Here is a 56,812-nt window from a genome sequence, read left to right on the forward strand (position 1 = left end):
TTGTCGTTGACGATCGAGCTTTCGGTGATGAGGAGGGTGCCCTCGCCGTCCGGCTCGAACGAACCGCCCTCGGAGACCAGGGGAGCCTGGACGCGTGGGATTCCGTACTTCTGGAGCACGGCGCGGCCGACCGCTCCGTCGTTCTTGTGCTCCTGTTTGTTGCCCCAGCCGTTGAAGTTGAAGTCGATGCCGACGACCTTGCCGCCGTCCTCCACGAAGACGGGGACGGTGTCGCGGGCCCACATGTCGTCGACGGCCAGGGGGATGGCCTCGACCTGGGAGCCGCAGGCGCGCTGGGCCGCGTCGACCTGGTCGGGGCGGGCCATCATCACGACGGCCTCGTACTCGCCGATCGCCCGGGCGATGCGCGCGATGTCCTCGCGCACGTAGCGCAGGTCCTCCGCCCAGACAGAGGTCAGCGCGGGCCAGGCCATGAACGTACGGGTGTGGCTCTCCCACTCGGCGCCCAAGCGGCGCTTGGCACCCGACGGGGCGGGCGCGGAGGATCCGGCGGTGGCGCCGGCCTGGGCGCCGGTCGCGGAGGGGCCGCAGGCCGAGGCGCCCGCGACGACGGCGCCGATCCCGGCGAGCGTGCGAAGGACGGTCCTGCGGGTGGGGGGCTGGAAGGACACGGGGGACTCCGATCGTGGGCCGGCGGAAGAAGGTGCTTCCGCCAGGGCGGGCGCGGGAGTGTCACGTGGGCAGACAAACCGGGCCCTACGGACAAGAGTGCGCGCTCCGCGCCGCGAACGGCCGCTCGGCATCAAGGCGAGCGGCCTCGTGTCGCCACTGTGGCACTGACTGGATTTTCAGTCAATTCGAGGAGGGAAGGGAACCGAGGCGTCCCGTTTCCACTCCGATGGCCTCGCGCAGCAGGCCGCGGGCGTGCGGGAGCGGGAGCAGTCCGCTGAGCCAGCGGACGCTGAGCCCCTCCAGCAGGGCGGTCAGCCGCTCCGCGGCGGCCGTGACGGCGTGGTCCGGCGCGGCCGGGCAGAGCTCGGCCAGGTGGCCCGCCACCTCGGCCACCCAGGCCGCTCCCGCGGCGGCGAGCTCGTCCCGCAGCTCCGGGTCGAAGACCGAGTGGGCCCGCAGCTCTCCCCAGGCCGTACTGTTCTCGCGCACCTCGGGGAGGTCCTGGAACTCCAGCAGCAGCGTCCGCTCCAGCAGCCTGCGCGGGTCCGGCGGGCGGGTCGCGTCCCCGCCCCCGTCCGCCTCCGCCCAGGTCGCGGTGTAGCGGTCCGCCCGGTCCCCGATGAACGCCAGGGCGTGCCGCAGGATGCCGGGCCGGTCCTTGAAGTGGTAGTAGATCAAGGCGGTGGACACGCCGGCCTCGGCCGCCAGGTCCGCCACCCGCAGCCCCCGCACGCCCCGGCGGGCGATGACCCGCGCCGCGCCCGTGAGGATCGCTCGTCTGCGGTCGGTCACTGTGTGGTCCCTCCTCCTCGAATCCTCCCCGTGGTGTGCGTCTCGCATTGTCACACATTGACTGAAACTTCAGTTAGCGGCACGATGCGCGCAAGTCACTGCCGCACCGTTGAAAGAGCCACCGCATGCCCGAGCATCCCCCCGGCGTACAGCCCACCCCCACGGCGCTGTCCGCCGACGACCCCTACGAGATCGGCGGCTACCGCCTCCACGCCCGCCTCGGCTCCGGAGGCATGGGGGTGGTCTACCTGGCGTACACGCCAGGGGGCCGTCCCATCGCCCTGAAGGCCGTCCGCGCCGAGTTCGCCGCGGATCCCGAGTTCCGCGAGCGGTTCGCCCAGGAGGTGGCGAGCGCCCGACGGATCCACGGACTGTTCACGGCCCAGGTGGTCGACTCCGGGGCCGACGATCCCACGCCCTGGCTGGCCACGGCCTACGTGCCCGGTCCCACGCTGCAGGAAGTCGTACGACGGCACGGGCCGCTGCCCGCCCGCACCGTCCTGCTGCTCGTCGCGGGCATCGCCGAGGCGCTCCAGGGCATTCACCGGGCCGGCGTCGTCCACCGCGACCTCAAGCCCGCCAACGTGCTCGTCGCGGGGGACGGCCCCCGGGTGATCGACTTCGGCATCGCGCGGGCGGCGGACGCCGCGGCCCTGACCGGCACCGGCCTGCGGATCGGCACCGCCGCGTTCATGGCCCCAGAGCAGGCCCTGGGCCGCCGGGCGACACCGGCCACCGACGTCTTCGCGCTCGGCGCGCTGGCCGCGTACGTGGCGGGCGGGGCGCCGCCCTTCGGGGCCGGACCGGAGTCCGGTGCCCTGTACCGGGTGGTCCACGAGCAACCCGACCTCGGCGGCGTACCCCACGACCTGCGCGACCTGATCGCGTGGTGCCTGGCCAAGCGGCCGGCGGACCGTCCCTCGACCGTCGAGCTGATCACCGCCGTGCACGCGCACCCCGCGGTGGGCCCGCGGCCGGAGTTCACCGAAGGCTGGCTGCCCCGCCCGGTCCGGGACGAGGTCGGGGGCCGGGCGGGCGCGGGGCGGGGGGACTCCGGGTGGGACGAGTCCGGGTGGGAGCGGGGGGACTCCGGGTGGTCCGTCCCGGGGCACCTCCAGGCCACCCGCGCGGCACCCGTGCACACGGGTGAGGAAGGCACCGTGCCGGGGGCTCCCACCCCGCCCGGGGCGGGGCCGAGTGCTCCGGCGGACGGAACCGGGGGCGCACCGGGGGCGGTGGCGTTCCTTCCCGCACCGGACCCGGCGGGCGCCGGCCGCGCCACCCGTACGCCGGAGGCCGCCCCGGAGCCGGTGTCCCGCTCCGGCCGGCGCGCTCCGAGGCGCGGGCGGCGGCGCTTGCCGGCGGCGGCCGCGGCGGCCGCCGCCACCCTGCTGGCCTGTGCCGGAGCCGTGTACTACCTCGACGTGCCCGAGGGGAAGGGGGAGGCCCCCCAGGGCGGCCCCGGTGTCCGGCCGGCTCCGCCCGCGACCTCGGCCTACCGGCCCGGCTACGCGAAGGCCCAGCTCACCGCCCCCGGCTCCGGCTACGAGTTCGACCTCACGACGGGCCGGGTGGTGCCCGAGGAAACGGCCACCTGGTACCTGGCGCGCGACGGCCGGGCCTTCCTCCCCTCAGAGGAGTCGGATGCCTTCGTCGCCGACGCCGGGGAGCTGACGGCCGACGACTGCGTGCGCGGCATCGAGACGCGGCCGGCCGCCACCCTGCCCTTCGCCGCGCTCGCGAAGGCGAGGCCGTTCTGCGTGCGCAGCCCGGACCGGAGCCAGGTCGCGATCGTCCGGCTGGTCGAGGCGGCCGCCGACGGCTCCGTCACGATCACCGCCGACGAGTTCCGCCGGAACTGAGGCGCCGGGTCCGCGCCCGGCCCGGCCAGGCCCCGCCCGCCGCCCGCCCCCGTACGGGCACCCGCGGTCGCCCGTACGGCCGGTGACGGGGTGCGTACACCCGCGCGGGCGGGCCCCGGTAAGGTGCGGGGCATGGCGTCTCGCAGCACTCAGATCCTCGAAGCGGCCGCCCGGGTCATCGCCCGGCGCGGGGTCCGCGGGCTGCGCGTGGAGGAACTCGCGGCCGAGGCCGGGGTCTCCACGGCCTTGATCTACTACCACTTCAAGGACCGCACGGGGGTCCTGCGCCAGACGCTCGAGTTCATCAACGACCGTGCCGAGCGCTACACCACCGACCGTGACCCGGACGATCCGCCGCTCACTCCCCGCGAGGAGCTGGAGGAGACGCTGCTCCTGGAGCTCCAGGACACCCCGGAGGTCCGGGAGAACAGCTCGGCCTGGGGCGAACTGAGGGCGAGCGCCGTCTTCGACGAGGTGCTGCGCGAGGACCTCGCCAGGGCCACCCTCGTGTGGGTCCAGGAGGTCGCCGCGCTGCTGGGTCAGGTCCAGCCCATGGCTCCGGCGTCCTCGCTCGCCGCCGCTGCCGAGCGGCTGACCGCGCTCCTGGAGGGTCTCAGCATGCGCTGGCTCAGCGGCGGGACCAAGATCGGCCACGCGCGGGAGCTCATGCGCGGCGCCATCGACGCCGAACTGGCCGGCCTCCGCCAGAACTGACGCGCCGGACCGCTGTCGCCCCGCGGCGCGGGGCCAACCCCGGCGGCCGCAACAGCGACGTGCCTGCGGTGTCTGCCGTGTTAAGGGCGGCGCCCCTGCGCTCGCCCTCCGTGCGCTCGCCCTCCGTGCGCTCGCCCTCCATGTCCGGTCCCGTGTTCCCCATGCGGCTGGAACCTTTCGCCGTCCCATCTATTGACTGAATTTTCAGTCAATGCCAGAGTGAGAACCAGAGCCGCCGACGGCCCGCAGGACTCCGGTTCGGGGCCCGCACCGCAGGCCCCGAACCGAATCGCCGGCCGCGTCCGGCCCTCGTCGTTCGACGCACCACCACCATCCCCCTGTGCCCCGCGCACCCGTGTACCCGGACGGAGGGGTTCCGGCCCCAGGGTCGCCCGCTCGCCTTCCGGAGGAATGAATGATCATGAAGGTTTCCACAGGCCGAGGCGGCTGTACGGCTGCCCGGACGGACGCCCGGTGGGCGTCATGCCCCTGACCCCCACCGAACGTGACCGGCTGCTGCTGTTCACCACCGCGGAGCTCGCCCGGGCCCGCCGGGCGAGGGGCCTGCTGCTCAACGTTCCGGAGGCGACCGCCGTGATCGCCGACACGGTGTGCGAGGCGGCGCGCGACGGCCTCCGTCTCGCCGAGGCCCTCGCCCGCGGGCGCGGTGTCCTCGGCCCGGACGACGTCCTGCCGGGCGTCGTCGACATCGTGACCGAGGTGATGGTCGAGGCCGTGTTCGAGGACGGCACCCGGCTTGCGGCCATCGGCGACCCCTTCGGGGCGCACTCCCGCGACGACGCCGCACCGGGCGCGGTACTGCCCGCCCCGGGCCGCGTCGATTCCCCCGAACCGGCCCTCACCCTCGCGGTGCGCAACACTGCCGCCGTCCCGGTGAGCGTGACCTCGCACTTCCACTTCTTCGAGGCCAACCCGCGCCTGGACTTCGACCGGGCCGCCGCCTACGGCATGCACTTGGCCGTCGCCGCCGGGTCGTCCATCCGTTTCGACTCCGGCGCCACCGTCGAGGTCGGCCTGGTCCCGATCGGCGGTGACCGGATCGCGATCGGTTTCGCGGGGCTGGTCGACGGTCCGCTGGACGCCCCGGGTGCGAAGGGTGAGGCCCTGCGCCGGGCCGCCGCCTGCGGCTACCTCGGTACGAGCACCCCGGAAGGAGCCACGTCATGAGCAGGCCCACCTCCCACAGCGACCACTGCGCCCCGGGCGGTCGGCACATCGATCCGCACGAGTACGCGGCGGTGCACGGTCCGCGGGCGGGGGACCGGGTGCGGCTGGGTGATTCGGGGCTGACGGTGCGGGTGGAGTCGGACGCGCAGCGGGCGGGGGACGAGTTCCTGGCGGGTTTCGGGAAGACGGCGCGGGACGGGCTGCACCTGAAGGCGGCGGCGGTCCGTGACACGTGTGACGTGGTGATCAGCAACGTGCTGGTCATCGACGCGGTGCTCGGGATCCGCAAGGTGTCCATCGGCATTCGTGAGGGGCGGATCCACGCGATCGGGCGGGCCGGCAATCCCGACACCCTCGACGGCGTCGACGTCGTCGTCGGCACCGGCACGACCATGATCTCGGGTGAAGGTCTGATCGCCACTGCGGGCGCGGTGGACACCCACGTCCACCTGCTCTCCCCCCGCATCATGGAGGCCTCGCTCGCGAGTGGGGTGACCACGATCATCGGGCAGGAGATCGGGCCGAGCTGGGGCGTGGGGGTGAATTCGCCCTGGGCGTTGAAGCACGCGTTCAACGCGTTCGACGCGTGGCCGGTGAACATCGGTTTTCTCGCGCGGGGTTCTTCGTCGGATGCGGCTCCGCTGGTGGAGGGGTTGGCGGAGGGTGGTGCGTGCGGGTTCAAGGTCCATGAGGACATGGGTGCGCATGCGCGTGCGCTGGACACGGCGTTGCGGGTGGCGGAGGAGTACGACGTGCAGGTGGCGCTGCACAGTGACGGGCTGAACGAGTGTCTGTCGGTGGAGGACACCCTGCGGGTGCTGGAGGGGCGGACGATCCACGCGTTCCACATCGAGGGTTGTGGTGGGGGGCACGTGCCGAACGTGCTGAAGATGGCGGGGGTGGCGAACGTGATCGGTTCTTCGACGAATCCGACGCTGCCGTTCGGCCGGGACGCGGTGGCGGAGCATTACGGGATGATCGTGTCGGTTCACGATCTGAAGCCGGATCTGCCGGGTGACGCGGCGATGGCCCGTGACCGGATCCGGGCCGGGACGATGGGGGCGGAGGACGTCCTGCACGATCTCGGGGCGATCGGCATCACCTCTTCCGACGCGCAGGGCATGGGGCGGGCGGGGGAGACGATCCGGCGGACGTTCGCGATGGCGGCGAAGATGAAGGGCGAGCTGGGTCCGCTGGCCGGTGACGGGGACGGTGACGACAACGCCCGGGTGCTGCGGTACATGGCGAAGCTGACCATCAATCCGGCGATCGCCCATGGACTGGCCCACGAGATCGGTTCGATCGAGGTCGGCAAGCTCGCCGACATCGTCCTGTGGCGGCCGCCGTTCTTCGGCGCGAAACCCCAGCTCGTCCTCAAGTCCGGCTTCCCCGCCTACGGCGTCACCGGCGACCCCAACGCCGCCACCGACACCTGCGAACCCCTCGTCCTGGGGCCCCTGTTCGGCGCGCACGGCGCCGCCCCCGCCGACCTGTCGGTGGCGTTCGTCAGCCGTGCCGCGGCCGAGTCGGGGAGCTTCGGAGCCCCGTACGACGCGCTCGCGACCCGGCGCCGCCGGGTCGCCGTCCGCGGGACCCGTGGCATCGGACCGAAGGACATGATCGGCAACAGCCGTCTCGGGTCCGTCGACGTGAACGCCCGGACGGGCCTCGTCACGCTCGACGGGGAGCCGCTGCGCTCCGAACCGGCCGAGCAGGTCTCGCTCAACCGCCTCTACTTCCTCTGAGGGCGCTCCCGTCCCTCAGGTTCATCCCCGTCTCCACTCTTGACTGAATTTTCAGTCGGGTGAAGACTGCACCGAAAGAAATGAGACATCTCATGGCTGATTACCGTATGCCCGCCGAGTGGACCGCTCACGAGGGCTGCCTCATGGCCTGGCCCACCCGCGAGGAACTGTGGGGCAGCGTGCTGGCCGACGTGAAGGAGGAGTACGCCGACGTGGCCCGCGCCATCGCGGCCTTCGAGCCCGTGACGATGGTCGCCCCGCCCGGCCACGGCGAGGACGCCCGCGCCCACTGCGGCGACGACGCCGCCATCACCGTGATCGAGGTGCCGATCGACGACTCCTGGTTCCGCGACAGCGCCCCGCTGTTCGTCCTCGACGGGAACGGGAACCGGGCCGGCGTGGACTTCCGCTTCAACGCCTGGGGCGGCAAGCACAGCCCGTACGACGCCGACGACCGGGTCAGCGCCCTGCTGCTGGAACACCTCGGGGTGGAGCGCATCGCCTCCGACATGATCCTCGAGGGCGGCGCGATCACCGTCGACGGCGAGGGCACGCTCATCACCACCGAGCAGTGTCTGCTGCACCCCAACCGCAACCCGGGCATGAGCCGCGACGAGATCGAGGCCGAGCTGAAGGCCCGGCTCGGCGTCACCAAGGTCATCTGGCTGCCGTACGGCGGCCTGCTCGACACCGAGACCGACGGCCACGTCGACGGCGTCTGCGCCTTCGCCGCGCCGGGCACGGTCGTCGTCTCACTGCCCGACAACCCCAACCACCCCGACTACGCCCGGATGCGCGCCAACCGCGCGGTGATCGAGGCCGCCACCGACGCCCGCGGCCGCCGGCTGGAGATCATCGACGTACCGCAGACGGCCTTCGGCGAAGTCGCCGACGGCGAGACCGAGGTGTCCTACCTGAACTACTACGTCGCCAACGGCGGCGTGGTCGTCCCCGTGGCCGGGCTGGCCCAGGACGAGGACGCCCTCGCCGTGATCGCCACCGCCTACCCCGGCCGCAAGGTCGTCGGCGTACGGGCGCTCGCCATCGCGTTCGGCGGCGGAGGCGTGCACTGCATCACGCAGCAGATCCCCGCCGTGCGCCCCGCGCCCACGACCCCCACGGCCACCGCCGGCTGAGCAGGACGCCGACCGTTCCCAGCGGACCGCCACCGCGGTCCGCCCGCTCCTCCCTCCGCATCCCTCACGGCAAAGAGAGCGCGACGATGAACACCTCCCCGCCCCGTACGGGCAGACGCCCCCTCCGGACCGGCCGCCGCACCGCGGCCCTCACCACCGCCGCCCTGACCTCCTTCGCCCTGCTCACCGCCTGCGCGGGACCGCCCCGGGGCAAGGACGCCGACGTCACCGACGTCCACCTGTCCGCCTCCACGCCCACGGCCCGCGGCGACATCGACTCCTTCAGCTGGGCCGTGTACGCCGAACCGCCCACCCTCGACTACACGGTGGCCTTCGACTACCCGCAGAACACCGTCCTGTCCAACGTGTGCGAGAGCCTGATGCGCTGGACCCCGGGGCTCACCACCGAGCCCGGGCTCGCGCAGAAGGCGTCCAACCCCGACCCCACCACCTGGGTGTACGACCTGCGCCCCGGCGTGCGCTTCCACGACGGCAAGGAGATGACCGCGGACGACGTGGTCTTCAGCCTCGGCCGGCAGATGGACCCCGACAACGCGGCGGCCTGGGCGCAGGTCTTCCGGAACGTCGCCTCCGTCACCGCGAGCGGCCCCCTCCAGGTCACCGTCACGCTCAAGAAGCCCGACTCGCAGTTCCCCCAGTACATGGCCACCGCCGCCGGCGTGGTGGCGTCCAGGGCCGGCGTCGAGGCGGCCGGCAAGGACTACGGCACCACCGGCGGCCTCGCTTGTACCGGCCCCTTCCAGCTCGGCACCTGGAACAAGGGCCAGTCGATCGAACTCGACCGCTTCGACCACTACTGGGGCACCAAGGCCAAGTCGAAGAAGGCCGTCTTCCGGATCCTGACCGATCCCTCCGCCCGCACCAACGCCATGCTCAGCGGGGAGGTCGACGGCGGCTACCTGATCCCCACCGAGAGCTACGGCCGTCTGCGCGGCAGCGGCACGGGCACCCTCTACTTCGGCGAGGGACTGACCACCGTCAACGTCAACGTCACCTCCATGCAGGGCCCCCTCGGCGACGTCCGCGTCCGCCGGGCCCTGTCCCTGGCGCTGGACCGCATCGGATTCGTCAAGGCCGGACTCGCGGGCGCGGGCACCGTCACCAACTCCCTGACCACCCGCGCGGCCTGGGCCGCCGCCCCCGAGCAGACCCTCAAGACGGCGTTCGACGGACTGCCGCCGGGCGAGCAGGACCTCGAACGGGCCAAGGCCCTGATCAAGGAGGCCGGGGCCACCGGCAAGACCCTGACCGTGGCCACCAGTTCCATAGGCCAGGACGTGTCGCTCCTCGCCACCGCGGTCCAGGCGGCCGGCACGCAGATCGGCCTGGACATCCGGCTCAAGACGATCGCCCCGAACGCCTTCACCGCACTGTTCACCGATCCGCAGGCACGCGCGGGCATCGACATGTTCCCGTACACCTCGTACAACTCGATCACCGATCCGCTGGACCTGCTGCAGAACTTCGAGACCGGCGCCTTCCAGAACTTCGCCGGCTACAGCGATCCCCAGTACGACGAGCTCGTCGGCCGGGCCGGCGCGACCTACCCCGTCGCGGAGCGGATGGCCATCGAGGCGAAGCTCCAGCGGCACGCCTCCGAGCAGCTGCTGTGGATCCCCGTCGCCGAGTGGCCGACCGCGATGTTCCTGGGCAAGCGGATCACCGGGGCGCCCACGACGATCTCGTACATGTACTACCCGTGGGCCGCCGATGTGGGGGCGGCCCCGTGAGCTTCGTCCGCTTCGCCGCACGACGGGTGGCGGAAATGGCCGCCACCCTCCTCGTCGCCTCGTTCGTCGTCTTCGGCGCCATGTACCTGGCGCCGGGCAGCCCGGCGAGCTTCCTGCTCGCCGGGCGGTCGGCCTCCCCGGAGGCGATCGCCTCGATCAACGCCCAGTACCACCTGGACGACCCCTTCCTCGTGCGCTACTTCCGCTGGCTCGGGGACGTGCTCCAGGGAGACTTCGGGCGGTCGATCACCTACCGCACCGACGTCTCGCGCCTCTTGGCGGACCGCCTCCCCGTGACGCTGCTGCTGATCACCATGGCGCTCGTCGTGGTCGTCGTGGTCGGTCTGCTGCTGGGCCGGGCCGCCGCCGTCCGGGGCGGGTCCACCGACTCCGCGATCCTGGTCACCACGACGTTCGCCGTCGGCACCCCGTCCTTCGTCGCGGCCGTCCTGCTCCAGGGACTGTTCGCCGTCCAGCTGGGCTGGTTCCCCAGCAGCGGCGCGGGCGAGGGCTTCGGCGACATGCTCCGGCACCTCACCCTCCCCGCCGTCGCCCTGGCCCTCTACCTGATCGGCATGCTCGCCCGGGTCACCCGCGCCGCCATGCTCGAAGCCCTCGACAGCGAGCACGTCACCGTCGCCCGCAGCCGGGGCGTCCCCGAACGCCAGGTCATCCGCCGCCACGTCTTCCGCAACTCCCTCGGGACGGTCCTGACCACCGGCGGACTGATCGTCTCCACCCTCCTGGTGTGCACCATCCTGGTCGAGACCGCCTTCAGCATCGGCGGCATCGGCCAGCTCCTCGAACTCTCCACCACCACCAAGGACTTCCCGACCGTCCAGGCGATCTCCCTGATCATCGTGGCCCTCTTCATGGCGGTGAACCTGCTCGTGGACCTGGTCCTGCCCCTGGTCGACCCCCGGGTCACCCTCGGCACCAGGGGGGCCGCCTCGTGAGCGCCGTCCTCACCCGCCGCCCCGGCCTCGGCCGGATCCGCACCCGGCGCTCCCCGCTGCACCTCGTGTGCCTGGGGCTGGTCACCCTCGTCGTCCTCGCCGCGCTCCTCGCGCCCTGGGTGGTGCCCCACGACCCCAACGCCGTCGACCTGGGCAACGCCCTGGCCGGCCCCTCCGCCGCGCACCCGCTCGGTGTGGACACCGCCGGCCGCGACACGCTCTCCCGGCTGCTGCTGGGCGCGCGCACCTCGCTCCTCGGGCCGCTGGGCGTCGTCGTCTTCTCGACCGTCGCGGGCGTCGCCGTCGGCATGGCCGCCGCCTGGCGGGGCGGCTGGCTCGACTCCGTCCTGTCCCGCAGCACGGAGCTGGTCTTCGCCTTCCCCGGCATGCTGCTGGCCATCCTGATCATCTCCGTCTACGGCGAGGGCCTCATCGCCCCCGTCACCGCCCTGGCCCTCGCCTACCTGCCCTACGTCAGCCGCCTGACCCGCTCCCTGGTGCTGGCCGAGCGCGTCCGACCGTACGTGAGCGCCTACCAGGTCCAGGGCCACTCGGCCCTGCAGATCTGCCTGCGCCACGTGCTGCCCAACATCGCCCCCGTCGTCCTAGCCCAGTCCACCATCAACTTCGGCTACGCCCTGATGGACCTCGCCGGACTGTCGTTCCTCGGACTCGGCGTCCCCGCGCTCACCCCCGACTGGGGCCGCATGGTCTTCGACGGACAGACCGCCGTCCAGCACGGCTACCCGCTGTCCGCGATCCTGCCCTGCGTCTTCATCGTGCTGACCGTCGTCGCCTTCAACGTGGTGGGCGAGCGATGGGCCGACCGCGTCTCCAGGAGGGCCCGATGAACCCGATGAAACCGGTGCACACCCTCGACATCCAAGGGCTGCGGGTCACCCTGCCGGGCACCGCCCGGCCCGTCCTCGACGGTGTCGACCTCACCGTCGCCGCCGGCGAGACCGTCGCCCTCGTCGGCGAGTCCGGCTCCGGCAAGAGCCTCACCTCCCGCAGCGCGCTGCGCCTGCTGCCGCCCGGCGCGGTCGTCGAGGGCACGGTGCGGGTCGGCGGCGAGGACGTGCTCGCCATGGACACCGCCCGTCTGCGCGGCGTCCGCGCCGGGACGGTGGCCATGGTCTTCCAGGACCCGCGGGCCGCCGTCAACCCGCTGCGGCGCATCGGCGACTTCCTCACCGAGAGCGTCACCCTCACCGGGACGACGGGCCGTACGGAGGCCACGGCGCGGGCCGTCGAACTCCTCGCGGCCGTCGGCCTGGACGCGTCCGTCCTGCGCAAGTACCCCGGACAGGTCTCCGGCGGCATGCTGCAGCGCGTCGTGATCGCGGCGGCCCTCATGGGCGACCCCGCGCTGCTGCTGGCGGACGAGCCCACGACGGCGCTCGACGTCACCAGTCAGGCCGAGGTGATCGCCCTCCTGGCCGCGCTCCGCGAACGCTTCGGCACCGGCCTGCTGTTCGTCACCCACGACCTGGAACTCGCCGCGGCCATCAGCGACCGCGTGTACGTCATGTACGCCGGACGCATCGTGGAGACCGGCCCCGCCGATGTCCTCTTCTCGCGCCCCCGGCACCCGTACACGGCGGCCCTCCTCGCCTCCACCCCGCGGATGGAGGGTCCGCGGGGCAGGCTCGCCGCCATCGACGGCCAGCCGCCGGACCTGCGGGAGCCGCTGCACGGCTGCGCCTTCGCCGCCCGCTGTGCGTTCGCCACGGAGGTCTGTGACCAGCGGGCCCCGCTGCAGTCCGCTGCTCCGGACCGGGCGGACCACCGCGCCGCCTGCCACCACAGCGACCTGCTCGAAGGGAGCGCCGTCGATGCCTGAGAACGCACTGGAGGTCACCGGGCTGCACCGCCGCTTCGGGGCCGTCCGCGCGGTGGACGACGTGTCCTTCGCCCTGCCCGAGGGCGGTTCGCTGGGCATCGTCGGCGAGTCCGGGTCCGGCAAGACGACCACCGCCCGCATCGTCGTCGGCCTGGAGCGCGCCGACGCGGGGGAGATCCTGGTCCGCGGCCGGCCCAGGCCGGGCCACACCCGGGGCCGGGCCGCCCGCCTGGCCCGGGCCCGCGAGATCCAGATGGTCTTCCAGGACCCCTTCCTCTCCCTCGATCCGCGCATCAGCGTCGAGGCGGTCCTGCGCGAAACCCTACGGCTGCACTTTCCGGGCCGCGACCACGGCGCGCGGATACGCGAACTGCTGGATCAGGTGGGCCTGGGCACCCGGGCCGCCGACGCCCTGCCGCGCACCCTCTCCGGCGGCCAGCGTCAGCGCGTCGCCATCGCCCGGGCCCTCGCCGTCGAACCGGCCGTGCTCATCCTGGACGAGGCCGTCGCCGCGCTCGACGTCTCCGTACAGGCCCAGATCCTCAACCTGCTGGCCGACATCAGGGACCAGACCGGCATCGCGTTCCTGTTCATCACCCACGACCTGGGGGTCGTACGGTGCGTGACCGACGAGATCGTGGTCATGCGGCACGGCGCCGTGGTCGAACAGGGGGGCACCGAGGAGGTGCTCGCCGCGCCCCGGCACCCGTACACCCGGCTGCTGCTGGAGTCCGTGCCCCGGCCGGGCTGGGATCCGGAGGCGATCGCCGCGGCGCGGAGGGCGCTGTAGCCGGCGCGGGGAGCCGGGGGAGCCGGGGGGCCGGGGTCCCACCGGTCCCACCGGTCCCGGGTCAGTCGCCGGGGCGCGTTCCGGGCCGGGTGGACGTCCCGGGGTCGGTGGACGCGACCGGCCCGGTTCCCGCGGCGAGCGTACGGATCAGGGTGCGCAGCACCGGCGCGGAATCGACCTCGGAGCCCAGCGACTCCGCCGCGGCCAGGCCGTCCACCGCGGCGGCCACGGCCTCGCCCAGGAGCGGCGCGTCGACGCCTCCGCCGCGCTCGTCGTCCAGGACCCGGAACAGCGTGACGAAGCAGCCGCGCCAGCGCCGGTACTCCGCCTCCAGGGACTCCCGTACGCTGGCGTCGTTCAGGGCGTGCCAGTGCAGCGCCGAGTGGAGGTGGGAGAGTTCCGCGCCCTCCGGGCGGGAGAGCAGCCCGACCACCCGGTCGGCCCGCTCCGCGAACGTCCCGGGGGCGGAGACGGTCTCCTCCAGGGGGTGGATCCACTCCGGGCGGATGTCCGCGACGACCGCCAGGACGAGATCGGTCCGGTCCTGGAAGTGGTAGTGGCACATCCCATGTGAAACGCCGCACAGCGCCGCCACGTTGCGCGTCGTGAACCGCTCGCTCATGCCGCCCGCCAGCAGGGTCCGCGCGGCGGCGATGAGGCGGGCGCGGGTCTGCTCGCCCTTGGCCGAGACGCGTGTCCGGCCCGCCCGGGCGGGGGGAGCGGACAGGTCCGGTGGGTTCTTCGCGGAAGCTGCCATGGCGTCACTCTAACGAGCCCGGCCACCGCCACCTGCGCCTTTCCCCGATCCCCTGGAATGACCCCGTCCAAAGTATTGACCGAGCGCTTGGCCAGTTTTAGCTTTCCGGTCAACCCCGCAGTCGGCGCGGGGAGTTGGACACCGTCCGATCCTCAAGGAGACCCCTCATGAACGATCACGCAGCACACCCGCCCGCCGAGGGCATGGGCAGGCGCCGGTTCCTGGCGGCGGCGGGCGTCACCGCCGCGGCCGCCGCGCTCGCCGCGGCCGAGGGACGGGCACGGGCGGCGGTCCCCGCCGCCGCGGCGGGCACGTTCCGGGTGCCCATCGAGGACGTCCGCCACACCCGCACCTGGATGGCCTGGCCGGACAGCACCTCGATCTGGGGCGGCACGCTCGGTGGGGTCCAGGCGGACATCGCGCTCATCGCCCGCACCATCGCCACGTACGAGCCGGTCTACATGTGCGCCAACTCGGGCAGTGCCGCCAAGGCGCGCTCCCTGTGCGGCTCGACCGTCACCGTCGTCACCACCATCCCCGTCGACGACTGCTGGATGCGCGACTCCGGCCCGGTCTTCCGCACCGACGGCGCCGGCGCCCTCGACGCGGTCGGCCTGAACTTCAACGGCTGGGGCCGCAAGCAGGCCCACGCCAAGGACGCCCTGGTCGCGGGGCGCATCGCCGCGTACGTGGGCGTCCCGTTCACCAGCGCCGGCCTCGTGGGGGAGGGCGGAGCGGTCGAACAGGACGGTGCGGGAACCCTGATGGCCACCCGCAGCAGTCTGATCAACCGCAACCGCAACCCCAACAAGTCGCAGGCGCAGATCGAGGCGGCGCTGCGCACCGCCTACGGTGCGTCCAAGGTCATCTGGTTCGACGGCGTGGTCGGCCAGGACATCACCGACGACCACGTCGACGCGACCTCCCGCTTCCTCGCCCCGGGCAAGGCGCTGGTCCAGATGCCGCTGGCCTCGGACAACGACGTCTACGCCAAGGACGCCCGCCAGCAGTTCCAGATCCTGTCCGGAGCGACGACCGCGGGCGGCGCCCGGATGACCGTCGAGAAGCTCCAGGGCCCCGACTACGACCGGATCCGCTCCACCAACCCGGACTTCCTCGCCTCCTACGCCAACTACTACGTGTGCAACGGCGCCGTCATCAGCGGTCAGTTCGGCGACACCGCGGCCGACGCCGCGGCGCGGGCCACGCTGACCCGCCTGTTCCCCGGGCGCGTCGTCGAGCGGCTCAACATCGACCGCCTCGGCGCGGGCGGCGGCGGCATCCACTGCGTCACCCAGCAGCAGCCGGTGCCGTAGGCCGTACGGCGGCGGGCCGGTGACCGCGCGGTCACCGGCCCCCCGCCCTCTGCGGCTGCGCTCAGGCCGGCCAGCCGACCCGCCCGCCCTCGACCCGGAGCGCGGCCGGGACCTCGTCCTCGTGGAACCTGAGGAACCCGAGCCCGACCGTGCCGTCCGCGAGCCGGTGCGCCGCGTGGGCCCGCGCGGCCAGCCAGCCGAGCAGCTCGCCGACCTCCTCGAACTCGTCCGGGTGGAGCTCCTGCCGGGAGGTCAGCGCCCACCCCTCGCGCGGCGGGTCTGTGCGGGGTTCCAGCGCCGAGCCGAGCACCCCGCCGACCCGCGCCGCCGCGCCGTTCCCGGCCAGCAGGGGCCGTGGGTCGTCCTCGACCATCGGAACCCCCGAGTCGTCCACGACCACGACCGGGAACTCCGTGACGATGGACAGGTGCTCCGGCCGGGGCCCGATGCCCAGGTGCCAGCGCAGTTCGGCCAGCTCCGTCGCGGAGATCTCGTCGCGCAGGTCGACGGCGACCGTCAGTTCATGGATGTCACTCACCGCCGCACCCTACGGGCTGTCCTGGCCGATCCGGGAGTCCAGGCGCTCGGTGAGCCGGCCGTAGAGCTCGGGGCGGCGGGTCCGCATCAGGCCGAACTCCAGCCAGTCGCGGCGCTGGTCGAGGTCGAGGTCGGCGACGAGCACGGCGGGGCGGTCGCGCGGGGCGCGGAGCACGACCCGGCCGTAGGGGTCGGAGATGAAGGAGGAGCCGTAGAAGGTGGAGCGGCCCTCGGTGCCCACCCGGTTGGGCACGATCATGAAGAGGGCGTTCGCCAGGCCGTTGGCGCTGATGGCGTGCTCCCACAGCGGGCGGGTGTCGAAGTCCGGGAGGTCCACCTCGGAGCCGATCGCGGTGGGGTGGACGAGTACCTCGGCGCCGTGCAGGGCGTAGGCGCGGGCGAGTTCGGGGAACCACTCGTCCCAGCAGGTGGGGAAGCCGAAGCGGGCGCCTTCGAGGGCGACGACCGGGAAGCCGCTGTCGCCGGGGCGGAAGCAGAGGTCCTCGCGGTAGCCGCGGAAGGCGGGGATGTGGTTCTTGCGGGTGCGCGCGACGAGCACGCCGTCGGGATCCACGCAGATGGCGGTGTTGTACCCGAGGCCGCCGTCCTGCGCGCGCTCGTAGAGGGAGGCGTGGACGGTGACGCCGAGGTCGGTGGCGAGCCCGGCGGCGAGGAGCGCGGTGGGTCCGCCCTCGACCTCCTCCAGGTAGCGGGCGGCGCCGTCCGCCATCGGGTCGTCGGTGTTGCAGAAGTAGGGGCTGCGGGTCAGCTCGGGCAGGCACACGACCGTGGCGCCCCGTGCGGCGGCCAGCGCCACGCCCTCGCGCAGCCGGGCGTCGTGCTCGTCCTCGTCGGGGTACCAGCGCATCTGGACGAGCCCGACGCGCAGCGGGTTGCGCTCGGCGGGCTCCGTACGGGCGGGTGAGCCGAGGGGGGAGCCGTAGGAGGTGAGGAGTTCGTACGAGGTCACGGGCGAGCCGCCTTCGGGAGTATCCTGACTGAAGTTTCAGTCAGAATGCGTGAAACGAGGGCACTCGTCAAGGGACGTGGGCACGCGACGAGGGACGTGGGCAGGCGACGACGCCGCGGGGCCGGCGTCGGAAGGCGGCCGCCCTCGCGTCAGCGCGGCCCGCTCCCGCCGCGCCGGCGGTTCCGGTACCGGGCGCGCCACCGCGCCAGGAGCTCCGCGGGCGTGCGGGGCGACGGCGTGGGCTCGGCGGGCCACTCCTCCTGCGGAGTCAGCGCAACGGTCGGCATGAGGTAGCGCATGTGCTCCGTCTCCAGCACGCAGAGGGGGATGCCGCCCGGGTCGTCGGGGTGCTCCAGCCGGACGGTGAACGGCCGCGGCGGCTCGGTGGTGAGCTCGCCCCGCACGAGGGTGACCGGGTCGCGGCCGGTGCGGACCGAGGAGACGACCTTCCCGTCGACGAGGACCTCGACGTGGTGGCGCGGCACGTCGCACAGGACGGTGATCGAGTGCCCGTCCTGGTCCAGGTGGAAGCGCTGATGGGCCGCCACGGCAGCCTCCCGGTCCGATGCTGCCCCCAGCGTACGACGCACCCCCCGTCCACCGCCCGGGGCGAACGATCCGACCGCGGCCCGGGGCGCTCGCGGTGCGCGGGGCGGGTCGTCCCGGGGCGAACCCGGACGATCGAACATACGATGGGCGGAAACCGGCGCGGTCGGCCCGCCGCGCCCTCGGTACAGGCCTCTCGGGGTGGGAGACGTATGGCACAGGTCGCCGACACCGCTCGGACCGTCATCCTGACCGTGGACGACGACCCGGGCGTCTCCCGTGCCGTCGCCCGCGACCTGCGCCGCCGCTACGGCGCCGCGTACCGGATCGTGCGCGCCGAATCCGGCGAGTCCGCCCTGGAGGCGCTGCGCGAGCTGAAGCTGCGGGGCGACCTGGTGGCCGTGATCCTCGCGGACTACCGGATGCCGCAGATGAACGGCATCGAGTTCCTCGAACAGGCCCTGAACGTGTACCCCGGCGCCCGGCGCGTGCTGCTGACCGCGTACGCCGACACCAACGCGGCGATCGACGCGATCAACGTCGTCGACCTCGACCACTACCTGCTCAAGCCCTGGGACCCGCCGGAGGAGAAGCTCTACCCGGTCGTGGACGACCTCCTCGCCGCCTGGCGCTCCAGCGACTACCGGCCGGTGCCGGCCACCAAGGTCGTCGGACACCGCTGGTCGGCGCGGTCGTCGAACGTCCGGGAGTTCCTCGCCCGCAACCAGGTGCCCTACCGGTGGTACTCCTCCGACGAGCCCGAGGGGCGACGGCTGCTGGAGGCGGCCGGAGCCGACGGACAGCGGCTGCCCCTGGTGATCACACCGGAGGGCACCGTGCTGGTCGAGCCGGAGGCGACCGACCTGGCCGCCCACGTGGGGCTCGCCACGACCCCCACCGCCGACTTCTACGACCTCGTCGTGATCGGCGGCGGTCCGGCCGGCCTGGGAGCTGCCGTGTACGGGGCCTCCGAGGGGCTGCGCACCGTCCTGGTCGAGCGGTCGGCGACCGGCGGACAGGCCGGACAGAGCTCCCGCATCGAGAACTACCTCGGCTTCCCGGACGGCGTCTCGGGCGCGCAGCTCACCGAACGCGCCCGCCGCCAGGCCGGCCGGTTCGGCGCCGAGATCCTCACCGCGCGCGAGGTCACCGGTCTGGAGGCCAACGGCGCGGCCCGCGTCGTCCGCTTCTCCGACGGCTCCACGGTCGCCGCGCACAGCGTCATCCTGGCGACCGGCGTGTCCTACCGGCAGCTCCACGCGCCGGGGTGCGACGACCTCACCGGCTGCGGGGTCTACTACGGCTCCTCGCTCACCGAGGCGTCGTCCTGCCAGGGGCAGGACGTCTACATCGTGGGCGGCGCCAACTCCGCGGGGCAGGCGGCGATGTACCTGGCCCGGGGCGCGAAGTCGGTGACGCTGCTGGTGCGCGGGGAGTCGCTGAGGGCGTCGATGTCGTACTACCTGGTCCAGCAGATCGAGGAGGCGCCGAACATCTCGGTCCGCCCCCGGACCGTCGTCGAGTCGGCGCACGGCGACGGGCACCTGGAGCAGCTGACGCTGCGCGACGTCGACACGGGCGCGACCGAACTCGTCGACGCGCAGTGGATGTTCGTGTTCATCGGCGCGGCCCCGCTGACCGACTGGCTCGACGGCACGGTGCTGCGCGACGAGCGGGGCTTCATCCTGGCCGGGCCCGACCTCACGCCGGACGGGCGGCCGCCCGCCGAGTGGGAGCTGGAACGGCCGCCCTACCACCTGGAGACCAACGTTCCCGGCGTGTTCGTCGCGGGCGACGCGCGAGCGGAGTCGGCGAAGCGCGTCGCGTCCGCCGTCGGAGAGGGAGCCATGGCCGTCATGCTCGTCCACCGGTACCTGGAGCAGTCGTGAGCGGCCGGGTCATGCCCTGCAGCCCGCAGGAGATCGCCTCGCTGTTCCTCTTCGAGAAGCTGTCCCCGCAGCAGCTGGGGAGGCTGTGCGCCGAGGGGGTGGTGGAGCGGTTCGAAGCCGGCCCGGTGTACACCGAGGGTGACCCGGCGACCTGCTTCTACGTGATGATCGAGGGCACCGTCGTCCTGTCCCGCCGGGTCGGCGGCGACGACGTGGAGGTGGCCCGGACCTCGCAGCGCGGCGTGTACTCGGGAGCCATGCAGGCCTACCTGGGGGACCGGGTGCCGCAGACGTACAACAACTCGATGCGGGTGACCGAGCCGACGCGGTTCTTCGTGCTCCCCGCCCAGTCGTTCTCGGACGTCATGCGGGAGTGGTTCCCGATGGCCGCGCACCTCCTGGAGGGGCTCTTCTTCGGCTCGAAGAGCGCCCAGCAGGCCATCGGGCAGCGCGAACGGCTGCTGGCACTCGGGTCGTTGTCCGCCGGACTCACCCACGAGCTCAACAACCCGGCCGCCGCCGCCGTCCGGGCCACCGCCACGCTGCGGGAACGCGTGGGCAGGATGCGGCACAAGCTGGCCGTCATCGCCCAGGGCTCCTACTCGCGCGAGGCCCTCGCCGACCTCATCGAGATCCAGGACCGCACCGCCGAACGCGTCGCAAAGGCTCCGGTGTTGAGTCCGCTGGAAGCCTCCGACCGGGAGGACGAACTCGCCGACTGGCTCGACGACCACGGCATCGCGGAGGGCTGGCGGATCGCGCCGACCTTCGTCCAGGCCGGTCTGGACACCGACTGGCTGGAGCAGGTCGCCGCGACCGTGGCCGAGGACATGCTGCCGGGGGCGATCGGCTGGCTCAACTACACCGTCGAGACCGAGCTGTTGATGGACGAGATCGACGATTCCACCACCCGCATCTCCCACCTCGTGGACGCCGCGAAGCAGTACTCGCAGCTCGACCGCGCCCCCCACCGGGTCGTCGACGTCCACGAACTCCTCGACAGCACCCTGCTGATGCTGTCCGGAAAGATCGGTCCCCATGTCCGGGTGGTCAAGGAGTACGACCGCACCCTGCCGGAAGTGCCCGCCTATCCGGCGGAGCTCAACCAGGTGTGGACGAACCTCATCGACAACGCCGTCTTCGCCCTTCGCAGCACCGGCGTCGACGGCACGCTGACGGTCCGCACGGCCCGGCAGGGCGACCGGCTGCTGGTGGAGTTCCGGGACACCGGGCCCGGTATCCCGGCGGACATCCGCAGCCGCATCTTCGACCCCTTCTTCACCACCAAACCGGTCGGCGAGGGCACCGGGCTCGGCCTGGACATCTCCTGGCGGATCGTCGTCAACAAGCACCACGGCAGCCTCCAGGTCGAGTCCGCGCCGGGAGACACCCGGTTCCAGGTGCTGCTCCCGCTGACCGACCCGGAACCCGGGGGAGAGACCGAGGCCGTTGCCGGGACCGAGCCCGAGGCCCGGCCCGGAACCGCTACCGAGGAGGAGCCCGCATGAGCGTCACCGACGGAATCGACCCGAGCGCCCCGCCCACCGGAACCGGCTGCGCCGACTGCGACGCGGCGGGCGGCTGGTGGTTCCACCTGCGGCGCTGCGCCCAGTGCGGCCACATCGGCTGCTGCGACTCGTCGCCCGGCCGGCACGCCACCGCCCACTGGAAGTCCACCGGCCACCCGCTCGTGCAGAGCTTCGAACCGGGCGAGCCGTGGTTCTGGGACTACGGCAGCAACGAGCTGTACGAGTCCGGCCCCGAGCTGGCGCCCCCCACCGGGCACCCCGCGGACCAGCCGGCGCCCGGGCCCGCCGACCGGGTCCCGCAGGACTGGAAGAAGCTGCTGCAGTAGGAGCCTCCACCACAGGACCGGGCCCGACTGTGGTGGTCGTACACATGGGAGCGGCGCGTGCCCGTCACGCATGCTTCCCGCCATGACAAGCGCAATCACCCTCCCGTCCGGGGGGACGCCGGCGCCCGGCCTTGCGGGCCGCACCGCCATGGTGACCGGCGCCGGCAGCGGGATCGGGCGGGCCTGCGCCGTGGCCCTCGCCGCCGCCGGCGCCCTCGTCCACGTGGTGGACGTCGACGCCCGGGCGGCCGCCGCCACCGCCGCGGAGGTCGGCGGCCGGGCGCACGCCGTCGACCTCGCCCGGAGCGGCCTCCTGGAAGAACTTCCCGCCGAGGTCGACATCCTGGTCAACAACGCGGGGTTGCAACACGTGGCGCCCCTGGGCGAGTTCCCGCCGGACCGCTTCGATCTGATGCAGCAGGTCATGGTCCGGGCCCCGTTCCTGCTGATACGGCGGACCCTGCCGCACATGAGCGCGCGGGGCTGGGGCCGGATCGTCAACATCTCCAGCGTGCACGGCCTGCGGGCCAGCGCGTTCAAGGCCGGATACGTGACCGCGAAGCACGCCCTCGAAGGGCTCAGCAAGGTCGCGGCCCTCGAAGGAGCGCCGCACGGGGTGACGAGCAACTGCATCAGCCCGGGCTACGTGCGCACTCCGCTCGTGGAGCGGCAGATCGCGGCACAGGCCGCGGCGCACGGCATCGACGCCGAGCGCGTGGTCGGCGAGGTCCTGCTCGGCCGCTCCGCGGTCAAACGGCTGATCGAGCCGGAGGAGGTCGCCGCCGTCGCCGTCTGGCTCTGCGGCCCGCACACCGGGTACGTCACCGGCGCGTCGCTCCCCGTGGACGGCGGCTGGACCGCCGCCTGATGCTCCGACGTGGGGGCCGTCCCGTGCCCTGAACCGCCCCCGTCCCCCGCCCATCGCCCATCGCCCACCGCCGCCTGTTCCTGCCCCGACCTCCGTACCCGTACCCGTACCCGCGCCCCGACCGCTCCCAGCCGAAAGGTGGTTGCCCCCGCCATGGCCCAGCCTCCCCAGCCGACCCAGCCATCCCAGCCGTCCCCGCCGACCCAGCCCTCCCGAGGCGGCATCGGCCGCGTCATCAGCGCCAGCCTCATTGGCACCACCATCGAGTGGTACGACTTCTTCCTGTACGGCTCCGCCGCCGCCCTCGTCTTCAACAAGCTGTTCTTCCCCAGCAGCGAGCCGCTGGTCGGAACCCTGCTCGCCTTCCTGACGTACGCCATCGGCTTCGCGGCCCGCCCCCTGGGCGGGCTGGTCTTCGGTCACTACGGCGACAAGATCGGCCGCAAGAAGCTGCTCGTCCTGAGCCTGCTCCTCATGGGCGGGGCCACCTTCGCCATGGGCCTGCTGCCCACCCACGCGAGCATCGGCGTCGGCGCACCGATCCTGCTGACCCTGCTGCGCCTGGTCCAGGGCTTCGCGCTCGGCGGCGAGTGGGGCGGCGCGGTCCTGCTGGTGTCCGAGCACGGGGACGACGAGCACCGCGGCTTCTGGGCCTCCTGGCCCCAGGCCGGCGCCCCCGGCGGGAACCTGCTGGCCACCGGCGTCCTCGCCCTGCTGGCCGCCGTCCAGTCCGAGGAGGCGTTCCTCGCCTGGGGGTGGCGCGTCCCGTTCCTGCTCTCCGGCGTCCTGGTCGTGATCGGCCTGTGGATCCGGGTGTCGGTCTCCGAGTCCCCCGTCTTCCTGGAGGCCCGGGCCAAGGCCGCCGAAGAGGCGGCCGCCGCGGGCGTCAAGGAGAAGCTGCCGGTCGCCGAGGTGTTCCGGTCGCACTGGCGGTCCGTCCTCACCGCGATCGGGACCCGTCTCGGGGAGAACATCTCGTACTACATCATCACCGCGTTCCTGCTCGTCTACGTCACCACCCACCTCGGCCTGTCGAAGAGTCAGGGGCTGAACGCGGCCCTCATCGGTTCCGCCGTCCACTTCGTCACCATCCCGGCGTGGGGCGCGCTGTCCGACCGCATCGGCCGGCGTCCGGTCACCCTGATCGGATCGATCGGCATGACCGGCTGGGCGTTCGTGTTCTTCACGATGCTGGACACCAAGTCCTTCCCGGTGATCGCCGCGGCCGTCACCATCGGGCTCGTCCTCCACGGCGCCATGTACGGACCGCAGGCCGCCTTCATCTCCGAGATGTTCGACACCGGGGTCCGCTACTCGGGTGCCTCGATGGGATCCCAACTGGCCTCCGTCATCGGCGGCGCGCTCGCCCCGATCGTCGCCGTCGCCCTCCTCGACGGCTACGGCTCGTCCCTGCCCGTCTCGGTCTACCTCGCCGTCGCGACCCTCATCACCACGCTGACCGTCCTGGCGGCCGGGGAGACCCGCGGGCGTAGCCTGGCGCGGGACCACGACCAGGCCGGCCCGGCGGTCCCCGGCAGCCGCCGGCCCGCGCACGAATCGATCCCCGCCGACAGGTGAGCTCCGGCCGCCCGCCGCGCCCCGCCGGCAGCGGCGGGCTTCCGAGCCACGGAGAGCGCCCATGTCCACCCCCGCCACGAACTCCGCTGCCGGACCGGCCCCGACCGCCCTGCGGCAGCTGCTGGACCTGCTGGAGCAGGGCGCGTCACCCGACCGGTTCGCGCGGGTCGCCGAGGCGGGCCGGGACGCGGCGGCCGATCCTTCGGAGGCCGCAGCCATCGCCGAGGCCGCCCAGGTGGCCCTGCGGATACGGCGTACGCTCACCCAGCACCGGCGCCGCGAGGTCGAGCTGGCCGCGCTCTTCGACACCGCGGGCGACCTGGCGGGCCTCAGAGACCTGGACGCCGTCCTGCGGGCGATCACGCACCGGGCCAAGCTGCTGCTCGGCACGGACGTCACGTACCTGTCCCTCAACGACGAGGAGGCGGGCGACACGTACATGCGGGTCACCGACGGCTGCATCTCGGCGGCGTTCCAGCGGGTGCGGCTGGGGATGGGCGAGGGCCTGGGCGGACTGGTCGCCGAGTCGGCCCGCCCCTACACCACCGGTGACTACGGCGAGGACCCGCGCTTCAGGCACACCGCGACGATCGACGCCGCCGTCACCGAGGAGGGGCTGCGGGCCATCCTCGGCGTACCGCTGCGCCTGGGCACCCGGGTGATCGGCGTCCTGTACGCCGCGGACCGCACGGCCCGTACCTTCGCGCCGGACGAGGTCGCCCTGCTCTCCTCCCTGGCCGACCACGCGGCGATCGCCATCGACGGCGCCCGGCTGCTGGACGAGACCCGTACCGCGCTGGTCGAACTCAACGAGGCCTCACGGACCATCGAGGCCCACAGCGAGGCCGTGCGGCGGGCCGCGGACGCCCACGACCGGCTCACCGACCTCGTCCTGCGCGGAGGGGACATCGCGGAGGTCGCGACGGCCATCGGAGCCGTCCTCCAGGGCGGGACGCTCATCCACGACGCGGACGGGGCCGAACTCGCCCGGGCGGGTGCGGACCCCCAGGTCCCGCCGGCGCGGGCGGTCGCCGCCTCCCGGGCCGGGGGACGGGCCGTTCCGGTGAACGGCACCTGGGTGTGCGCGGTCCTGGCGGGGCCCGAACTCCTCGGCAGCATCGTCCTGACCGGCCGCGCCGGCCTCGGGGAGGCGGACCGCCGCCTCTTCGAGCGCGCCGGCGTGGTCACCGCCCTGCTCCTGCTGCTGCGCCGCTCCGTCGCCGAAGCCGAGGACCGCGTACGCGGAGAACTCCTCGGGGACCTGCTCGCGCGGGCGGCGGACCCCACCAGCCTGGCCGCCCGGGCCCGCCGGCTCCGGGTGGACCTCGACCGCCCGCACGCGGTGTTCCTGCTCCATGCCGGTACGGTGCCCCGCAGGCGGCTGCTGGCTGCGGCCGCCCGGTCCGCGCAGAGCCGCGAGGGACTGGCGGGGCTGCACCACGACGACGTGGTGCTGGTCGCCCCGTCCGAGGCCCCCAGCGCCGACGCCCGCGCGCTGGCGGACGAGCTGGGCCAGGCCGTGGCCGCCCCGGTCACCGTCGGCGCCGCGGGGCCGGTCGGCGGAGCCGAGGGCTTCGCCGACGCCCACGCGGAGGCCCGCCGCTGCCTTGCGGCCCTGCGGGCCCTGGGCCACACGGGCACCGGGGCCGCACTGGCCGAACTGGGCTTCCTCGGCGTCCTGCTCGGCGACCGCACGGACCTCGGCGGCTACGTGGAGCAGACCCTCGGCCCCGTGATCGCGTACGACGCGAAGCGCGGAACCGATCTCCTGCGCACCCTCCACGCGTACTTCTCCGCCGGCATGAGCCAGTCCAGGGCGAAGGACGCCCTCCACGTGCACATCAACACCGTGGTGCAGCGCCTGGAACGCATCGGCCGACTCCTCGGTCCCGACTGGCAGTCCCCGGAGCGGGTGCTGGAGATCCAGCTCGCCCTGCGCATCGCCCGGGTCTCGGCGGCCGGTCTCGGCGACGGCCGCGGTGGCGGCGGAGCACGCCTGCGGCCGCACGGGGCCAATGCCCTTGACGGGGAAGGTAGTTAGGGGCCATATTAATGTCATGGACGCACGCGAAACCCTGCCCGAGGAGCAGCCGACCCTGGATCAGGCCCGACGCCAGATCCGGCACTACGGCCTCGACGCCGACCCGCAGGCCGTCTTGGTCGCGGTGCGGCTGATGGCTGCCGGAGCACGGCTCGGGCAGGCGAGCGAGGTCCACTTCTCCCGCTTCGGCCTGTCCACCGGGCGCTACCGGCTCCTCGCGGACCTGGAGGACAGCGAGGGCGAGAAGTCGCCGTCGCTCCTGGCCGCCAGCCTCGGCGTCTCCCGCGCGACCGTCACCGGGCTCATCGACTCCCTGGAGAAGGACGGGCTGGTCCTGCGCCGGCCGTCCGCACAGGACGGCCGTGCCTCGGTGGTCGTCCTGACCGCCCGCGGCGCACAGAAGCTGCGCGACCTGGCCCCCGAGCACTTCCAGCGCCTCCAGGCGATGGTGGCCGACCTCAGCGTCGAGGAGCGGACCGTCTTCCTCGACCTGCTCGCGCGCGTCACCCGGGGCATCGGGGCGCTGACCGGGCAGTAGCCGGTGCCGGTGCCCGCCTGGGCGCGATCCGCCTCCGCGTGAGCGGCCCATGCGTGCCGCCCCGGTGGGTGAGGTGTCGGGCGGGTCGTTTCGCATGACCATGTAGTTAGGTCCCTAATTATCATGTCGCAGTCGAAGGAGAAGACGTCGTGGGTACACGAAGAAGCGTTCCGATCGCCGGGGAGCGGCCGCCGCCGCGCTTCGTCCTCTGGCGCGAGGTGCTGGTCGCCTACGCCGCTCCGGCCCTCACCGCGGGTGCCGGGGGCCTGGTCTCCGGGCGGCAGGACCTGGCCGTGGCCGCCCTCACCTCCATCGCGGGCACCTCGGCACTCGTCGCCGCCCTCACCGGCGCCCGGCTCCGGCGTACGGGCCTCGGATCCCGCCGGCCCGTCTCCCTGCCGAAGCCGGTCCTGGCGGCGGGGGCGGGACTCCTGGCGGCCGCCGTCGCGGCCGGAGCCGCACACCTCGCCGTCGAGGGGCTGGCGGCGTGGCCGATTCCGGCGCCGTTCGCGTTCCCGCCCGGCTCGCCGTGGCCCGAACGGCTCCGACTCGACCTCCCGCTGTCCGCCGCCCTCGCCGCCGCCATCATCACGTGGCGCTGGCGCGGAGCCATGCGCGGCGCGCGCTGACCGGGGTCACCCCACCGCTGCGGATCCCGCGGCCGGGCACGCCACGGCCACACCACTCCACCCGCTCCACCGTCACCCGCCACCTCTGCCGGCCCCGCGCGACCCGCGCACGGGGGCCGCAACGGAAGGACACCGAATGATCGTCGTCATGGGCGCCACCGGCGCCACCGGAAGCGCACTGCTGCACCGTCTGGCTCAACTCGACGTACCTGTCCGGGCTTTGAGCCGCGACCCCGACCGGCTTCGCAGCCGCCTGGCAAGCGCCGTCCTCGCGCGGACCGAGGTCATGGCCGCCGACGCCGCCGACCCCGCGTCCCTGCGGGCCGCCTTCACCGGCGCGAGCCGGCTGTTCCTCACCATGGCCAACGGCCCCGCCCAGGTCGCCCTGGAGACCAACGCGATCGCCGCGGCCGCCGACAGCGGCATCCGGCACATCGTCAAGATCTCCGCGCCCGGCGCCGGCCCCGACTCTCCCGTGGCCGTCGCCCGCGGGCACCACGTCGTCGAGGAGGCCCTCCGCGCTTCGGGGGTCACGGGCACCGTCCTGCGCCCCTACGCGTTCCTGCAGAAGCTGCTCCTGCTCGCGCCCGGGGTGGCCGGGGGCGGTGTCTTCCACGGCGCGATGGGGGGCGCGGCGTGCAACTACATCGACTGCCGGGACATCGCCGACGTGGCGGCCGCCGCACTGGCCCGGCCCGAATTCGCCGGCCGCACCTACACCCTCACCGGCGACCGGACGTACTCCCACCCCCAACTCGCCGCCGTGCTCGGCAACCTGCTGGGCCGCGACGTGCGGTACGTCGATCTCAGCGGCGCGGACCTGCACCGTCACCTCACCACGGCCGCCGGCATGCCCGACTGGCTCGCCGCCCACGTGGTGGAGATCCAGCGCATGGCCACCACCCACCCGGAACAGCCCGACGGCACCGTGTCCCGCATACTCGGCCGGCCGCCGCGCACCCTCGAAGCCTTCCTCCGCGAGCACCTCGACGTCTTCCGGGACGGCAGGCCGCTGTCGGCGGGGACCGGCGCACCGAACTGACCGCGACGGTCAGCGGGGTGCGGTCGCGGGGACGAGCCGGAAGGCGTCCCCGTCGCGCCGTACCAGACCGGCGGTCGGCGACGGGAAGTGGCTGCCCAGCAACAGGGTGTCCGTACCGGCGAGTTCGGTGAGGAGCCGGGTCCTGGTGCGCACGGCGGCCTCCGGGTCCGTGTCGACGCAGCTGCAGAGGGCGGGGTCGGCGAGCTGCACCGGGTGGTGGATGCAGTCGCCGGTGATGACCGCGCGCCGGCCACCGCTGTCCAGTACGACGGCGACCTGCCCCGGCGTGTGCCCGGGGGTGGCAACGAGGGTCAGTCCGGGCAGGAGCTCCGTACCCCCCTCCGCCACGTCCACCAGGTCGAGCAGGCCGTGCGCGCGCACCGGCTCGACGGAGTCGTCCAGCATCTGGCGCCGGCTCGCGTCCATGTCCACCCGCGACCAGTAGGCATCTTCGGCGGCCGCGGTCACGTAGCGGGCGCGGGGGAACGTGGGCTGCCAGGAACCGTCCGCCCCCGGGCGAGTGTTCCACCCCACGTGGTCCGCGTGGAGGTGGGTGAGGATCACGAGGTCGACGCTCTCCGGAGCGAAACCGGCGGCCGTCAGCCGCTCCAGGTACCGGGTGTCGAGCTGGTTCCAGGCCGGGTTGGCACGGGTCTTCCCGTTGCCGATGCCGGTGTCGACCAGGACGCGCAGCCCGCCGATCTCCAGCGCGAAGGTGTGCACGGCCAGCCGGAGCAGGTGGTCGGGACCGGCGAACGACGGTGCGAGCCACTCGACTCCCGCCACCACCTCGGGGGTCGCGCCGGGCAGCAGCCAGGGGCCGGTGGCCGGGGGGAGGGGGAGCTCGTCGACGCGGTGGACGGCGATGTCGCCGATCTGCCAGTGGGACACGGGAGTTCTCCTGCGAACACGAGGGTGAAGGTGGCCGGGGGCGCCGGCCGGCCATGTCATCGGCGCGACCGCCCGGTCCATCGCGGTCTCCGGGCCGGGCGCCTCCCCGCCGTGCCCCGGGACGCGTGGTCGGCCTGGCACTCATACCGTCACTTTAATGCCACGGTTGAGCGTCAAGGTCGGGCCGGCCGCACGACCCAGGACGGGCCCGGCCGCTCTTCTCCTCGCCGGATCCCCGGCTCCGCCGGCCGGCACGCTCGCGCGCGCCTGGACCGGGCGCGTCACGGGGTGACGTGCAGTAACCCCTCCGTGCGGGCGTGGGCCGGGGCGTCGAAGGCGCGCGCCGGGGGCCCGCCTCCAGGACGCGGCCGTGGTCGAACATGAGGACCCGGTCGGAGATCTCCCGGGCGATGCCCGTCTCGTGCGTCACGCACAGCATGGTGATGTCCGTGCTCCGGGCCACGTCGCGCAGCACGTCCAGCACCTCCGCGCCCAGCTCGGGGCGGGCGAGGTGGGGAAGAAGGAGACCCGGCCGCGGGTAAGAACACCGCCGCGGAGCGCGGGGCCCGGATCATCGCCGCCACCGATACCAGGGGGCAGCCGCCCCTTCCAGACCATCAGGTACACGCGACCCCGACACCTCGCCGGAAGGATGCGGACCTGCTGCCGGTCGCGAAGAGGTCGACTGTGATGAGGATCTGTGACATCGGCCAGTGCTGCTCTTCGCTCCCCGCTTGATGGCCGGAGGCCACGAGGGCTGAGGTCGTCCGTGCTGTGTCGGGTGCTGGTGCTGGTGCTGGTGCCGGCCTTCTCCCGGAATCAGCGTCGTGCAATCATTCGGCGATGACTGAGCGGAGCAGCGACGACAGCCGCCCTTTCCGGCGCGAGACCGAGCGGGTCGTCAACGAGATCGCCCAGAAGCTCCGCTCGGTGGACGCTGGTGTGAGCTGGTTCGCCGATCTCGCCCCGCCACGCCAGCAGATGGTTCTGCAGGAAGTCGCTGGCTATGCGATGCAGGCGCACATTACAGCTGCGGACGGCCGTGCGGGGGTGGCGCGGTCTGGTGTGAAGCCCACGGCCAACCCCTCGGTCATGATCTGCATGGACCCGCCCCGCTACGGGTTTGCGGGCCTGCCCTCCGCGGAACACGTCAAGGCGTTCCGGGTTCTCGTTTCCGTGTTCGCCGTTGCTGACACTCGCCGCCGCGAGAGGTACTGCAACGGCGCCTGCGGGCATGCATGGCACAACCTGCCAGCGGCAACCGGGCAGACGTAGCCTCGGCCGTTCCAGGCCGGCTGGGCTGGTTATCGAACGGCCTTCCTGATTGACATCCGTTCGTAGAACAACACGCTGCGCGCGGAGAGGACTGCGGATCGACCTGGATGGCCTAAGGGCTGGCGCACCAACGTGTACAGCACGACAAGATCAGCGCGATCGAGCGGTACGTGAAGGATTCGACCAAGATGAAGGTCGAGGTCACCCGCCGCTGGTGGCACCCGCGTCTCGTCGAGTCCATGAGGGTGCCGTATGCCCCTGACTCCACGAGGGGCCGCTCGGCGAAAGGGTTTGTCGCGAGGTGGGACGTCGACGATGATCACCTCATGACGGCCAGAAAGGGCCATGCCGTCCAGGCGCGCCGCTCCCTTCTCTGCCGCACGCGCGCCACCCGGTGCACACCGCAGCGTCCGGGGCCGTGACCGCCCACCCAGGAGAGCCCGCCCGTGCAGAAGACCGCCCTGACTCCCTACGCTCATCTCCCGCGAGCGCACCACGACCACCACGTCTTGACCAGTACCGTCGACGTGTTCGGTGTCGCCCACTGGCTGCTCACCGAACACGCTCCCCAGCCAGGCGGCGGTGTGCTGCTCTTCGATGCCCTGGTCGTGTCGGTTGATCCGGGCGGCGACGCCGAACTCACAGAGCTGAGCGCCGTGCGGGCCCGCTGGCCGCGCCTGGACCGCCTGCCCGACGGCGGCTTCATCGTCGCTGCGTCTCGCGCCCGTCGGTACGAGGACGGGAACCAGGTCCAGGTCTTCGACGCGCTGGGCCGGGAGACCTCGTCCTTCTCCGTCGGAGACGCCATCGAGCACCTGCTCGTGGACGAGGCCGGCAGCATCTGGGTTGGGCACTTCGACGAGAACCCGTCCGGCATCCGCCGCTGGAGCACGACAGGTCACCCCCTGTGGACGTCGGACGGTGCCGACATCCCCGGTCTCTTCGACTGCTACGCCCTGAACGTGTCGGGCACGACCGCCTGGGCCTGTACCTACACGGACTTCCCCCTCGTCGAAATACGCCCCGACCGACCCGAACGGTCGGTGAGGGTCTGGGCAAACCAGGTACGAGGCGCCACAGCAGTGGCCGTTCACGGAGATCAGGTGGCGTTCTACGGCGGCTACGGCGAGGAGCAGGACCGTCTCACTCGCGGCAAGCTCACCGAATCATCGGTCGAGCCAACGGACGCCGGCCTGCTCACCCTGCCCGATGGCACCGCCCCGGGCCACCGACGCGCCATCGGCCGAGGAAGCAGGATCTACGTCCAGGCCGAGCCGTCCACAGCGTGGGGCGTGTACGACCTCAGCAGCTGATACCCGGCGTTGGAGGGGCGCACCAGCGAGGGCCAGACGGTCGGGGCCCGGGGCCGGAGGCACCGTTCCGCTGCAGGCCTCACCGACGACCTGGGGTGGTGTCGCAGGCGCGTGGTTTCTACCGGCGGGGTGCTGGGCTGCGCGTAGGCCCCGTTCGGTTGCGGCGGCGCTGCCGGTAGGCATGGGGATCCGACGGCCGGGCCGGCGGCGCTGCTGGAGGATGCGGCGCGTGGCTCGGGTGCCGATGAGGGCGGCGGCCAGGGCGCCGACCCCCATCCACACGGCGCCGGGAGCGGGAACGGCGGGAGCAGGGACTGAGCCCTCGCCATGGCGTCCTGGTCAAAAGCCCGAAGCCGTGTTTGCGTGGGGCGTGTCCAGCAGCGTCACGCCTTCTTCCCGGGCCGTGCCGCACCGTCCGCCCAGGCGCGGGCGAACAGCTCGTGCGCGGGCGCCGGGACCGCAACGGAGGCCTCTGCCAGGGCGGCGGGCGCGGGACGCGGGGCCTTCGCAGTGGTCAGCTCCTTGCGCACGGAGCGGTGGTGACCGACGGACCACGAGTTCCAGCGGCGGACCGTGCGGTCGGTCGGGCGGTCGAATGCGTGGAGCTGGAGCTGGAGGGCGGCTGCGTCGCGGCCGACACCAAGAGCCTCCGCCACCTCGTCCACCAGGTCCGGGACGCTGAACAGCGGGTTGCTCTCGTATTGGCCCGGCGGCACGGGGGTGGTGGCGGACCGCTCTGCCAGCCTGCGCAGAGCGGCGAGCAGAGCGGCGGGCAGGCCGGCAGGCAGGTCCGTGAGCTGGCCGATCAGAACACGGGCACCCTGCGCGGCAGGGTCCGCAACCGGGCGCTCGGCCAGTGCCCAGGTGACGGCTGTGGCGGCGGTCCGTACGCCGTCGGCCTCCAGAGGCTCCTGGAGGCGGCCGGTGAGCAGGGCCGTGGCCCAGGCCTCCGGGAGCCCGTGGTCCGCGGCGAGCGCGGCGGCGTGGCTGCCGTCGTCGGTGTACGGGGTACTGCCCAGCAACTGGGTCCAGGAGGCGGCCATGCGGTCGGCGGCAGCGGTCATCCCGCCGGGGGCCCAGAGTTCCGCCGGGTCGCCGGGCAGAGCAGCGGCGAGCACGGTGCGTCGGCCGGCGGGCCCGAGCCGTCGCCGGAACTCGTCGTACGCGTAGAGGGTGTTCTGGTCGGCCTTGTACGGCTTGGAGCGGACCAGCTTGCGGTGCGCACCGTAGTCGTCGCTGCCTGCGAATCCGTCGAGGACCAGGGCCGCGATCGGGCGCGGCACCCCGGTGCGCCAGCGGAACAGGTCCACGGCCTCCTCGGGCACCGGCAGCGGGCCCTGTCCGGCGAGCAGGGCCAGCAGGCGGGGAAGCCGGGTGGTGTCGTCGGCGCCGACGGTGTGCGTGGCGCACTCCTCGGCATCGGCGGGCACCGGATCGGCTGCTCGCTGGAGGAAGGGAGCGAGGCCGCTGCGGTCCGGCCCGGAGGCCACGGCGAAACCGTCCTTGCGCAGTTCGGCGATCCGCTGCTGCGGGGCCCGGCCGGTCCGCCAAGAGCTGCCGGCCTTCGCGAACGGCTGCCGACTCCATACGCCGAGGAGCGCCGTGAGCGCCTGTCGCTGCTGGTCAGGGGTGGCCGCGACGACGGTCCGCCAGGCCACGGCATCGATACGGCCGGTCAGCACCGCCCACTCGGAGGGCGGCGCGGGCAGGGCGAGCACCCGCACTTCGTCGTCGATCTCGCCGCGCAGGTACCGGCCGTCGGCGGCGACCGAGGTGAGGAGGGCGGGCTGTGGCTGCGGCTGCCGTTCCTCGTAGCCGCGCAGCTGGGGCAGCAGGCCGTGGAGGGCCGGGACGAGGCGGTTGTCCGGCGCCGGGTCGGGCAGGTCGACGACCGGCCCGGCCCGCATGACGGCGACCCGGTGGGACAGCTCCCGCCGCCGACGCAGCACGTCGGCGGCGAGCCGGACGGCGCGGTCCACGCCCTCCTGGACCCGCGGGTCGGTCACTCCGGGCAGGGCGCTCCCGGCGCCCCGGTGCAGCAGCTCGCCCACCGCGGCGTCGGTGACCGTCCGCAGGACGCGGGACGAAGGCTCGTCGCGGGGGGTGAGGAAATGCCAGAAGGCGGGTGGCGGCACCGGCCCGGCCAGTTCGCCCAGGGTGGCGCGGCACCGGGACCTGTCGCGGCTACCGGGGAAGCCCTGGACCTGCCAGAGCAGCGAGTTGTCGGCGGCGGCGTGGCTGCGGATGGTGGTCCCGCCGGCCAGGACGGCGTCCTCACCGCCGAGCGGCAGGGCGAGGATTCCCCACGGGCGGCGGCCCCAGGTGTGGCTGCGGTAGGAGGCGGTACGGCCGTCGATGGACTCCAGCACGAACTCGCGGGGCGAGGGACCCGCGTACGGCGTGCGGTAGTCGACCCGGCAGCCGGTGAGTGCGCCGTCCTGGCCGAGCGGAGAGGGAGGGGCGCCGGTCGGCAGTGCGGCGAGGATCCGGTGGTCGGGGAAGGGCTTCGTACCGGGCGGGGATCCGGCGGGGTCGTGGAAGGCGGGCAGGGTGCGGTCGGCGGTGGGAAGACCGGTGGCCGGGTCGAGGCGGTTCCAGCCGTCGCGGCGCTCGCTGAACACCTCGGTGCTCCAGAAGTCGTGACCGTCGTTCATCTGGTAGTCGCGGTGGCCGATGCCCTCACGGCCGCCGGCCCGCAGGACGCGCTCGCCGTCGAACCGGCCGTCACCGTCCGGGGTTTCGAACTGGTAGCCGAGGCCGCCCTGGATGCTGCCACCGTAGGGGCGCAGTCCGTACGTGTGCTCCGGTTCGAACCTTTCACCGGGGCGGTCGGACCAGTAGGCGGTGGTGGAGGAGTTGTCCTTGTGCTGCTCGTTCCAGCCGACGAGGAACTGTCCGCCCACCCAGTGCACGGTGTGGCCGAGTGAGCCCTCGGGCAGTTCCAGGGTGTGTTCCGCGCGCAGCCCCGCGTGGTCGACGGCGAGGGCGCGGGTCTCCCCGTACACGGTGAGCACCGGCCAGGTGCAGGTGACGTGCACGGTTTCGTCGGGCCGGAACCCGGCGAGGGCCTGGTCCAAGGCGGGCCAGCCCAGCTCCTCGGGGAGCCCGGCCCGCAGGGCGCGCGCCAGCGGGCCGGCGAGGTCGAGCGCGTCGAGGGCTTCCTCGATGCCGTCCAAGGCGATGGCGGTGGGCCGGTCGAGAAGGCCGTGCAGCTCGTCGACGGCCTCGTCCGCGGCAGCGAGGCCACCTCCGCGCAGGGCTTCGAGCAGCTTCTCCACGCGGGCGTGTACCTCGGCGGTGATGCCCGGATTGTGCGGGAGCCGGCTGATGGCGGTCCCGCCGCGGGTGCGGAGCCCGGCGTGCACGGTGCCTTCCAGACGGGGGCCGAACACCGGATCGGCGGCGAGCGCCTTGAGGTCGCGCTGAGAGCGGTCGCCCCAGAACTCCAGGCTGATCGCAGCACCGGGGTCGTGGACGGGTATGCCCTCGGCGAGGCAGAGATCGAGCAGGTCGGCGTCCAGATGCGGCCAGCGGTAGCGGTCCTCGTGCAGCCGGACCGGGGAGCCGTCCGCCCGCAGCAGAGGGGCGAAACGGCTCACCAGGTCGAAGAGTTCCGCGGGCATGGGCTGGCGGGTCACCCCGCCGCCGCCGACCGTGCGGTGGGAATAGCCGGCGGCGTACCGGCGCAGCCAGTCACCGAGGCCGTGCTGCGGGGTGATCCGGCCGGCCGCGGCCGCGTCGGCGGCGCCGCAGGCGATGAGCAGCCGCAGCCAGGCCGCGGCGTCGCTCTTCGACTCGGGAAACAGGTCGAGGAGGGCGGTGGCCTGCTCGTCGGCAGGCGGGTGGGCGCTGAGCGGGCCGGCGGCCGCGTCGAGCAGGCGGTCCGGCACGGCCTTGCCGCGCGCCGCGGCCAGCAGCGCGACCAACACCCGGGCCTCCTCCTCGGCGCCGAGTCCGGCCGCACGGGCCGAGTCTCGGACCCGGCGGGCCAGGTCGGCGGGAAGCTCGCCGGGCGATGCCGCCCAGACGGTCAGCAGGCGGACGAACTCGTGGTGCGCGTCATCCGGTTCGAGTACACCGCTCAACCAAGCTGCTGCCCCGCTGAGTTCGGTCGCGGGCAGGGCGCCGAACCGGGCGAACAGCAGCTGATTCGCCCGCCGCCAGTCGGGATCGACCGGCAGTCCGTGGGTGCGCTCGGCGCCGCGCGCTTGCGCGTAGACGCGGGCGGCGGAGCGGCGGTGTGTCTCCAGCATCCAATGCCCGACGGTGTCCCAGAACCAGGGCAGGTGGGCTGGTGGAAGACCCCTGGCCAGGCGCTCCGCGTCGTCCACGAACCGGCCGGGCTTCTCCCAGGACCGGTGCCGGCCGCGGCCCGCCCGTTCCAGCGTGTCGCGGGCGTCGGATTCGACACCCGGCCCCTGAGTACGTGCCCAGTCGGCGTACGTCTCGGAGATGCGGTGATTGGCTGGGAGCGGGACGGGAGTTCCGGTGCTGCTGGTCATACCTGTGATCTTGCCAGGCGGTTCTGACAGCCGATGGGGGATGCCAGGGCGTCAGGAGCCTTGGGGCCGCCCCGGTCGGGACTCGTGCCGGTCATGGCCGAGACGGTCCGTCATCTCGCCCTCGGGAGCGGACTCCACGGGCCGCAACCGCCTCACCGCACTCGGCGAGCAGGCGGAGGCAGCCAAGAAGACCGCGCCCGCGACCCCCTCGCCGTTCCCAGCGCCGACCGGTAGGGCCTGCAGGACTCCGGCCCCGCTCAGGGGCCGCGGTTGGATACGAGGGGAGGCAGCCTACGGGCGGCCTCGCCCCGCGCCGTCGGCGCAACCGGTCATGTACGGTCGCCCCTCACGCGGCGCGGAGGTCGGCCGCCCGCAGCGCGACGGGCGGCACCTCCCGCTCGGTGAACCCGTAGCGTCCCGGCAGCCCGAGGTGGCGGACGGGGTCCCCGGTGATCCTGGCGAGCTCCGCGTCGAACGCGGTCCGCAGCCCCGCCGCGCCGGGGCGGAAGACGGCGCCGCCGGGGCTGTACCGGGGGCGCCGTCGACGACCGGGACGAAGGGGTCAAGGACCTCGATCCCCTCGTTGCCGTTCACCTTCGCCGGCCGGCGCGAGGAGCCTGACCGCCGAGTCCCGTACTCCCGCGGCCTTCGCGTACGAGGCCTCCACGGCGGCCGTCTGCACGCCGGCCGTCACCCCGCGCTGCACGCGGCAGGGCGGGCCCGCCCCCCACACCGGCCGGGCGCGGCCGGATCCCGGCCGGTCAGCGCAGCGGCGTGGCGTCGCGCGAGGCGATGAAGGACGGGCGTCGCACCGGCGCCGCGAACGGCTTCACGGGCTGGTTCTCCACGCTGTTGAACACCAGGAAGACGTTGCTGCGCGGGTAGGGCGTGATGTTGTCCCCGGAACCGTGCATCGCGTTGCAGTCGAACCAGGTCGCGGATCCGGCCGGGCCGGTGAACTGCCGGATGCCGCACGCCGAGGCGAAGCGGGTGAGCGCCTCGGGGGAGGGCGTGCCCGCGTCCTGCATCTGGAGCGACTTCTTGTAGTTGTCCTTCGGCGTCTCGCCTGCGCAGCCGAGGAACGTCCGGTGGGAGCCCGGCATGATCATGAGGCTGCCGTTGGTCGCGTGGTTCGGCGTGAGGGCGATGGACACCGACACCGTGCGCATCCGCGGCAGGCCGTCCTCCGCGTGCCAGGTCTCGAAGTCGGAGTGCCAGTAGAAGCCGCTCGCGCCGAAGCCCGGCTTGGCGTTGATGCGGGACTGGTGGACGTACACGTCGGAACCCAGGATCTGCCGGGCCCGGTCCACGATCCGCGGGTCGGCGGCCAGCCGCGCGAACACCTCGCTGATGCGGTGGACCTCGAAGACCGAGCGGACCTCGCCGGAGCCGGGCTCCACGATGGCGCGCTCGTCGGCCCGTACGGCCGGATCCGATACCAGCCGGTTCATCTCGGCCCGGTACCGGTCCACTTCCTCGGGGCCGATCAGCTGCTCGGCGCTGAGGAAGCCGTCGCGCTCGAAGTCCTCCAGTTCGCGCGCCCAGAACGGTCCCGGGGTGCCGGGTTCGGACCACACGACGGGGTCCTTGCGTCCGATGAGGGCTTCCTCGGAGCCCCGGGTGGGGTACAGGTCGGCCAGGGTGCGTTCGGTGACAGTGGTCATGGCGGTGCGTGCCTCTCCTCTCGGGTTCGGTCGTTCGGTTCGGGTGCGGACGCGGTCGGGTCAGACCGGGTCCGGCTCGGTGAGCAGCGGGTACACGCCGTTCTCGTCGTGGTCCTCGCGGCCGGTGACCGGCGGGTTGAAGACGCACACGCAGCGGAACTCGCTGACGACGCGCAGGGTGTGGCGCTCGTGGCCGTCGAGCACGTAGACGGTGCCGGGCGTGATGGTGTGCTTCTCGCCCGTCTCCTCGTCGGTGAGCTCGGCCTCGCCCGCGACGCAGACCACGGCCTCGACGTGGTTCGCGTACCACATGGACGTCTCGGTGCCGGCGTACAGGACGGTCTCGTGGAGGGAGAAGCCGACGCGTTCCTTGGCCAGGATGATGCGCTTGCTCTCCCAGGTGCCCGAGGCCGCCTTGACGTGGCGGTCGGTGCCTTCGATGTCCTGGAAGGATCGGACGATCACGGTGGGCCCTCCTTGGTGTCAGGTGGTGCTGTGGTGCCGTGGTGCTGTGGTGCACGCCGTGCCGTGGTGCGTCGGCCCGGTGGCGGGGTCAGGCCGTCTCGCGGACCGACCGGGCGAGGATGCCGAGGCCCTCGTCGAGCTCGTCGGCGGACACGGTGAGCGGCGGGAGCAGCTTGACCACCTCGCTCTCGGGGCCGGAGGTCTCGACGAGGAGGCCGTGCTCGAACGCCCTCCGGCACACTTCGGCCGCGCGCTCCTTGCGGGTGAACTCGATGCCCCACACCATGCCGCGGCCGCGGTGGGAGGCGCCGTCGCGCTCGTGGTCGGCGCAGAGCTCGGCGAGCGCCTGCTCGATGCGGGCGCCCTGGACGCGGGTGCGCTCGCGCAGCACTCCGTCGCGCCAGTACGTCTCCAGCGCGGCGGTCGCCGTGACGAAGGCGGGGTTGTTGCCGCGGAAGGTCCCGTTGTGTTCGCCCGGCTCCCAGATGTCGAGTTCGGGCTTGAACAGGCAGAGCGACATGGGGAGTCCGTAACCGCTGATGGACTTCGACACGGTGACGATGTCGGGCGTGATGCCGGCCTCCTCGAAGGAGAAGAAGTCGCCGGTGCGGCCGCAGCCCATCTGCACGTCGTCGACGATCAGCAGCATGTCCCGGCGGCGGCACAGGTCCGCGAGGCCGCGCAGCCACTCGGCGCGCGCCACGTTGACCCCGCCCTCGCCCTGCACGGTCTCCACGATCACGGCTGCGGGGTTGTTGAGGCCGGACCCCTGGTCCTCCAGCAGCCGCTCGAACCACAGGAAGTCCGGCGTCCGGCCCCCGAGGTAGTTGTCGAAGGGCATCGGCGTGCTGTGCACCAGCGGAACACCGGCCCCGGCGCGCTTGAAGGCGTTGCCGGTCACGGCGAGGGAGCCGAGCGACATGCCGTGGAAGGCGTTGGTGAAGGAGACGACCGCCTCCCGGCCCTTGGCCTTGCGCGCCAGCTTCAGCGCCGCTTCGACGGCGTTGGTGCCGGTGGGGCCGGGGAACATCACCTTGTAGGGCAGGCCGCTGGGGGCGAGCACGGTGGAGTGGAACGTCTCCAGGAAGTCGCGCTTGGCGGTCGTCGACATGTCCAGCGCGTGGGTGATGCCGTCGCGCTCGATGTACTCCAGCAGCGCGCGTTTGAGCACGGGGTTGTTGTGCCCGTAGTTCAGCGAACCGGCGCCGGCGAAGAAGTCCAGGTAGGCGCGGCCGCTCTCGTCGTGCAGACGGCTGCCCTGCGCACGGTCGAATACGACGGGCCAGGCGCGGCAGTAGCTGCGCACCTCCGACTCGACGGTGTCGAAGACGGTCGGGGCCGGTGCTGTCGTGGTCAAAGCGGTTCTCTCCTGTGCTCTCGGCGCCGGTGACACGGACGGTGTCGGTGACGCGGGGGGTGTCGGACGGTCGTGCGTGACGTCGTGGGTACGGCGGCCCGGCCGGGCGCGCAGCGGTCCGCAGGGCGCGTACGGCGGTGCGCACGGCGCGTACGGCGGTGCGCACGGCGCGTGGGGTGCGTACGGGGTCAGCGGCCGGACAAGGGCGCGACGCGGTGGAGCACCTCGGCGTCGTGATGCCCGGCGTCGTCGGGGAAGTGCTCCGCGGCGAAGAGGACCTTCCGGGTGACGCGGGCGCCGTGGCGCTGGGCGAAGGCCGCGAACAACCGCTCCGACGCGGTGTTTCCGGGGCTGATGGTGGTCTCCAGGACGTCGAGCCCGTGCTCGGCGGCGACGCGCTCCGCGAGGTGGTCGAGGAGGGAGCCGGCGACGCCCTGTCCGCGTACGGACGCGTCGACGGCGATCTGCCAGATCAGCAGGGTGCCCGGGGCGTCGGGCCGAAGGTAGCCGGTGACGAATCCGACCGGCCGGCCGTCGGTGTTCCGGGCGACCGCGGAGATGCCGGCGAAATCGCGGCACCACAGCAGGTAGCTGTAGGGGGAATTGACGTCGAGGGTCTTCGCGTCGCGGGCGATGCGCCACAGTCCGGGGCCGTCGGAGACGGTCGGCCGGTCCACGCGGAATCCGGGGGCGGACGTGGTCTCGGGAGTGCGGGTGGGGGTTCGGGAACGGGTGGCCGGGTCTGCATGAGCAGTGGTCATGCGGGCCGAAGCTACCGATCATCTGCCGGAAGCACATGCCCGAGCGGGGTTCCGCACGCGAAGGATCCGTGTTATACGGAACCGCCGACCGAGGGGGTCGGATCACGGGCTACCGAGGGAGAAGAGGCCTATTTGTCGGGATATTTAACCCTGCCTCGCGCAAATATAACGAGCCGATAACGTCTTTGCCCTGTGCCAGATTTACGATGTGAAAGCCGCGACATTCGGATGTTCCCCCGTTTGGCCGCGGCGGTACGGGACAGACGCGTTGCTCCGCACGGTGCGACGGCCCCGGCGCGTCCGCACCGGTGCGCGGCGGGAAGCCGGAGCGGAACGCCCGGTGTTCCGCTCCGACAGGCGGTACAAAGAGGTATGACCGAGCAGTTGCGACCCGCACGGCCGGCGCCGGACGCGGACGAGGTCGACGAGGTGGCCCACGCCGTCCTCACCGCATCCCGACTCCTGGAGGCCATCTCGGCCCGGGCCCTGGAGGCCGCCGCGGACGACCGGGTCACCCTCGCGCAGTACCGGATGCTCGCCGTCCTCGCGGCGCGCGGCCACGTGAAACTGGTCTCCCTCGCGGGACTGATGGAGGTCACCCCGTCGACCGCCATGCGCATGGTCGACCGGCTCATCGCGGCCGGCCTCGCGGACCGCAGACCGAATCCGCAGAACAGGCGGGAGACGGCCCTGACGGCCACGGACGCCGGCCTGCGGCTGGTGGACGAGGTCACGGCCCGGCGGCGGGCGGAGACCGCTGCCGTCGTCGCGCGGGTCGAGCCGGCCCAGCGGGCCCCCCTGGTGGGCGCGCTCGCCGCGTTCACGGCAGCCGCGGCCGACGGACCCGGCGCGCACGAGCCGTACGACCTCCCGCACCCCCGTTCCCCGCATGCCGGGGGAGCGGCGGAACCGCACGGCGCGGGCTGAACCCACACGCGGGCCTGCCGGTACGGGAGGTACCGGCAGGCCCGCGCGCTCGTGTGGTCCTTACAGCTGCCCCATGGACGGGAGTTGGGGCTCCCGCACGGGCTCGGACCGGATGGTGGTCTGCGGGATGCGGGATGCGGGATGCGGGATGCGGGTGGCGGGTGGCGGGTGGCGGTGGGGACCGGGGCGGGGTGGTCGGTCCCGTCCCGGTCTCCGCCGTGTGCCGTGTCGTCCCGTCCGCCCGCCCGGGTGGGCGTCGCACGGCGGTCGGGACGGGGCGGTACCGGTGGTTTCCCCTCCTGGTGGGGGGTGGTCGCGGTTCCACGCGGGGTGTGGGGTGGTGTGGGGCCGCGGGTTCCAGCAGAGGGGGTTCGCCGGTGGGCAGACAGTAGGCAACGCGGAGATGAACCCGGTAGGGGGAAAACCCTTGTCCGACCCCCTGCCCGCCCCCACCACCCACGGGGGACGTCCGGGCACCCCGTCGTGAAGTGGTCGCAAGCGCAGCCTCGTTGGCCGGTGACCTCGGAGCCTTCGCCCTCGGGGGCGGTGGGTAGGGTGAGGCCTCCGGGCACCCGTACGCAAGAAGTCGACGCCCGGTGTGGACGACGGAGGGTGTTCTGTGGAGGGATCCTTGAACGGGTCGCGTGCCGGCGGCGTACCCACGGCGGCGACCGTGTGCGTCATCGGGGCCGGCCTGGCCGGCCTGGCGACCGCACACGCCCTGTCGGCCAGGGGGATCGACTTCGTCTGCCTGGAGAAGGCACCGGACGTCGGCGGGATCTGGCGCCAGCCCGGAGCGGGCGAACGGGGACCGGCCTACCGCTCGTTGCACCTGAACAGCGCCAAACAGCTCACCGGGTACGCGGACTTCCCGATGCCCGCCGAGCTGCCCCTCTACCCGCGCCACAGCGATGTCGCCGCCTACCTGCGGTCCTTCGCCGAATGGGCCGGGCTGCTGCCGCACATCGAACTGCGCACCGAGGTGCTGTCCGTGCGGCAGGGCGGCGACGGGACCTGGACGGTCACCAGCCGGGACCCGCGGGGGGCGGAGACCGAGCGGCGCTTCGAGCGGGTGGTCGTCGCCTCCGGCCACAACACCGAGGCGGCGCTGCCCAGTTCGCTGCCGCCGGGCGCCGACTCCTTCACCGGCCGCATCCTCCACTCGATGGACTTCCACGACGGCGGCGACTTCGCCGGGCAGCGGGTCGTCGTCGTCGGGATGGGGGCGTCGGGAGTGGACATCGCCGCCGACCTGTCCCGGCACGCCGCGCAGACCCTCCTGTCCGTCCGCCGGGGGCTGCACGTGGTGCCCAAGCAGCTCTTCGGCATGTCCGTGGACCTGATCGCGGACGCGCCGTGGTGGAACGAGATGTCCTTCCCCGAGCAGCGCCTCTTCGTCGAGCAGGCCCTGCGCGTGGCACGGGGCCGGCTGTCCGACTACGGCCTGCCCGAGCCCGACCACCCCGTCTTCTCCTCGGCCGTGACCATCTCGGACGAGATCCTCAGCCGGATACGGCACGGCGGGGTCGTCCCGCGCCCCGCGATCGACTCGCTGGACGGCGGCCTCGTGCGCTTCACCGACGGAACCACCGCCGAGGCGGACGCGATCGTCTACTGCACCGGATTCCGCATGGCGTTCCCCTTCCTGCCCGCCGGGTGTCCGGCGGGCCCGCGGCAGGGGGCGGTCGAGCTCTACCGGCGCGTGGTCGCACCCGACCGGACCGGCCTCTACTTCGTCGGCCTGATCCGCCCCGTGGGATCGATCACGCGCCTCGTGGAAGCCCAGTCCCGGTGGGTGGCCCGGATCGTCGACGCAGACGTGTCGCTCCCGTCGGCGGACGTCATGCGCGAGGAGATCGACGCGTACCTGAGCCGCATCGAGGAGCGCTACGGGCGGACCGAGGGAGCCTCCATCCAGGTCGACGTCGGGCCGTACCTGCGGGAGCTCCGGGAGCTGCAGGACGCGTAAGCCGCCTGCCGGGGCCTCACCGGGGCCTCAGCCCGCGGCTCCGAGCCGTACGGGCGGCGCGGTGACGGGAGGCCGCACCCGGTACGCCTCCGAGGAGATGTACGCGGTCACCCGCGCCGGCCGCCCCTGCTGGTGGGCGAGACCGAGGTAGGCGATGAGCCCGACGCCCTCGTGAAGCCGCCGGGAGGTCACGGCGGCCAGCGAACGCACCAGCGGCGCGGCGTCCATGCCGTGCCGGCCGAGCAGGGCCACCGCACGGTCGAGGACCTCCCCGTCGTGCGGGGCGTAGTCGCGGACCGGGACGTAGAGGGTGAAGCCGCTGGGCCGCCCGGTTCCCGTCTCGGTGAAGGCGTGGCAGGACTGGACGGGCCGGCGGCCGAGCCGCGGGTCGGCCGCGACCTCCGGCACGTCGAGGTCGTGCCCGGCCGCGATGCCGAAGAACCTGTGGACCTCGGCCGCGGAGCGCGGGCCGGGCACGCGGGACAGGCCCGCAGCCTCCGGAGCCGACAGGTCGTGGTGCGCGAGGTAGACCTTCACCCGGGGCTCTTCCCAGTCGCCCAGGTCCAGGGCGAAGAAGAGGTGGCGGTCGCCCTCCGGCAGCGACGCGAACGCCTGCCGGTGCCCGAGCCGGCGCAGCGCCTCCCGCACGGTCGCGGCGGCGCGCTCCGGGCCGGACGCGGCGGGGTTCAGGTACACCTTGACCTTGGGCACGCCGCCGGGAAGCAGTTCGAGCGCGCACCACAGCGCCAGCGGCCCCTCGGGGTCCGGCGGGAAGAAGAGGTCCTCCAGCTCGTCCAGCCGGGTGGTGTCGAAGCCCCACCGGCGGGCCAGGTCGCGTACGACCCGCAGTCCGGTGCGCCCGTTCTGCTCCAGGCTGCCGGCGCCGTACCCCGGCTCCAGCAGCACCCGCAGGGTCGGCTCCGCGTCCGCCGTGAAGGAGAGCGAGAACTCCACCGGCGTGTGGTCGTCGGAGAGGAAGGAGCGCTCGGGGGGCGGCAGATCGAGCCGCCGCTCGCCGACGGGGCCCAGCACCGAGAGCAGCGTCCGTGCGTAGCCCGCGGAGTCGGCCCCGTTCAACCCCGCTGCCTCGCACAGTCGCAGCAGCTGTCTCGCCGTATGGCCGCCGAGGGTCTCCCCGTCGGGGGGTTTCGGGGTGACGGGCCGGGAGCCCGCCGCCGGGCCTCCCGGCCCGTTCCGGAGCGCCCAAGAAGATACCCGCCTGGAGGGGCGGGTACCGGAGGTGCCGCGTTCGGTGGGGGGTTGCATGACCGTGGCGTCGTCGGACAGCTGGTCCACGACACCTCCTTCGCCTCATGAGCAGGATGGAACAACCGGTGCTCACTACCCCTGAGGCGAAACGTTCATGCTGTGGTGGGCGAGTTAACGGGAGCTGCGTGGATCACTTTGTGATCCAGGTGAGGAACTGGCTCCACATTCCGGCCCGTTCACGCCTCCCGCCACCCTGATCCGTGCGCTCGGGCGCCTCCGCTTGGGCCGTCGGAACGGCTCCGCGCGCCGCGGTGACCTGGGTGAAGCGGGCGGGCAGCGTGGCCAGTCCGCGGTTGAAGGGGCCGGGACGCCAGACGAGGCTGTCCTCCGGGACGGCGAGTTCGACGTCCGGGAGCCGGTTCAGCAGGTTCTCGATGGCGGTGACAGTGATCTGCCGGGCCGGCTCCTTCGACGGGCAGGCGTGCGGGCCCGCGCTCCACGCCAGGTGGGCGCGGTTGCTGCCGGCCTGGCGCGCGGCCGTCAGCGCCGGCCCGGTGTTGGCCGCAGCGAAGCTGACCAGGACGAGGTCTCCCGCCCGCAGCTTCTGCCCGGCGAACTCCATGTCGGCCGCCGGGTAGTGCGCCGCGAGGTTCTGCATCGGCGGGTTCTCCCACAGCGTGTCGTCGATCGCTTCGTCGATCAGACCGCCCTTGTGGGCGTACGCGTCGTGGGTGAGCAGCCGGTGCAGGGTGTTGCCGATGAGGTTGCGCAGCGGTTCGTTGCCCGCCACCAGGAGCAGGGCGAGCTGGTGGACCATCTCCTCGTCGGTCAGCTTCGCCTCGTGCTGCATGAGCCACGAGGTGACGTCCTCGCCCGGCCTGGCGCGCTTGAGGGCCACCAGCTCACCGACGGCGCCGAACAGCACCTCGAAGGCCCGCTCCGCGTTGACCCCGTCGAACATGCCCGTGATGCCGAACAGCACGCGGTCGCCGATGTCGGCGGGGCAGCCGAACAGCTCGTTGAACACGAACAGCGGCAGCTGCTTGGCGTAGTCGGCCAGCAGGTCGGCCGATCCGCGCGGACCGAACTGCGAGATCAGGTAGTTGGAGACCTGCGCGGTGCTCTGGCTGAGCTTGCGCGAGTCGACCCGGGCCATGCTGTCCGTGACCGCCTGCCGCAGCCGCAGGTGCTCGGGGCCGTCACTGAACATGCAGTTGGGCCGGTACGCCAGTACCGGTACGGCCGGGTTGTCCGGGCTGATCCGGCCCTCGGCCAGGTCCCGCCAGCGGCGCGCGTCCTTGCGGAACGAGCTGGAGTCCTGCAGGAGTTGCAGCGCCGTCGAATAGTCGGTCACGAGGGTGGCCTCCACCCCCGGGGCCAGCTCCACGGGCGCGGTCGGACCGTAGTGGCGCATGTAGGCGTAGTACGCCTGCGGATCGGCCGCGAACCCCGGTCCGTGCAGCGGCACCCGGCCGCCGCTGTTGTGGGCCGGGCACCCGGGCGGGGGCACGGGGGCGGTGTGTTGAGCGTCCATGTCTGTTCCTAGCGAGAGCGGTCCAGCAAATAGCGGACAAGAGTGATCAGCGCGTCGGCGGACGACTTCGGGTCGCGCGCGTCGCAGGTGACGACCGGGGTGTCGTCGAGCAGGTCCAGGGCCTCGCGCAGCGCCCGCTCCTCCCGGATCGGAGTGCCGTCGAAGCGGTTGACGGCGATCGCGTAGTCCAGTCCGTACTGCTCGATCAGGTCGATCACGGCGAACGAGTCCGCCAGCCGCTCCGGATCCACCAGCACCAGCGCGCCGAGCGCGCCGCGCGCCATGTCCTCCCACATCTGGACGAACCGAAGCTGGCCGGGCGTTCCGAAGAGGTACAGGACCACGCGGTCGCTGATGGTCAGGCGGCCGAAGTCCATGGCCACCGTGGTGGTGGTCTTGCTCCGGACGCCCTTGAGGTCGTCGAACGACTCGCCGGCGCGCGTCATCGTCTCCTCGGTGGACAGCGGAGGGATCTCCGATATCGCACCGATGAGGGTGGTCTTGCCGACGGCGAAGTGACCGACGACGAGGATCTTCACGGCGGTCTGTGTCGCGCCGCTGTGCACGTAAGCCTGCTCAGCCAAACTTGGTGCGGAGCCCATTCAGTACCTCCTCGAGAATGCGTCGGTCCGTGAGCGGGGCGCGCTGCACGGGAGGGCGGGTGATGAGGTATCCGCCCTCCGTCAGGGCGGACAGCAGGATCTTCACCACGCCCATGGGCAGCCGGGTGTGCCCCGCGATCTCGGCGACCGAGAGGAAGCCGGCGGCGCACAGGTCCAGCAGGCCCTGCTCCTCCGGGGACAGCTGCGTCGGCCGCTGGTGCTGGTCGCCCGCCGCGGTCACGAGGGTGATGAGGGACAGCTTCTCCTCGTCGGGCAGCCCGCGGCCCTTGGTGATGACGTACGGACGCACTAATTCCGCGGTCTCGGGCTCCAGCTCGTCGAAGCCGTTCATGAGCGGACGCCGAGGTTCTCGCGCGGCGGCGTCGTCAGCGCCTTGCCCAGCTGTCCGACGAGCTGCTGCATCCGGAACGTGATGTCCTGCATGTCGACGTCGGGCGAGGCGGAGACTCCGAGATATGCGCCCTCCCCGGCGGATATCAGGAAGACCCAGCCGCCGTCGAACTCGACGAGCGTCTGGCGCCACTGCAACTGGCCGCTCTCGATGAAGAACCCGAGCGAGCGGCTGAGCGACTGCACGCCGCTCATCGCGGCTGCGACCGTGTCGGCGTTGTCCTTGTGGAAGTCCTTCGTCCGGGCCATCAGCAGACCATCGGCGGAGACCAGGACCGCGTGCAGCGCCCCGGGTATCTCCAGGGCGCTGTCCAGCATCCATGACAGATCGTTGTTCACGAGACCTCATGTCCTTCGCTGCTCGCATCACGTGTGCTGCTCGACGGGTTCGCCGAGTCCGGGCGGGTGGCCCGTCCGATCTCCGTACCCCGTTGGAAGGCGCCCATGATCGCTGCGGCTTCCGCTTCGGAGCGGTTCGCCGACGGCGTGCCCGATGCGCTGCCGGGCACGATCGCCATCGGCCGCTTGCGGCTGCGCCGCGGAAGGCCGTCGACGGTCGAGGACGTCGTCAGCGCGGACTGCGGTCCGGCCGGCTCCGCCGCGGAGGCGGGGACCGCCGGCGCCGGGGCCCTCTTCACCGGCATGGCGGTGAGCAGTTCGTGCGGCAGCAGGAGGACGGCACGGACCCCTCCGTAGGGTGAGTTGGAGTCCACGGACACCTCGAAGCCGAAGCGCTCGCAGAGCACGCCGATCACCGCGAAGCCGAACTGCGGGGGACTGCCCAGTCCGGAAACGCCCGATACCCGCTCGCTCGACAGGAGCTTTTCGGCCTTGGCCCGCTCCTCGTCGTTCATGCTGACACCGGCGTCGTCGACGACGATGCAGATGCCCTTGGGCACGGTGCGGATGTTGATTTCGACCACGGTGTCCGGGCTGGAATAGCTGGTGGCGTTGTCGAGCAGCTCGGCGAGAGCCAGCGCCACGGGTTCCACGGCCCGGTTGGTGATTCCGAAGTCGACCTGCGAGAGGATCTCCACCCGTCGGAAGTGGCGGATCCGGCCCTGCGCGCTGCGCACGACGTCGTAGACCGAGGCGACCTCGCGCTGCCGCCCGAGCCAGCCGTCGCACAGGACGGCGATGGACTGGGCACGCCGTCCGAACTGCGAGTTCGTGTGGTCGATCTCCAGGAGGTCCTGGAGAATGACGGACTCGCCGTATTTGGTCTGCAGACCGGAGATGACCGACTGCTGCTCCGCGGCGAGACCCTGGAGCGTCCGCATCGCGGACTTGAGGACCGATTTCGTCGCGTCCTGCGCCTGCTCCTTCTCGGACTCGACGGATTTCGAGAAGCTGTTCTCCAGCTGGGTGTAGTGGGCTTTCATCTCTTCGATCTCGCGCCTAAAAGCCCGCGCTGCCCTGCGCTGGCGAACAATGACGGAGACCGCGCCGATGACGGCGACGAGAAGCGCCCAGATTACTGGGTTCTGTATGTAAGACGTCATAAGACTCTCTTCAGGCGACTGACGGCCAGGTGCTGCATTCCGTCAATGCGGGTGGACCGGCTGACCATCCGTACCGGGGGCACCGTCCGGATGGTCGCCGTGGTCGGAGATGTCGTCGAAAGTCCATCCGCCGCTCCGCAAGTGCGATGATCGTATCACCGGGCCTGTTGGGGTGATTGACCGTCAATGCGGGCCCTCCTGGTGGGTATTGGCCCGTTCTCCAGTGGCTCCGCCGAGCCCCGGTGGTCTACGGGGAGCCCCGTCGGTCCGGACGGCGCACGCCCCCGCAGGGTGTCCGGAAAGGACGGTCCGCGGCTTTCGCGGTCCGGCCGTGGCAGGCTGGACGTCTGCGCGTCGCCCTCCATTCGGGCGCTCTTGTCCGCGCTGTGGGACGGCCCGGGTAACGGCGCGCCGAACCGCCCGGCGGGCCGCGCGGCGCAATGGGTTCGCGGGTATTCACCGGATGGCTTGGAATTGCTCTCGCATATTGAGACGGATACCGGTGGACCCCCGTCCGCCGCGCCGCCGCGGACCGGCGTCGGCGCTGCGCCGTCCGGAGGCTCCCGACCCCGGAAGGTTTCACGCGGGCCGATGGCGGCTAGGCGCTGCACATGGTGCAAATCGGGTACACGATGATGACCGAGCAGGCCGGCCCGCGCGAGCTGGTCTCCCATGTGGTGGGTGCGGAGCGGGCGGGGTTCGACTTCTCCGTGATCTCCGACCACTCCTTCCCCTGGCTGGAGTCGCAGGGACACGCGCCGTACGCCTGGAGCGTGCTCGGCGCCGCCGCCCAGGCCACGTCACGGATCCCGCTCATGACGTACGTGACCTGTCCGACCTTCCGCTACCACCCCGCGGTCGTGGCGCAGAAGGCGGCCACGGTGCAGATCCTCTCCGAGGGCCGGTTCCGGCTGGGACTCGGCTCGGGGGAGCGGTTGAACGAGCACATCGTCGGCTCCGGATGGCCCGCCGCCCACGTACGGCTGGAGATGCTGGAGGAAGCCGCCGACATCATCCGGCGGATGTTCACCGGAGAGTACGTGAGCCATCACGGGGCGCACTTCGACGTGGAGAACGCCAAGCTGTGGGACCTCCCCGACGCACCGCCCCCGATCGGGATCGCCGTGTCGGGGCCCCGTTCCTGCGAGGTCGCGGGCCGGTACGGCGACCTCGTGATCGCCACGGAGCCGAAACCGGAGCTGCTGCGACTCTTCGACGCCCACGGCGGCGCGGGCAAACCGCGCGTCGGCCAGCTCCCCGTCTGCTACGACCCCGACCGCGACGCAGCGGTGGCCCGCGCCCACGACCAGTTCCGCTGGGCGCTCGGCGGCTGGAAGGTCAACGCCGAGCTCCCGGGACCGGCCGGATTCGACCAGGCCGCACAGCACACCCGCCCGCAGGACGTCGCCGACGCCATCCCGTGCGGCGACGACGTGGACGCCTTCGTCGAGGCCGTACGCCCCTACGCGGACGCGGGCTTCACCGAGGTCGCCCTGGTCCAGATCGGCGGCGACCACCAGGAGCCGTTCCTCGAATGGGCCGAGGCCAAGCTCCTGCCCGCGCTCCGGAACCTGTGAGGTGGCCGCCCCCATGAACCGCGCCGCGCTCTTCGACGTCGACGGAACCCTCACGGACACCAACCACCTCCACGTCACCTCCTGGTGGGAAGCCCTGCGCCAGGCGGGACACCGGGTCCCCATGCACGCCGTCCACCGGGCGATCGGCCTCCCCGGCGGGGACCTCCTCGACCACCTCCTGGGCGAGGACCGCGACCGCTCCGGCGACGACCGCATCAGCGCCGCCCACGACACCCTCTACGCCACCTACTTCGACCGGCTCGCCGCATTCGGCTCGGCCGCCGACGTCCTGCGCGAACTGGCGGAGACCGGGTGGAAGGTACTGCTCGTCACCTCGGCCAAGGACCGGGAGCTGGAGGCACTGCGCCAGGCGATCGGAGCGGACGACGCCCTCAGCGGCACCGCGACCTCCGACGACGTCGAGCAGGGCAAACCCGCGCCCGACCCCGTGCTGCAGGCCCTCGAACGGGCAGGGGTGCCGGCCGGGCGCGCGGTGTTCGTCGGGGACTCCGTCTGGGACATGCAGGCGGCCGCGAGGGCCGGAGTCACCGCCGTCGGCCTGCTGTGCGGCGGGATCCCCCGCGCCGACCTGGAGGAGGCGGGGGCGGCCGCCGTCTACCGCGACCCGGCCGACCTGCTGGAGGGCCTCGGCGACAGCCCGTTCTCGCGGGTGCCGGCGGGCTGATCCGGCCGGGGCGGGCGGGCCGATCGGCCGAGGGTGATCATGAGGTATGCGGGTAGCCGCAGAACGTGATCACGGTTGGTGTCGAAGAAGAGTACGTGCTGGTGGAGCCGGTCGGCGGACTGCCCGCACCCATGGTGGAGGACGTCCGCCGCACGGCGGGCCTCGGCCCGCTGGCGGACCGCGCCGAGGTGCAGGACGAGCTGCTGCAGGCGCAGGTCGAGGTGGCCACCCCCGTCTGCTCCACCCTGGAGGAGGTGGGGGGTCACCTGCTGCGCCTGCGCCACGCGGTGGCCTCGGCCGCCGAGGCGAACGGCTGCCGGATCGCCGCCACGGGCGCCGCCCCGCTGCGGGGGGCGGACCCCGTACCGGTGACGCGGACGCCCCGCTACCTGCGGATGGTGGGGGAGGCCCGGCAGCTCGTCGGCGAGCACCTGATCAGCGGCATGCACGTCCACGTGGCCGTGCCCGACCCGGAGACGGGCGTGGCGGTCCTGAACCGGATCCGGGGGTGGCTCCCGACCCTGCTGGCCATGTCGGCGAACTCGCCCGTGTGGGAGGGCCGGGACACCGGCTTCGCGAGCTGGCGGACCATCGTCTTCGGCCGCTGGCCGGTCAGCGGGCCGCCGCCGCACTTCGACGGGCACGCCGACTACGAGCGGCGGCTGGAGGCGCTGGTCGCGTCCGGGGTGATCGCCGATCGCGGACAGGTGTACTGGCAGGCCCGGCTCTCCGACCGCTACCCCACCGTCGAGGTCCGCTGCCTGGACGTCCAGATCAGGGCCGACGACGCCGTCATGCTGGCCGGCATCGTCCGCGCCCTGGTCGCCACGGCCATCGCCGAGGAGAAGGCGGGCACCCCGCTGGAGGCGTGCACGCCGGAGCTGCTGCAGGCAGGGAACTGGCACGCGGCCCGGCACGGCCTGAACGGCACCCTGCTCGACCCGCAGGGCCGCCCGCACAGCAGCGGTGACGTGCTGTGCTCGCTCCTGCGCCACATCACCCCCGCCCTGGAGGACGCCGGCGACCTCCGACAGGTGAGCGCGCTCGTCCACCGGCTGCTGCAGGAGGGCACGCCCGCCGACCGCCAGCGCCGCGCCCTGACCGAGGGCGGGCTGCCCGGGCTCGTCGGCCTGATCACCGGCGCGGCCGCGTCCGACTGAGCGGCGCGGGGAGGCGACCGCTGCCCGATCCGGGTGAATGGGCCGCCGGTGACGGGGCAAGCGGAGTGCGGAGCGGATTTCGGGCACACCGCGAAATCCGCCCGGACGAGCACGGCATACGGAAGAAGGAGGGGTGGCGGGAGATCTCCGCCGCCCTCCGTTGACCGGAGGAGTTGTTTTCGCGTGACTGAGCATGTGTGGAGCTACACGTCGACCTCGGGCCACCTGGCCGGTACCGATCTGACCGGCTACAAGGTCGAGGCGACCGACGGCGGCATCGGCAAGGTGGACAAGCACTCCGACGAGGTCGGTGACGCCTATCTGGTCGTGGACACCGGTGTCTGGATCTTCGGCAAGGAGGTCCTCCTGCCGGCGAGCACCGTGGTCCGGATCGAGCCGGAAGAGAAGAAGATCTTCGTCGACCGGACCAAGGAGCAGATCAAGAACGCTCCCGAGTTCCACCGCGACAAGCACCTCGCGGACCCGCACTACCGCGGTGAGCTGGGCACCTACTACGGCCCGGACGTCCCCTTCGGCGGCCGTCCCGCCTGACCCGCGCACGTGAACGGGCCCGAACTCGACGAGTTCGGGCCCGTTCCGCGTGTGCCTGCCACCGCGTGGTGTCAGCGGCGCGGGCCGCCCCGGCCCTCGCCCTTGCGGTTCTGGTCGTCCTCGAAGCGGATCTTCTCCTTGCGGACGGTGTCCGAGACCTCCTGCTGCTCGGTGACCTTCTCCGTCTCCAGGCGCACGCGCTCGACGGGCACGGTCTCCTTGCGGGTCACGGCCCGTTCGGCGTGCAGGGTGACTTCCCTCTCGGCGTCGCCGATGTCGCCCCGTACGCGCTCGCCCTCGCGGACGGGCTCGCGCACGACGCGGACCTCCTCGTGGCTGACGGGGACGGTGGTGGTGACGTTCTCGGTGACGACCACCTTCTTGAGGCGGGCCCGGCCGACCTCCTCGTTGGCCGTGCCCACGCGCAGCCGCTCCTCGGAGCGGATCAGCTCGTCCTCGCGGCGCCCTTCGCCGCGGTCGTCGACGTACGTCCCGGTCGCGATGCCGGGGGCGTCCACGGCCGTGCGGTGCGCCTTGCCCTTGCCCTGCCCGTTGCCGTTCCCGTTGCCGTTCGAGCCCGCCAGGCCGTAGTGCCGGTAGAGCCGGGCCTCCTCGTCGGCGTCCAGGTGCTGGTCGGCGTCGACGCGCGGGGCGTCCTTGACGACGTCCTTGGCGTGCGGGACGTGCAGGGCCTCGCCGTCGCTGCGGGCACCCGCGAGGGGGACGAACGACTCCTTCATGCCGAACCAGCCGGTCTTGACGGTGACCCACTCCGGCCGGCCCGTCGCGTCGTCGCGGTAGACCTGACCGACGCTGCCGATCTTCTCGCCGTCCGTGTCGAAGGCCGTCAGGTTGATCAGCTGCTCGGTGCTCAGGAAACCGTTTCCAGCGCTCATCGGTGAATCCTCCAGTGCGTACGGCACGCGATCCGCGGCGACCTCGGTGTCCCGCGTCACCCCGTGCCCTCCTCCTAGCCCGCACCCTGCGGCGTGTCTCCGCAACCGGCCGGAGCGCCCCGCCGGAGCCCCCGACGGCCACGGAGGCCGTGGCGCCGGTGTGTAGCCGTACTGTCACCCCGGGCCACCGCATGCGCCGAACGGGTGACCCTGCCGGGGTCCGCGCTCCACCGGCCGGACCCGGGCCCGGCGGGCGAAGGGGCCGGACCGCCGCCCGCATCAGCAAGCCGTGACGGGGCACGCGACGGGCAGGCGGCCGTGACCCGACCGCCCCCGCACACCCGCCCCGCACGTCCGCCGCGCCCGGCTCGCGCGCCGGGCGGGCCGCACCGGAACGAAAGGCACCCCTGTGGCACGCACCGTCGCCCACGTGATCGTCGACGCACTCAAGGAACTGGGCGTCCAGCACGTCTTCGGGGTCGTCGGGGACGCCCTGAACCCCCTGACCGAAGCGATCCGCACCACGGACGGCCTGAGCTGGGTCGGCTGCCGCCACGAAGAGGCCGCGGCGTTCGCCGCCGGGGCGCAGTCCCAGCTCTCCGGAACGATCGGGGTGTGCGCGGGCACCGTGGGTCCCGGCTCGGTACACCTCCTGAACGGGCTCTACGACGCCGCCAAGAGCCGCACCCCCGTCCTCGCGATCTGCGGCCAGGTCCCCCTTGCCGAGATGGGCAGCGACTACTTCCAGGAGGTCGACAACGACCTGCTCTTCCGCGACGTGGCCGTCTACCGCGCCACCGTCACCTCCCCCGAGCAGATGCCGCGGATGCTGGAGTCCGCCGTGCGCGCGGCCGTCAGCCAGGGCGGGGTGGCCGTGCTGACCGTACCCGGCGACATCGGCGACCTGGAGACGGGCGAGGACCGCCCCGCGCGCATCGCCCTCGACCGCGCCGTCACCCGCCCCGACGACCCGGCGCTCGCCGGGGCCGCCGAACTCCTGAACGCCGCCTCCCGGGTCACCCTGCTGGTCGGGCGCGGAGCACGCGACGCCCGGACCGAGGTCCTGCGCACCGCCGAACTGCTCGCCGCCCCCATGGTGCTCACCCTGAAGGCCAAGGAGGGGTTCGAGGACGACAACGCGTTCCAGGTCGGCCAGACCGGCCTCATCGGCAACCCCGCCGCCGGCCACGCCCTCGACCACGGCGACGTCCTCCTCATGCTGGGCACCGACTTCCCCTACCGGGACTGGTACCCGAAGGACTGCAAGGTGGTCCAGATCGACACCCGCGAGGAGCACCTGGGCCGCCGGGTCCCCGTGGACGTGGGTCTGGCCGGTGACGTGGGCGCGACGCTGCGGGCGCTGCTTCCGCTGCTGAAGGCGGTTCCGGACCGGGCGCACCTGGACGACGCCCGGGAGCGGTTCGCGCACTGGCAGGAGGGCCAGCAGCGGCTGGCCGACCCGGCGCACGAGCACCGTCTGACCGGGAGGCTGCGGGCCGCGCTGGACAACCGCGACCACGAGATCCGCCCCGAGGCGCTGGCCGCCGCCGTCGACGCGCACGCGGACGAGGACGCCGTCTTCACCTCCGACACGGGCATGGCCACCGTATGGCTCTCCCGTTTCGTCACCATGCGCGGCACCCGGCGCCTGATCGGCTCGTACAACCTCGGTTCGATGGCCAACGCGATGCCCCAGGCCCTCGGCGCCCAGCTGTGGGCGCCCGACCGGCAGGTCGTCGCCTTCTGCGGTGACGGCGGGCTCAGCATGCTGCTCGGCGACCTCATGACGATCAAGACGTACCGGCTGCCGGTCAAGCTCGTCGTCTTCGACAACCGCAGGCTGGGCATGGTCAAGCTCGAACAGGAGCAGGCCGGTCTGCCCGAGTTCGGTACGGATCTCGACAACCCCGACTTCGCCGCGGTGGCCACCGCGCTCGGGATCACCGGGATCCGCGTCACCGACCCTGCGGACCTCCACGAGAGCGTGCGCCGGGCGTTCGCCACCCCGGGGCCGGTCCTGCTGGACGTGCTGACGAACCCCGAGGAGGTTGCCGTGCCGGGCAAGCCGACCGTCGCGCAGGGGTGGGGCTTCGCCCTCGCCAAGGTGAAGGAAGCCCTGCCGGGCGGCGAAGGCTGACCGGAACGGGAAGGGAACACCGTGTCCGTCCCCCGGTACGGGGGACATTCCCGAAACGAGGATCCATGTCAGAACTCTGGAGCTACGGTCCCGAATCCCGCTCGACGGCGGGAGCCAGCCTGATCGGATTCAAGGTCGAGGCGGCCGACGGCCACATCGGCACGGTCGACGAGCACACGCAGGACGTGGGCTCCGCGTACATCGTCGTCGACACGGGGCCGTGGATCTTCGGCAAGGAGGTCCTGCTGCCCGCCGGCACCGTCGGCCGCGTGGACATGGAGGAGCGGACGGTCCACGTCAGCCGCACCAAGGACCAGATCAAGAACGCCCCGGAGTACGACAAGGAGAAGCACCGGGGCGACGCGGGCTACCGCGGTCGCGTCGGCGACTACTACGGCCGCGACGGGAGCTGACCCCCACGCCGCACGGCCTCGGTTCCCGTACGCGGTACGGGAACCGAGGCCGTGCGGCGTTGCGCGGGCCGTCCGCGGTCGCGGCGGCGGGGACTGCCTCAGAACGCGTGGGTGAGGGGGCGGGCCGCGGCCTTGGCGCGGGCGGCCGTCACCGCGGCGGCCGCTTCGACGGGGCGGCGGACCGCGCGTACCGGATGCCGGTGGTCGAGGGCGTGGCGGGAGCGGTAGGCCAGCGAGGGCTTTCCGTGGGTGTCGGCGGCGGCGATGAGCAGGCCGCCCAGGACGGAGAGGTCGGTCAGGAAGCGGACGCGCTGCAGGGCGCGTTCCTCCCGGTCCTCCACCGTCCAGAAGGCGTGGTCCGCGAGGGTGGTCGGCACCATCGTGGCGGCCAGCGCGAGCGCCGCGACGCGGGGGGCGCGCCCCGTCGCGAACAGCAGGCCCGCACCGACCTGGACGGCGCCGCCCAGTCGCGCCAGCTTCAGCGGATCCCCGGCGAGTGCGGGGATGCGGTCTCCGACCGCGCGGACGACGGGTTGGACGTGCTCCGCCACCGCCTCGGGGCGGCGCAGCGTGCGCAGCCCGTCGGTGACGAACGGGGCGGCCAGCAGGGGGCGGGCGAGCTTTCGAAGGACAGCCATGTCCCGCTCGTGCCCGGCTGCGGCCCGTCCATCCCGACGCGGGCCGACGGATCTGCCGGCCCGCGCCGGGTCCCGGCCGAGGGGCCGGGTTCCGGCGGGGGGCCGGGTCCTGGCGGGGGCGCCGGAGCCCGTTCCACCCCTCAGCCCAGGGGCTTGTCCAGTACGGCCTTGCGGTGGCTGAAGGCCTCCAGGGAGTAGCGGCCGTGGTAGCTGCCCATGCCGCTCTCGCCCACCCCGCCGAAGGGCAGGTCGGAGACGGTGAGGTGGGCGACGGGCAGACCGAACGCCAGGCCGCCCGAGGAGGTCTCCCGGGTCAGGCGATCGCGCGTGGTGGCGGACTCGGTGAAGGCGTACAGCGCCAGGGGCTTGTCGCGGTCGCGGATGAAGGCGATGGCC

The 56,812-nt window shown here is 72.8% G+C and carries 51 protein-coding genes and 1 pseudogene (1 of these 52 cut by a window edge); 30 read left to right on the top strand and 22 right to left on the bottom strand.

Annotated elements, in window-relative coordinates:
* Positions 1-632, bottom strand: a 632-nt coding sequence (locus ACZ6S8_RS32020) for an agmatine deiminase family protein (protein WP_469460936.1), incomplete at its 3' end; no start/stop codon positions are given.
* Positions 633-813: 181 nt separating this feature from the next.
* Positions 814-1,425 carry a TetR/AcrR family transcriptional regulator gene (locus ACZ6S8_RS32025; RefSeq protein WP_469460937.1) on the bottom strand — a complete coding sequence of 204 codons (612 nt, stop codon included), beginning with the start codon at positions 1,423-1,425 and terminating at the stop codon, positions 814-816.
* Positions 1,426-1,550: 125 nt separating this feature from the next.
* Here ACZ6S8_RS32025 and ACZ6S8_RS32030 point away from each other — a divergent pair, with 125 nt between their 5' ends.
* The 10 genes from ACZ6S8_RS32030 (at position 1,551) to ACZ6S8_RS32075 (ending at position 13,410) form a co-directional block, all read left to right on the top strand.
* Complete coding sequence (locus ACZ6S8_RS32030; RefSeq protein ID WP_469460938.1) at positions 1,551-3,287, top strand: serine/threonine-protein kinase; 1,737 nt, start codon at positions 1,551-1,553, stop codon at positions 3,285-3,287.
* 132 nt (positions 3,288-3,419) lie between these two features.
* Entirely contained in the window at positions 3,420-4,001 is a 582-nt protein-coding gene (locus ACZ6S8_RS32035) for a TetR/AcrR family transcriptional regulator (protein WP_383913385.1), read from the top strand.
* A gap of 483 nt (positions 4,002-4,484) precedes the next feature.
* The gene (gene ureA, locus ACZ6S8_RS32040) at positions 4,485-5,189 is read left to right on the top strand and encodes an urease subunit gamma (RefSeq protein WP_469460939.1); all 705 of its coding nucleotides are present in this window, start codon (positions 4,485-4,487) and stop codon (positions 5,187-5,189) included.
* Positions 5,186-6,934: an urease subunit alpha gene (locus tag ACZ6S8_RS32045; protein WP_469460940.1), complete on the top strand. Its 1,749-nt coding sequence runs from the start codon at positions 5,186-5,188 to the stop codon at positions 6,932-6,934. The genes ureA and ACZ6S8_RS32045 overlap by 4 nt, the downstream gene beginning before the upstream one ends.
* A 92-nt stretch (positions 6,935-7,026) precedes the next feature.
* Entirely contained in the window at positions 7,027-8,070 is a 1,044-nt protein-coding gene (locus ACZ6S8_RS32050) for an agmatine deiminase family protein (RefSeq protein ID WP_469460941.1), read from the top strand.
* An 86-nt stretch (positions 8,071-8,156) separates the two neighbouring features.
* A complete protein-coding gene (locus ACZ6S8_RS32055; protein WP_469460942.1) occupies positions 8,157-9,821 on the top strand; it encodes an ABC transporter substrate-binding protein in 1,665 nt (554 codons plus the stop codon).
* Positions 9,818-10,777: an ABC transporter permease gene (locus ACZ6S8_RS32060; RefSeq protein WP_469460943.1), complete on the top strand. Its 960-nt coding sequence runs from the start codon at positions 9,818-9,820 to the stop codon at positions 10,775-10,777. The genes ACZ6S8_RS32055 and ACZ6S8_RS32060 overlap by 4 nt, the downstream gene beginning before the upstream one ends.
* On the top strand, positions 10,774-11,628 hold the full coding sequence (locus ACZ6S8_RS32065) for an ABC transporter permease (RefSeq protein ID WP_469460944.1): 855 nt from the start codon (positions 10,774-10,776) through the stop codon (positions 11,626-11,628). Before ACZ6S8_RS32060 ends, ACZ6S8_RS32065 begins: the two co-directional genes overlap by 4 nt.
* Positions 11,625-12,620: an ABC transporter ATP-binding protein gene (locus ACZ6S8_RS32070; RefSeq protein ID WP_469460945.1), complete on the top strand. Its 996-nt coding sequence runs from the start codon at positions 11,625-11,627 to the stop codon at positions 12,618-12,620. The genes ACZ6S8_RS32065 and ACZ6S8_RS32070 overlap by 4 nt, the downstream gene beginning before the upstream one ends.
* The gene (locus ACZ6S8_RS32075; protein WP_469460946.1) at positions 12,613-13,410 is read left to right on the top strand and encodes an ABC transporter ATP-binding protein; all 798 of its coding nucleotides are present in this window, start codon (positions 12,613-12,615) and stop codon (positions 13,408-13,410) included. Before ACZ6S8_RS32070 ends, ACZ6S8_RS32075 begins: the two co-directional genes overlap by 8 nt.
* Before the next feature lie 61 nt (positions 13,411-13,471).
* On the opposite strand, the gene ACZ6S8_RS32080 is transcribed toward ACZ6S8_RS32075, so the two are convergent.
* Positions 13,472-14,167 (bottom strand): TetR/AcrR family transcriptional regulator, encoded by a 696-nt coding sequence (locus tag ACZ6S8_RS32080; RefSeq protein ID WP_469460947.1) that lies wholly within the window; start codon positions 14,165-14,167, stop codon positions 13,472-13,474.
* 167 nt (positions 14,168-14,334) lie between these two features.
* Here ACZ6S8_RS32080 and ACZ6S8_RS32085 point away from each other — a divergent pair, with 167 nt between their 5' ends.
* The gene (locus ACZ6S8_RS32085) at positions 14,335-15,483 is read left to right on the top strand and encodes an agmatine deiminase family protein (RefSeq protein WP_469460948.1); all 1,149 of its coding nucleotides are present in this window, start codon (positions 14,335-14,337) and stop codon (positions 15,481-15,483) included.
* Positions 15,484-15,544: 61 nt separating this feature from the next.
* Here ACZ6S8_RS32085 and ACZ6S8_RS32090 read toward each other — a convergent pair whose 3' ends face one another.
* The 3 genes from ACZ6S8_RS32090 to ACZ6S8_RS32100 form a co-directional block, all read right to left on the bottom strand.
* Complete coding sequence (locus ACZ6S8_RS32090) at positions 15,545-16,021, bottom strand: hypothetical protein (protein WP_469460949.1); 477 nt, start codon at positions 16,019-16,021, stop codon at positions 15,545-15,547.
* Between the two features lie 9 nt (positions 16,022-16,030).
* Positions 16,031-16,990 (bottom strand): nitrilase-related carbon-nitrogen hydrolase, encoded by a 960-nt coding sequence (locus ACZ6S8_RS32095; protein ID WP_469460950.1) that lies wholly within the window; start codon positions 16,988-16,990, stop codon positions 16,031-16,033.
* 149 nt (positions 16,991-17,139) lie between these two features.
* Positions 17,140-17,538: a hypothetical protein gene (locus ACZ6S8_RS32100; protein ID WP_469460951.1), complete on the bottom strand. Its 399-nt coding sequence runs from the start codon at positions 17,536-17,538 to the stop codon at positions 17,140-17,142.
* Positions 17,539-17,748: 210 nt separating this feature from the next.
* Here ACZ6S8_RS32100 and ACZ6S8_RS32105 point away from each other — a divergent pair, with 210 nt between their 5' ends.
* The 9 genes from ACZ6S8_RS32105 to ACZ6S8_RS32145 all read left to right on the top strand — a co-directional run bounded on the left by ACZ6S8_RS32105 (position 17,749) and on the right by ACZ6S8_RS32145 (position 27,976).
* A complete protein-coding gene (locus ACZ6S8_RS32105; RefSeq protein ID WP_469460952.1) occupies positions 17,749-19,425 on the top strand; it encodes an NAD(P)/FAD-dependent oxidoreductase in 1,677 nt (558 codons plus the stop codon).
* A complete protein-coding gene (locus tag ACZ6S8_RS32110) occupies positions 19,422-20,933 on the top strand; it encodes an ATP-binding protein (RefSeq protein WP_469460953.1) in 1,512 nt (503 codons plus the stop codon). The genes ACZ6S8_RS32105 and ACZ6S8_RS32110 overlap by 4 nt, the downstream gene beginning before the upstream one ends.
* Positions 20,930-21,280, top strand: coding sequence for a UBP-type zinc finger domain-containing protein (locus tag ACZ6S8_RS32115; RefSeq protein WP_469460954.1), 351 nt, complete (start codon positions 20,930-20,932; stop codon positions 21,278-21,280). Before ACZ6S8_RS32110 ends, ACZ6S8_RS32115 begins: the two co-directional genes overlap by 4 nt.
* Before the next feature lie 82 nt (positions 21,281-21,362).
* Complete coding sequence (locus tag ACZ6S8_RS32120) at positions 21,363-22,148, top strand: 3-hydroxybutyrate dehydrogenase (RefSeq protein WP_469460955.1); 786 nt, start codon at positions 21,363-21,365, stop codon at positions 22,146-22,148.
* Between the two features lie 153 nt (positions 22,149-22,301).
* Positions 22,302-23,726 (top strand): MFS transporter, encoded by a 1,425-nt coding sequence (locus ACZ6S8_RS32125; RefSeq protein ID WP_469460956.1) that lies wholly within the window; start codon positions 22,302-22,304, stop codon positions 23,724-23,726.
* A gap of 61 nt (positions 23,727-23,787) precedes the next feature.
* Complete coding sequence (locus ACZ6S8_RS32130) at positions 23,788-25,767, top strand: helix-turn-helix domain-containing protein (protein WP_469460957.1); 1,980 nt, start codon at positions 23,788-23,790, stop codon at positions 25,765-25,767.
* A 16-nt stretch (positions 25,768-25,783) separates the two neighbouring features.
* Positions 25,784-26,305: a MarR family winged helix-turn-helix transcriptional regulator gene (locus ACZ6S8_RS32135; protein WP_469460958.1), complete on the top strand. Its 522-nt coding sequence runs from the start codon at positions 25,784-25,786 to the stop codon at positions 26,303-26,305.
* Between the two features lie 149 nt (positions 26,306-26,454).
* Positions 26,455-26,934, top strand: coding sequence for a hypothetical protein (locus ACZ6S8_RS32140; RefSeq protein ID WP_469460959.1), 480 nt, complete (start codon positions 26,455-26,457; stop codon positions 26,932-26,934).
* 136 nt (positions 26,935-27,070) lie between these two features.
* A complete protein-coding gene (locus tag ACZ6S8_RS32145; RefSeq protein ID WP_469460960.1) occupies positions 27,071-27,976 on the top strand; it encodes an NmrA family NAD(P)-binding protein in 906 nt (301 codons plus the stop codon).
* A gap of 9 nt (positions 27,977-27,985) precedes the next feature.
* Here the strand turns inward: ACZ6S8_RS32145 and ACZ6S8_RS32150 are convergent, their stop codons facing one another.
* Positions 27,986-28,927, bottom strand: a complete 942-nt coding sequence (locus ACZ6S8_RS32150) for an MBL fold metallo-hydrolase (protein WP_469461035.1) — start codon at positions 28,925-28,927, stop codon at positions 27,986-27,988.
* A gap of 221 nt (positions 28,928-29,148) precedes the next feature.
* A pseudogene (locus ACZ6S8_RS32155) lies at positions 29,149-29,369 on the bottom strand (L-cystine ABC transporter ATP-binding protein YecC); the annotation flags it as partial.
* A 341-nt stretch (positions 29,370-29,710) separates the two neighbouring features.
* Here ACZ6S8_RS32155 and ACZ6S8_RS32160 point away from each other — a divergent pair.
* A complete protein-coding gene (locus ACZ6S8_RS32160; RefSeq protein ID WP_469460961.1) occupies positions 29,711-30,142 on the top strand; it encodes a DUF5958 family protein in 432 nt (143 codons plus the stop codon).
* A 509-nt stretch (positions 30,143-30,651) separates the two neighbouring features.
* The gene (locus ACZ6S8_RS32165) at positions 30,652-31,455 is read left to right on the top strand and encodes a hypothetical protein (protein WP_469460962.1); all 804 of its coding nucleotides are present in this window, start codon (positions 30,652-30,654) and stop codon (positions 31,453-31,455) included.
* Between the two features lie 383 nt (positions 31,456-31,838).
* On the opposite strand, the gene ACZ6S8_RS32170 is transcribed toward ACZ6S8_RS32165, so the two are convergent.
* From ACZ6S8_RS32170 to ectA, 5 genes are all read right to left on the bottom strand, one after another.
* Entirely contained in the window at positions 31,839-35,957 is a 4,119-nt protein-coding gene (locus tag ACZ6S8_RS32170; RefSeq protein ID WP_469460963.1) for a hypothetical protein, read from the bottom strand.
* Between the two features lie 761 nt (positions 35,958-36,718).
* Entirely contained in the window at positions 36,719-37,621 is a 903-nt protein-coding gene (gene thpD, locus ACZ6S8_RS32175) for an ectoine hydroxylase (RefSeq protein ID WP_469460964.1), read from the bottom strand.
* A gap of 60 nt (positions 37,622-37,681) precedes the next feature.
* Positions 37,682-38,086, bottom strand: a complete 405-nt coding sequence (locus ACZ6S8_RS32180; RefSeq protein ID WP_469460965.1) for an ectoine synthase — start codon at positions 38,084-38,086, stop codon at positions 37,682-37,684.
* A gap of 88 nt (positions 38,087-38,174) precedes the next feature.
* Positions 38,175-39,443 carry a diaminobutyrate--2-oxoglutarate transaminase gene (ectB, locus tag ACZ6S8_RS32185; RefSeq protein WP_469460966.1) on the bottom strand — a complete coding sequence of 423 codons (1,269 nt, stop codon included), beginning with the start codon at positions 39,441-39,443 and terminating at the stop codon, positions 38,175-38,177.
* 188 nt (positions 39,444-39,631) lie between these two features.
* Entirely contained in the window at positions 39,632-40,204 is a 573-nt protein-coding gene (gene ectA, locus ACZ6S8_RS32190) for a diaminobutyrate acetyltransferase (RefSeq protein WP_469460967.1), read from the bottom strand.
* A 372-nt stretch (positions 40,205-40,576) separates the two neighbouring features.
* Between ectA and ACZ6S8_RS32195 the strand changes: the two genes are divergently transcribed.
* Both ACZ6S8_RS32195 and ACZ6S8_RS32200 read left to right on the top strand, forming a co-directional pair.
* Positions 40,577-41,131, top strand: coding sequence for a MarR family winged helix-turn-helix transcriptional regulator (locus ACZ6S8_RS32195; protein WP_469460968.1), 555 nt, complete (start codon positions 40,577-40,579; stop codon positions 41,129-41,131).
* A 631-nt stretch (positions 41,132-41,762) separates the two neighbouring features.
* Positions 41,763-43,100, top strand: a complete 1,338-nt coding sequence (locus ACZ6S8_RS32200; protein ID WP_469460969.1) for a flavin-containing monooxygenase — start codon at positions 41,763-41,765, stop codon at positions 43,098-43,100.
* Between the two features lie 27 nt (positions 43,101-43,127).
* Here ACZ6S8_RS32200 and ACZ6S8_RS32205 read toward each other — a convergent pair whose 3' ends face one another.
* The 6 genes from ACZ6S8_RS32205 to ACZ6S8_RS32230 form a co-directional block, all read right to left on the bottom strand.
* Positions 43,128-44,366 (bottom strand): DMATS family aromatic prenyltransferase, encoded by a 1,239-nt coding sequence (locus tag ACZ6S8_RS32205; RefSeq protein WP_469461037.1) that lies wholly within the window; start codon positions 44,364-44,366, stop codon positions 43,128-43,130.
* A 133-nt stretch (positions 44,367-44,499) separates the two neighbouring features.
* On the bottom strand, positions 44,500-45,843 hold the full coding sequence (locus ACZ6S8_RS32210) for a cytochrome P450 (RefSeq protein WP_469460970.1): 1,344 nt from the start codon (positions 45,841-45,843) through the stop codon (positions 44,500-44,502).
* 8 nt (positions 45,844-45,851) lie between these two features.
* Positions 45,852-46,445 carry a GTP-binding protein gene (locus ACZ6S8_RS32215; protein ID WP_469460971.1) on the bottom strand — a complete coding sequence of 198 codons (594 nt, stop codon included), beginning with the start codon at positions 46,443-46,445 and terminating at the stop codon, positions 45,852-45,854.
* Positions 46,420-46,797 (bottom strand): DUF742 domain-containing protein, encoded by a 378-nt coding sequence (locus tag ACZ6S8_RS32220; RefSeq protein ID WP_469460972.1) that lies wholly within the window; start codon positions 46,795-46,797, stop codon positions 46,420-46,422. The genes ACZ6S8_RS32215 and ACZ6S8_RS32220 overlap by 26 nt, the downstream gene beginning before the upstream one ends.
* The gene (locus ACZ6S8_RS32225; protein ID WP_383932434.1) at positions 46,794-47,195 is read right to left on the bottom strand and encodes a roadblock/LC7 domain-containing protein; all 402 of its coding nucleotides are present in this window, start codon (positions 47,193-47,195) and stop codon (positions 46,794-46,796) included. Before ACZ6S8_RS32225 ends, ACZ6S8_RS32220 begins: the two co-directional genes overlap by 4 nt.
* Positions 47,192-48,358 (bottom strand): ATP-binding protein, encoded by a 1,167-nt coding sequence (locus ACZ6S8_RS32230; RefSeq protein WP_469460973.1) that lies wholly within the window; start codon positions 48,356-48,358, stop codon positions 47,192-47,194. Before ACZ6S8_RS32230 ends, ACZ6S8_RS32225 begins: the two co-directional genes overlap by 4 nt.
* A 611-nt stretch (positions 48,359-48,969) precedes the next feature.
* Between ACZ6S8_RS32230 and ACZ6S8_RS32235 the strand changes: the two genes are divergently transcribed.
* The 4 genes from ACZ6S8_RS32235 (at position 48,970) to ACZ6S8_RS32250 (ending at position 52,332) form a co-directional block, all read left to right on the top strand.
* Positions 48,970-49,935: an LLM class F420-dependent oxidoreductase gene (locus ACZ6S8_RS32235; RefSeq protein WP_469460974.1), complete on the top strand. Its 966-nt coding sequence runs from the start codon at positions 48,970-48,972 to the stop codon at positions 49,933-49,935.
* A gap of 13 nt (positions 49,936-49,948) precedes the next feature.
* Positions 49,949-50,620 carry an HAD family hydrolase gene (locus ACZ6S8_RS32240; RefSeq protein ID WP_469460975.1) on the top strand — a complete coding sequence of 224 codons (672 nt, stop codon included), beginning with the start codon at positions 49,949-49,951 and terminating at the stop codon, positions 50,618-50,620.
* Between the two features lie 65 nt (positions 50,621-50,685).
* The gene (locus ACZ6S8_RS32245) at positions 50,686-51,780 is read left to right on the top strand and encodes a carboxylate-amine ligase (RefSeq protein ID WP_469460976.1); all 1,095 of its coding nucleotides are present in this window, start codon (positions 50,686-50,688) and stop codon (positions 51,778-51,780) included.
* A gap of 183 nt (positions 51,781-51,963) precedes the next feature.
* Complete coding sequence (locus ACZ6S8_RS32250) at positions 51,964-52,332, top strand: PRC-barrel domain-containing protein (RefSeq protein WP_469460977.1); 369 nt, start codon at positions 51,964-51,966, stop codon at positions 52,330-52,332.
* A 71-nt stretch (positions 52,333-52,403) separates the two neighbouring features.
* On the opposite strand, the gene ACZ6S8_RS32255 is transcribed toward ACZ6S8_RS32250, so the two are convergent.
* Entirely contained in the window at positions 52,404-53,228 is an 825-nt protein-coding gene (locus tag ACZ6S8_RS32255; protein WP_469460978.1) for a DUF2382 domain-containing protein, read from the bottom strand.
* A gap of 409 nt (positions 53,229-53,637) precedes the next feature.
* Between ACZ6S8_RS32255 and ACZ6S8_RS32260 the strand changes: the two genes are divergently transcribed.
* Together ACZ6S8_RS32260 and ACZ6S8_RS32265 are read left to right on the top strand one after the other, a co-directional pair.
* Positions 53,638-55,365 carry a thiamine pyrophosphate-dependent enzyme gene (locus ACZ6S8_RS32260; protein ID WP_469460979.1) on the top strand — a complete coding sequence of 576 codons (1,728 nt, stop codon included), beginning with the start codon at positions 53,638-53,640 and terminating at the stop codon, positions 55,363-55,365.
* Positions 55,366-55,430: 65 nt separating this feature from the next.
* The gene (locus tag ACZ6S8_RS32265) at positions 55,431-55,778 is read left to right on the top strand and encodes a PRC-barrel domain-containing protein (RefSeq protein ID WP_469460981.1); all 348 of its coding nucleotides are present in this window, start codon (positions 55,431-55,433) and stop codon (positions 55,776-55,778) included.
* A gap of 98 nt (positions 55,779-55,876) precedes the next feature.
* On the opposite strand, the gene ACZ6S8_RS32270 is transcribed toward ACZ6S8_RS32265, so the two are convergent.
* Together ACZ6S8_RS32270 and ACZ6S8_RS32275 are read right to left on the bottom strand one after the other, a co-directional pair.
* Positions 55,877-56,416, bottom strand: a complete 540-nt coding sequence (locus ACZ6S8_RS32270; RefSeq protein ID WP_469460982.1) for a DoxX family protein — start codon at positions 56,414-56,416, stop codon at positions 55,877-55,879.
* A 140-nt stretch (positions 56,417-56,556) separates the two neighbouring features.
* Positions 56,557-56,812, bottom strand: partial view of an aldehyde dehydrogenase family protein gene (locus ACZ6S8_RS32275; RefSeq protein WP_469460983.1) — the 3' end only. It continues 1,061 nt past the right edge of the window; only the last 256 of its 1,317 coding nucleotides appear in the window; the start codon falls outside the window, past its right edge; it ends in the stop codon at positions 56,557-56,559.

The sequence above is a fragment of the Streptomyces sp. NPDC048461 genome, assembly GCF_055587105.1.

Excerpts from the sequence above, each read along its gene's own strand:
- ACZ6S8_RS32075 (WP_469460946.1), top strand. The coding sequence starts at position 12,613 with ATGCCTGAGAACGCACTGGAGGTCACCGGGCTGCACCGCCGCTTCGGG.
- ACZ6S8_RS32205 (WP_469461037.1), bottom strand. The coding sequence starts at position 44,366 with ATGCAACCCCCCACCGAACGCGGCACCTCCGGTACCCGCCCCTCCAGG.
- ACZ6S8_RS32170 (WP_469460963.1), bottom strand. The coding sequence starts at position 35,957 with ATGACCAGCAGCACCGGAACTCCCGTCCCGCTCCCAGCCAATCACCGC.
- ACZ6S8_RS32265 (WP_469460981.1), top strand. The coding sequence starts at position 55,431 with ATGTCAGAACTCTGGAGCTACGGTCCCGAATCCCGCTCGACGGCGGGA.
- ACZ6S8_RS32045 (WP_469460940.1), top strand. The coding sequence starts at position 5,186 with ATGAGCAGGCCCACCTCCCACAGCGACCACTGCGCCCCGGGCGGTCGG.
- ACZ6S8_RS32055 (WP_469460942.1), top strand. The coding sequence starts at position 8,157 with ATGAACACCTCCCCGCCCCGTACGGGCAGACGCCCCCTCCGGACCGGC.
- ACZ6S8_RS32235 (WP_469460974.1), top strand. The coding sequence starts at position 48,970 with ATGGTGCAAATCGGGTACACGATGATGACCGAGCAGGCCGGCCCGCGC.
- ACZ6S8_RS32085 (WP_469460948.1), top strand. The coding sequence starts at position 14,335 with ATGAACGATCACGCAGCACACCCGCCCGCCGAGGGCATGGGCAGGCGC.
- ACZ6S8_RS32270 (WP_469460982.1), bottom strand. The coding sequence starts at position 56,416 with ATGGCTGTCCTTCGAAAGCTCGCCCGCCCCCTGCTGGCCGCCCCGTTC.
- ACZ6S8_RS32145 (WP_469460960.1), top strand. The coding sequence starts at position 27,071 with ATGATCGTCGTCATGGGCGCCACCGGCGCCACCGGAAGCGCACTGCTG.
- ACZ6S8_RS32160 (WP_469460961.1), top strand. The coding sequence starts at position 29,711 with ATGACTGAGCGGAGCAGCGACGACAGCCGCCCTTTCCGGCGCGAGACC.
- ACZ6S8_RS32050 (WP_469460941.1), top strand. The coding sequence starts at position 7,027 with ATGGCTGATTACCGTATGCCCGCCGAGTGGACCGCTCACGAGGGCTGC.
- ACZ6S8_RS32125 (WP_469460956.1), top strand. The coding sequence starts at position 22,302 with ATGGCCCAGCCTCCCCAGCCGACCCAGCCATCCCAGCCGTCCCCGCCG.
- ureA (WP_469460939.1), top strand. The coding sequence starts at position 4,485 with ATGCCCCTGACCCCCACCGAACGTGACCGGCTGCTGCTGTTCACCACC.
- ACZ6S8_RS32120 (WP_469460955.1), top strand. The coding sequence starts at position 21,363 with ATGACAAGCGCAATCACCCTCCCGTCCGGGGGGACGCCGGCGCCCGGC.
- ACZ6S8_RS32080 (WP_469460947.1), bottom strand. The coding sequence starts at position 14,167 with ATGGCAGCTTCCGCGAAGAACCCACCGGACCTGTCCGCTCCCCCCGCC.
- ACZ6S8_RS32030 (WP_469460938.1), top strand. The coding sequence starts at position 1,551 with ATGCCCGAGCATCCCCCCGGCGTACAGCCCACCCCCACGGCGCTGTCC.
- ACZ6S8_RS32255 (WP_469460978.1), bottom strand. The coding sequence starts at position 53,228 with ATGAGCGCTGGAAACGGTTTCCTGAGCACCGAGCAGCTGATCAACCTG.
- ectA (WP_469460967.1), bottom strand. The coding sequence starts at position 40,204 with ATGACCACTGCTCATGCAGACCCGGCCACCCGTTCCCGAACCCCCACC.
- ACZ6S8_RS32035 (WP_383913385.1), top strand. The coding sequence starts at position 3,420 with ATGGCGTCTCGCAGCACTCAGATCCTCGAAGCGGCCGCCCGGGTCATC.
- ACZ6S8_RS32195 (WP_469460968.1), top strand. The coding sequence starts at position 40,577 with ATGACCGAGCAGTTGCGACCCGCACGGCCGGCGCCGGACGCGGACGAG.
- thpD (WP_469460964.1), bottom strand. The coding sequence starts at position 37,621 with ATGACCACTGTCACCGAACGCACCCTGGCCGACCTGTACCCCACCCGG.
- ACZ6S8_RS32240 (WP_469460975.1), top strand. The coding sequence starts at position 49,949 with ATGAACCGCGCCGCGCTCTTCGACGTCGACGGAACCCTCACGGACACC.
- ACZ6S8_RS32135 (WP_469460958.1), top strand. The coding sequence starts at position 25,784 with ATGGACGCACGCGAAACCCTGCCCGAGGAGCAGCCGACCCTGGATCAG.
- ACZ6S8_RS32130 (WP_469460957.1), top strand. The coding sequence starts at position 23,788 with ATGTCCACCCCCGCCACGAACTCCGCTGCCGGACCGGCCCCGACCGCC.
- ACZ6S8_RS32215 (WP_469460971.1), bottom strand. The coding sequence starts at position 46,445 with ATGGGCTCCGCACCAAGTTTGGCTGAGCAGGCTTACGTGCACAGCGGC.
- ACZ6S8_RS32210 (WP_469460970.1), bottom strand. The coding sequence starts at position 45,843 with ATGGACGCTCAACACACCGCCCCCGTGCCCCCGCCCGGGTGCCCGGCC.
- ACZ6S8_RS32150 (WP_469461035.1), bottom strand. The coding sequence starts at position 28,927 with ATGACATGGCCGGCCGGCGCCCCCGGCCACCTTCACCCTCGTGTTCGC.
- ACZ6S8_RS32220 (WP_469460972.1), bottom strand. The coding sequence starts at position 46,797 with ATGAACGGCTTCGACGAGCTGGAGCCCGAGACCGCGGAATTAGTGCGT.
- ACZ6S8_RS32105 (WP_469460952.1), top strand. The coding sequence starts at position 17,749 with ATGGCACAGGTCGCCGACACCGCTCGGACCGTCATCCTGACCGTGGAC.
- ACZ6S8_RS32115 (WP_469460954.1), top strand. The coding sequence starts at position 20,930 with ATGAGCGTCACCGACGGAATCGACCCGAGCGCCCCGCCCACCGGAACC.
- ACZ6S8_RS32070 (WP_469460945.1), top strand. The coding sequence starts at position 11,625 with ATGAACCCGATGAAACCGGTGCACACCCTCGACATCCAAGGGCTGCGG.
- ACZ6S8_RS32230 (WP_469460973.1), bottom strand. The coding sequence starts at position 48,358 with ATGACGTCTTACATACAGAACCCAGTAATCTGGGCGCTTCTCGTCGCC.